The sequence below is a fragment of the Trichocoleus sp. FACHB-262 genome (assembly GCF_014696035.1).
In the GTDB taxonomy this organism is placed as follows: Bacteria; Cyanobacteriota; Cyanobacteriia; order FACHB-46; family FACHB-46; genus Trichocoleus.
In genome coordinates this window covers 1-51,834 of sequence record NZ_JACJPK010000101.1, presented here as the reverse complement: position 1 = coordinate 51,834, position 51,834 = coordinate 1, and the positions used below count along the sequence as shown (strand labels likewise).

The following is a 51,834-nucleotide window of genomic DNA, read 5'->3' as shown; positions in this document are numbered from 1 at the left end:
AATCTTTTGCCGTGGTGAAGTATCTATTTGAGCTGGTCACGCATCAGCAGTGGTTTACGTTTGAGAAGGCCTTCATGTATGGTTAGCCCCACATCCTATTTAGGATTGCTATATGACCGATGCAGATGATATCGTCAAATGGTTCACCGCTAGCAACCGCTGCAAGCCAATGCTGTTCAATTTTTGCTTTCAGTTCAAGCGATAGTGTTTCAATACTTTTGGTGAAGAACTTGCCAAAGGCATCAAAATTCCAGAAACCACAGTGATTAAAAGTTAGCCACTGGCTGTCAATCATCAACTCCTCTTCATGTAGTCGTTCTAATAAGGGTTGCCATTTCTGAGGTGAGCCATTGAGCCCAGTTGCTAATACAATTAATCGCTTCATATGCTGCTCTTCTAACTAGGTAAGATTAATTACATAGCAAGTTCTAATTTCTAATACAGAATAGCTGCTGGTACTGAAATACAGCAGAGTTAGCAACAATAGATCATTATTTCTCTGCTAGGTGCTTGCCACCTTGGGTATGAAGATGAATCACGACCACCCATTCCTTAACGAAAAACCCTCAGCTGTAGTCAAACACTGGCTTGATTTGTAACTGCTAGAATTTGGGCAATCGGCCATCTTATTGCGCGATCGCTCATCAGGGTTCTAATAGTCCGTCGGATAGGATGATGAGTATCCCGGCTGACTACATGAGTTTTATCAATTGTGTTTAGAAGTAGAGTAGTGTTTCCATCTAAGTTCTTAGTTCTCGTGATGCTGGGGATACTTCCGATCGCGATCGCCTGTACCGAGCAATCGTCACCCACTGCTCCAGTGTCCAGCGCTAGTCCTGCTGCATCATCCAGTCCGAGTGCTTCGCCTACACCCTCAGCCAGCTCTACAAACGCGATCGCACCAGGGCAATATTGTTACCGTGCCGATTTACCAACGCTCACATCGGTATTGCGTTTAGCGGTAGCGGCGGATCAGACGGTCACTGGGGACAGTCAGGCCACCATACAAAATAAGTCTGAGGGCTACTATTCCTCCTATGCTCAAAAGATTTCTGGCTCATTGGCAGGAAATCAACTAAAGGCCCAAATTCGTACCTGGATTGAGTATGACGTTCAAGACACCCAGGAAACCTGGAACATTACACCCAGCGAGGTTGTGACGCGGCAGGCTAAATTGGTTGCTGCTAATTGTGAAGAGGTGCGATCGCGTTTTACAAATAAAGATGGATTGGAAGTGCGTGATCTCCTAGATGCGGCCTCTGCCGTACATACGAAGCAAGTACAGTTTGAGGCAGACCGCAACAGCACTGTCGTTAACCATGCTGTCATTCGGGGAGAACGAGATCTGTATCTGCTCAAGGCTCAAGGGGGACAGCAAATGAAGATCGTCCTTACCTCGACAGAACAGAACGCCACCTTTGATGTGGTGTCTCCCAGCGGATATATTCTGACTACCGGGGCACAGTCAGAAACGGTGCCTTTACCCCATACTGGCGACTATCAAGTGATTGTCGGGAGTACCCGCGGCAATGCTACCTATGAATTGCAAATCACGATTCAGTAAATCTAGAACTCTCAATCTAGGCTGGCGATCGCCCCAAACAAAAAACCCCCAGCCGTAGCTAGGGGTCACATTCAGGGTGCATCTACCAGTTCTTTATTCGCAACTCCCAGAGAGGAATCAGGAAGGATTTGCAAGAGATATGTGATTTAGCACATCTGGCTTCGCAGCAGGGGCGATCGCATCCTTTGGCTCCTATTCGTTAAACTGGCTGGCTAAATTACGACCAGCGCTCCAAGAGGTTACTTAAATCCTTCATCTTGATTGGTTTGCTCAAGTAATCATCCATGCCTGCCGCTAAGCACTTTTCTTGGTCTCCAACCATTGCGTAAGCAGTGACCCCAATAATGACTGGATAATGTTCCTGTCCTTGGCGCTGGCGTAGCCGTCGAGTTGCTTCGTATCCATCCAGCACAGGCATCTGGCAGTCCATCAAAACAATGTCATAGGAAGTTGCCGCGAGTTGATCCAAAGCTTCTTGCCCATTGTTAACTGCATCCGCTTGATAGCCCAGCTTTTGCAGCATTTTGATTGTCAGCATTTGGTTGAGGGGAGTATCTTCTACCACTAAGATTCGAGCTGTGGGTATGGCGTAGGTGCTAACGTTTCCTACCGCTTGAGTGGCGAGTTTCTGGGGTTGGCTGGGGGCAAGCTCTAAAGAAGCGGTGAACCAAAAAGTGGACCCTTGTCCTAAGGTACTTTCAACTCCAATGTCTCCTCCCATCAAGCGCACAATTTTTCGGCAGATGGTAAGCCCTAATCCGGTGCCTTCATACTGCCGAGTGGCTGATGTCTCAACTTGAGTAAAGGGTTCAAAGATTCTGGATTGATCTTCTGGGGCTAAACCAATGCCTGTATCTTGCACGCTAAAGTGCAGGGTTACGGTTGAGTCTTCCTCCGACTGCTCCCGCTGCTCAATTCTAAGAACTACCTTTCCAGTGGTAGTAAACTTGATGGCATTGCGGATGAGGTTGGTCAGCACTTGTTGGAGGCGATCGACCGGACCGACTAGCCATTGGGGAATCTCTGGGGCGATGCTCGTAATTAAAGGCAAACCTTTAGCATCTGCTTGGGGCTGAAACAGATTGGTCAAATCTTTAATCACAGTCCGCAGGGCGAACTTGGTGGAGTGGAGTTTGAGCTCCCCAGCTTCTAACTTAGACAAATCAAGAATGTCATTAATAATCGCTAGTAGGCTTTCGCCACCGTGGCTAATAGACTGGATATACTCTTGTTGTTGTTCATCTAAGGAAGTGACTTCGAGCAACTGCGTAAAGCCCAAAATCGCATTCATGGGGGTGCGAATTTCGTGGCTCATGTTGGTAAGAAACTCACTTTTAGCTTGGTTTGCCTTCTCTGCCTGGGCTGCGGCTTCTCGCAGGGCTGTCTGAGAGGATTCTAGGGCCGCAATTAGGAGGCTGTGTCTTAGTTCTTGAGCCGCTTCAATTTCTAAGGGTTCCCAAGGTAAGGAGTGGTCTCGTACTAGCTCTTTCCACACTTCAAAGGAGCCTCTAGGAGAGAGCCGTACTACTCCCTCGGCGGTGACTGAAACTGCATCACTAGGATTGCCCGCCCACTTAACGGTGTAGCGCTGTTCTGGGCGGAACCAAATGATGTGATAAGACGTATGTCTCACCATGATGGAGATGGCTAAAACTCCGCTGGCGACTTCTTTGAAAAGTTCAGCCTCTGGGTATTCTTCAACGAGGCTGTCTGTGTAAAATATCTCCTGTTTTTTGTCTACGAGTAACCAATTCAACAGGTCTTGAATTTGGATGTTGCTGGGGGTTTGACCTACCAAAATAGCTTGATTACCTAGGGCGATCGCGACTCCTTGGGCCTGTACGAGATTTAAGAGCGTCTCTTGGTTGCGTTTGAGTACGGTGTCAATCCGGTTGGGATACTTCAGCAGATCTTGTCTAAATCCTTCTTCAATGCGTCTAATGCGTTCACGATAGTTTTGTAGTTCTCGCTCTTGCTGCAAAACTAACTCGACAGAAACCAGTTGCCCTAGCAACTCACATACCCGCCGCGTTTCATATCCCACCAACTTAGGGCTGTAGTGATGACAAGCCACCAATCCCCATAATTGATTTTGATCAATCAGAGGGATAGACATGGAGGCCGAAACTCCCATGTTTCGCAGATATTCCAGGTGGCAGGGAGAGACGCCACGCAATCCTGATTGGCTAAGATCAAGAGGAGCCTCAACACTTTCAGCCGCAACTAAATTGACAGGCTGATAATGCACATCTGGAATGACTCGCAGCCACTTGCGGGTAAATAAATTCCTAGCGACAGAGGGAATGTCAGCGGCAGGATAGCGTAAGCCCAAGTAACTCTCTAAGCCGGAATTCAGTTCCTCCGCTACGACAATACCGCTGTGGTCGGCATCAAAGCGGTAGATCATCACGCGATCGAACTGAATCACCTTGCGAACTTCTTTTGCCACATTCTGAAACAGCTCTGTGAGGGTGGAAGCTTGTTTGATGTTGACCAGAGCCTGAGTCAATTGGCTATAGAATTCGCCCGATTGAATTGGGTTGGTTGACGGCATCGGTTCTAGTTCCAACACGATCGCCTGATCATTTCGATGCATTGTGGCTAAAAAGGCCGCTGCTTGTGAGCTAGAGGCCTCGCAAACGGGTGGTGCTTTGAGGTTGATAGCAAAGGGATGAGAAGTGTCCGCCCCATTTTGCAACAGCGCTGTAACGGACTCGACTGTTTCGTCAGTAAAGATATGCGATAACGGCTGACCCAGTAAAGACTCTAAAGCTAGACCAAAGTATCCTTGGGTGTTCTCGCTAAGTTGGGTAATCGTGAGGTCTGGCTCTTGCAAGGCCAAGAGTAATCCATGCGGTTGGATTTGCCCAATGATGTGGATGGGTTCGCGATCGTCTGCCGCTAAACCAACCAATTCAGAGGTGACTCTCTTCAAGGGCTTCATAGTGAGCGTCTGGCCTGTGTCAGTTTACGTCTCTAGTATGCCCACTGCAAGCGATCGAACTCTGTTCTTAAAGAACTGAGCCGCAAATTTTCCTGAAACCAATTTGCTTCCCAACAAAAAACCCCTAGCCGAGGCCAGGGGCTGAAATCAGGGTGCATCTACCACTCCTTTATTCCTAGCTAATTAAACTATGTCCGGAAAATTTTCAACGATGGTCAATTAGGTGAGTGGGTTAGGGGTTGAGGTGCGATCGCAACGCAAGTTATCTTTGTTTGATAAATTTCATTTCACCATCTGGCTCAACACTGGTAGGCAGCCAACCCAAGTGGAGGTAAAACCCATAGGCTCTTAGGGTTGGGTCATTCCCTGTCAGTAACCAAATCTCTTCAGCTCCTTGGGACCATAGCCATGCTTCAGCTTGTTGCATCAAGGCGCAGCCTGCTCCTCGACCTTCATAAGCTGGGAGGACAAACATCCCAAAAATAGTTTTCTCTGTGGCATTGGCGATCGAGAAAGCAATGGGTTGATTGTCAATTTCCGCAATCCAGACAGCGCAATCAGTTTGCAACATCTCAGCCACGGTTTCTGGAGTAATACCTAGCGCCGCAATCTCCTCACGGGATTGATGATTTTCAATGACGCTGGTTCTGATTTCAAATAGAATTTCGATGTCTTCAAGTTGCCCGACGCGGATATGCATTTAAAGAACCTTAGAGATCAGAGCGGGAGGAAAAACGTTTGAGTAAATTGGAGATGTAGGACCATATCAAGCAGCTACCAAACCCAGTCATAATTAGCCCCATTGGATATGTGGCCCAACGGCTATCTTGCCGCAGGGACAAAGATTGAATTTCTGAATTTTGTAGAAACGCATTGATTTGAGCAGCTTTCTCTTCCGTATCGCTAAAGCCATGATTCATTGGAAAATGAAGTTTGCCATCGGGTAAGAGCAAAATTAGCTGTCTTAATTTTCCGTGGTGTTTAACCTCTGCGCCTTCTAGTTGCGTCAGCGGGAAAGGAACGACTTTTTTTCCTAATAAACTAGATAGCATTAGCTTGCAAATGCCGAGATTGGAGTTGGGGCGATCGCAGCTTAAGGTTGCCAGCTGAGGATGGGTTAAGAATATTCCACCTTGAGTCAGCAAAAGGATTGTGAACAGCGTTGTCACACACGCTTGCCCCAATTCGGTGGAAGCGCCTTGAAGCATAAATGAGCTATATCCCGATCGCTGTTTTCCAAATCTACCCTGAAAATTTCTCATGCTGACTTATCGCTTGGAGTCTGAAGTTTATTCACTCCAGTGAAGGGATACAAGCTGACGCAGCCAAGTTTCGGGTAGACACTTGCTATAGGAAGAAATTAGGCGGTTGGCTGAGGGATGGAGTGAAAGATGTAGCGATCGCGGCCTTGGCGTTTGGCTTCATAGAGAGCTTCATCTGCTGCTGTTACCAACTGTTCTGGAGAAGCTGTACTAGTTGGCACTACACTGGACACACCTATGCTAATGGTGAGAAATTCGCTCACCTCTGAATTAGGATGTGGGAATTGGGATTGGTAGATTTCGTGCTGAATGGATCGGGCGACTGCGATCGCACCCTTGAAATCTGTAGATGGCAAAACGATGGCAAATTCCTCACCACCATACCGAGCTACTAAGTTAGCTGGACGCTTCACAGTTTGTTGTAGCACCTGAGCCACTCGGCGCAAACAACAATCTCCGCCTTGATGACCATAGAAATCATTGTATTTTTTGAAAAAATCAACATCACAGAGAATTAGCGATAAAGCCTGCTGTTCGCGTTGTAAGCGATGCCACTCCTGCGCCAGGTATTGATCGAAATAGCGACGATTGGCAATTTGGGTTAATCCATCTACTTCAGAGAGGCGTTGCAGTTCTCGGTTGGCTCTTTCCAGCTCGGCAGTGCGTTCCTCGACCCGCCGTTCCAATACATAGTTGGCATTTTCTAGAGCGGTAAAAGATTGTTGCAATTGATCAGCCATGCGATTAAATGAATGACTGAGCAGTTCTAATTCATGGACTCCTTGTGTGTTCACGGTTTGGGCTAGATTGCCATCTGCGATCGCTTTAGCTGAAGCATTGATTTGTAGAATTGGCTGAATCACTTTGTGAGCTGTGACAATCCCAGTCAGAATGGCAATCATCAGGGCGATCGTGCAGAGCAGAATCGTATGACGAGTATTAATGTTGATCTGCTGCATAAAATCTGATTCTGGGATGACAACTACGACGAGCCAATCCAGACCCAGGTCGTCTTGCCAGGGCATGATCTGTACAAACTGATGCTGGTTTTGTAGAACAAGCCTCAGTTGTTGACGATGCTGAATTCCATCCAGGCTACCGAATTGCTGATTTAAAGCAGTAGCGGTTGATTGAATGAGGGAATCAGGGCTGTCTGAGGCTTTGAGGCGAGTGGGGGTGCCATTGACAACCTTGAAAGACTCTGTAGAGCTGGAACTGGCAATCATCCGTCCGTCTCTTTCCATAATAAAGATGGTAGTAGAGGCGCTGATTTTGAGTTGCCGGAGAAAGTCGCTAATTTGAGACAAACGTTGCTCAATCGCGATCGCTCCAATTAGATTTTTGTTTTTGTCATAAACTGGGCTACTAATGGCGATCGCTAAAGGATTCGTTGTAAAGCTCTGCCACGTGTAGACGGAGGTCCATTTCGGTTTACTCGTTCGCATGACCTCTGTATACCAAGCCTCCTTTTGGAACGGGTAATATTTCCCTGTTTCAACGAACCTACCGCGATTTCCCTGGGAGTCTGGCTCATAGATATAGAGACGATTATCTCCATATCGCTTACTACTCATCCGCTCGGTAATCAGCTCCAGAGGATAGGTTTGTGGTCGTCCTACATCTACATATTCTCCGGTTTTGGCCCCAAAGAGGATATAGCCGACCTGATAGAGCTTTGCTTGCTTCCAAAAGAAGCGTCCTAAACCATCTTGATCTTTGGGATCAACCAAGCCAGAACTAATGGCTGTAGCGTTCAGTTCATTGAGCTGACGAGCGTTAGTTAAGTAGCAGTCAAGATGGTGATTAATTTGTTGAGTTGCTTGGTTTTGGAGATTAACGACGAGTTCGTTGACCGCTTGTTGCCCATTACGAAACGACCAGTAGCCCACTAACCCTACTGTAATGACCAGTTGTAGGATAAAAGGGACAATTAGCAGTCCACGCAGGGGTAAATTTCTAGGCTGCCGCAGGGGGCACTGGGGCAGATTTACTGTGGGACGCACCGTAACCAGTCGCTCAAGCTTGCTCGACATAGGCTTATGGAGTTGTTGAAAAGGGGGCTACCGAACGACTGTAAAGCTTTCCTGAGACAACCCAAATTAATTTCTCAGCCGTGTATTAAGCATAAAGTTTATTTCTCTGAAGGCAAGAATGCCCTGAATCACAGCTTTCCTAACGCGATCGCTTTGCTAAAAAACGAGGAAAAAGCTGATAGGTTGGAAGCCAAATTCGCGATCGCTTTTAATGTTCTACGAAAGCTTGAAATTGCTGGTCAGTGAGTCGTCCAGCTTGGTGGAGTGTATGAGTGATTTCAGAAATGCTTAAAACTGAGTGGGCTTGATAGCCTTGCTCTTGCAGTCGTGTTTTGACGCCTTGTTCATGGTCGATAAACACCACAATATCCTCCACATTTAAGCCTGCTGATTTCAGCTTTTCGGCTCCCTCGATCGCGCTTTTGCCACTGATTAAAATGTCATCTACCACCACCACTGTTTCACCAGGCTGAAAGTTGCCTTCAATCACGCGACGGGTTCCGTGAGCTTTAACTTCCTTACGAGGGAAAATCATTGGGTAATTGAGGCGGAGTGACAGGCCAGTAGCAGTCGGTAAGGAGCCGTAAGGAATGCCAGCAATGCGATCGAAACTTAGATCTTGCAGAATATCCGCATAAGCGGTTAGGACTTGGTGGAAGATTTGAGGATTGGAGATGATTTTGCGGAGATCGATGTAGTAGGGAAAAGTAGCACCAGAGGCTTGCACAAACTCCCCAAATAGGATGCAGCCAATGTCGTAGAGTTGCAGAATTAGATCTAAATGCGGGTGCTGATCTAAGGGGCAAACATCGGGTATCCATAGGTCGCAGTTAGAAGCCTGCCCCACCAGTTCCACTCGGATTTGGTTGACTTCTTCGCTTAACGACTGAATGGCTCTACCCAAATGCTTGTTGCTGACTAAATCCTGGGGCACCGGAATCAGTAACCCATCTCCCTCGAAGCTCAAGCCTGCGGCTAGCAATGCGGCTAAATCACTATCTTCGGCCCAGATACTCCGGGCTAGAATCAAGCGTTCTGGCGCGATCGCTCGAATTTTCCTCAATACTTCGGGGGAAGTAGTGCCGACTTCTAAGCCTACTTGTTCCGGCGTACCCCAGCTTCTCGCCTCCTGCACAACTTGGACATACAGTGGTTCCTGGGCGTTGGGATAAGTTTGCAGGGCGATCGCGGCTGGGTTGGAAGTGCAGCAAAGTACAAAAGCTGCCTTTCCGGGATACATCAGAAATGGGGCGATTTGATCCTGGCCTGCATAAGGATTGAGCGTAATCGCATCCACCCGCCACTCCTCGAACACAGTCCGAGCAATTAAAGTGCTGGTGTTGAGGTCCGCATGTTTGGCATCTAGAATCACCGGGATATGCTCTGGGATAGCCGCAAGCGTGCGCTGGAGTAGTTCTAGACCTGGAGCGCCTAAAGCTGTGTAGAAGCCTAACGTGGGTTTATAGGCACAAACTAAATCAGCGGTTTCCGCGATCGCGAATTGTAGCCAGTCCCATAACTGTTCGATCAGTGCTTCCGGTGACGTATTGCCAGGATGGGCGGGCATCATTTCTGGGTTTGGGTCCAGCCCCAAAAACAGCAAGCTCTGGTTGCGAGCGATCGCTTCATTGAGTTTGTCGAAAAAGCTCATGCAGTATTCCCCACCCTAGGCTGTCTAGTTGCAGATACGGTCTCCTACTGAAGATTGGCTGGCTGCACCGGAATTGTCCAGTTTCAGCGCCGAAAAACAACAGCATTTAACAATTCGATCAGTCTTCTAGGGAAAGTTTTCATAGAGGCTTTTACTAAATCATCAGGCTTTTGACTCAGCGACAACTATGAAAACTGTGGAACAAACTGCGACAAAACTGGTTCTGCGTCACCGTCCTACTCAAGTTTGGAGGTTGGCCGCAGGCATAGCGATCGTCTTGCCAGTACTGCTGTTGTGGCTGAGTACAGGCAATTCCTGGCTAAACTACCTTTGGTGGTTTCCCTTATTTGTGGTCTTTTGGTTTGGTTGTGGAGCGCTTTTGTTTATTGTTGCGGGTCAAGCTATCACTTATGAGCTTGATAAAACAGCTCACAAATTAACGGTGCGACATCACAGATTACCCAAGACCCAAACCACTGAAGTTGATCTAAAAGACATTGTGGACGTGCAATTGCAATTGAGTAGTTGGCAGCATGATTCGAATGCAATCTATCAGGGTGTGCTGTTATTGCGAGGCGATCGCGTGTTGACTCTACACTGCGGTTTCAATGCCAGTCGTCAAGATAAAGAGGCGATCGTCACTGTAATTCGGCAGTTTTTAGGAATGCAACCTTGAGCAACTTCTCCTCGAAGCTGAAGATTATAATCCCGCAAACCATTCATAACCTTGATCTTCCCAATAACCTTTGACCCGTCCTAATTGGCTCATTAAGGTGATGCGAGTCACCCATTTACTCTGTTTGTAGCCCAGCTTGACCGGAGAGGCTAAACGTAACGGAGCTCCATTTTCTACAGGCAAAGGTTCTCCGTTCTTCTGGTAAGCCATCAAAGTTTGAGGATGCAAGGCCGAAGGTAAATCCCAACTGCCGTAGTAGCCATCCGCAGACTGGAAGTAGGCATATTTCACCTCTTGCTTTGGTTCTGCCAGCGCCACTAGCTCTCGCAGCCTGACGCCCCCCCATTGCACGATCGCGGCCCATCCCTCGACACAGACATGACGAATCACCATCGAAGTCAGGGGAAGTTGCTGAATCTCAGCCATACTCAGACTTAGAGGTTGGTTGACTTCTCCATCAATCACTAAGCGAAAAGTGGTTGGATCAATTACTGGGTTACCCCGAAAGGAATTGACAATCAAGGCTTCAGGTTCGATCGCTCCTAAAGGAAATTCTGGAACCAGTTTTTGGGGTTGAAATAAGAGAGTTTCTACTCGCTGATTTAGCGGCTCAGACACTTTGCCAACAATGTCTTCAAATAACGGCCCACCGCAACCGCCCAAAAGAAAACTTAGACTAGAAAGCCCAGAGACTTTTAGGAATTGCCGCCGATTGAGCCGATTGAACTGAGACTGGGGAACCCGAATCAAACCCATTGTCCTATCACCAAAGTACTCTCTATCAAAACACTGCCGACCAAAACACTATCTACCAAAACATAGATTCCAGCAGTCGTGAGCCACCCGCTTTCAAACCTAGCCAAGAGTGGGCGATCGCAAACAGCACCACAATGGGCACGGAGCTAAAATGCACAATCCGTAAGGCTTGCCAATCACCGAACATATCCACAATCCAGGGAAACTGGGCGGGTTTGTACATGCCAATTCCAGTTAAGACAGCTAGCAACAAAATTGGCACGATGACAGTGTAAGCAATACGATGCCAAGCGTAGATACGCCGTTTTTGGTTCTGGCTGTGTTGTAAAGCTTTGAGGTCGTTTTTGCCCACAAAGCGATGTCGCCACCGACGCGAAACCAAAACATACAGACCATACCACAGCAGATTCAAGGAGAATAACCACATCGCCGCAAAGTGCCAATGTCGTCCTCCTGCTAACCATCCTCCTAGCGCAAAGATAGGCGGAATTTGCCAACCTGCTCGGCCCCCAAATACAGGATTCGCATTATAAATTTGCAACCCACTGGTCAGCATGAGAAACAAGCTGACTAGATTAATCCAATGAAAACTCTTGGCCAAAAGTGCCTGACGAGGCAACCAAGGCGGAATCGTTTTAGGAGGAGATGTTGCAGTCATAGGGTGGGGCTAGGGTAGGGCGATTGCACGAAAAGACGCATACTTGTATCCTACGCTGCCGACTTCGCTTACTAAGGTTTTACAGCAAGAAATCGCGCCTCTTCTGATGTACCACTACTTAAGAACTTGGTAAGCAACTGGTTTTCTCCATCGCTCTGGAAATTTGTTAGAGTTGATGCCCGCTTGGGTCAAAGACTTACTAATGTTTTTCGATGGGTTAAAGATGAAAATCTCGCTATATGAGTTTTGATATTCAGTAATTTTTGGTTGAATGACTTGTACTAAATTACTGCTCGCATCAGATAGCAGGAGAAATTCAGCATTGCGTTTGAGACGGTGGCTTAGCATTAAAACTTTGATATATTCCTCGCTACTAATGATCAATGGTTTATTTGCCTGATTAATCACTGGAGCAACCAACTCATAAGCTGCGCCTAGCTGAGGGCCTGAACTCTGATTTGACACTACCTTCACAAACAAATTAGAGGTGGAGATGCAGCTAGAGAGTAATACCAAGCTTAACAGCCCTATCCCCAAAAATCGTCTTCTTTGATCCCTATGGTGTAATTGCTGAACAATGAAAAAGCTAATGCCGATAATAAAAAATATAACTGCGGGTAAATAATATCGAACCTTATAAGCTAAACCATGACCCAAAAGAGTGCCGAGCAGCATCAGTGGCAACATCGTTCCATACAAGACAGATAAAACTAGTAAGCTATTCTTTTGAGTAAATAGCCTCAAACAAATATAGTAAGTGAGAGTAGCGAGTATAAAAATCGCAATAGAGATTGCCAGCGGGTTTTGGACAAAATCGTTGCTGAGTAAACTAATATTAGAATTTTTCCAAAAAGTTTGAATTACAGCAGTGGTTCCGTTCATAAAAGAACCTAGCACATTAGGTGCAGCTCCTACGCTTTCATCGGAGATACCAGCAGTTTCTTCGAATTTCTCACGTTGGGACAAAATACTTAGAGCCCAAGGTGTGAAACATAAGATTGAAAAGGAAAGTGAGATCCAGTAGTACTGTAGCGATCGCCAAGAGCGATTGAGGGCTAAATAATAACCATGTGAAAAGATCAGAAGAATAAAGAATAAGTGTGTGTACAGACCAAGTAAATTAGTTGCTGTATACAGCGTAAGGAGAAGCTTGTTGTTATTGCGTGCGGCCCGAACGAATAGAGCACTAGACAAACAAATTAATGCACCCCACAGCGAATATTGACTGACGTGTTGGCCCATGGAAAATAAATAGGGCGATACAGTAAAGAGAGTTGCACTGAGCAAGCTTATTTGAGGGTTGTTAAAGATTTCCTGGGCTAACCAATAAATTGCTGGTATTGTTGCGATTGAAATTAGGGTTGAAAACAGCTTGGAATTGAATAAATAGCCAATCCCTAATAACCAGTTTTGCAAAAGTATATAGTAAAGGGGTGGATGTTCTAAATTGTTAGTTAAAGCTGATAGATTTGGTTTTGGTTTGCAGTCTCCACAAGGAACTTGATATTGACCCAATAGTTTATTGACATTGATGGGTTCCGCGTTGTACGTCAACTGAATGAATTGTTGATTAGTGAAACCTGATGTTCTCAATAGTTTTCTAACTTCATCGCGATCGAAATACAAGTTGTGATTGGAGGATATAATCTTTAACAGGATAAATGCTGCAATTAGTATGTAAAGTGCGACTCTAAAATAGAAATCAAAATCTAGTTTCTTAGATTGAGCCCTACTTAGTAAGCTTTTCATTATAATTAGCCCAATTAACTTTTTAACGATTTAGAGCTTGGTTGACAAACTTATACAAGTAAATTAGGGCCAAGATAACATGATCGAGATAGGTGAGCAGTAAAGTTTGAAGCTGATTACAGAGCTAAATCTAAAAAATTTTGTAAAGCTTGATCTGAATTAAAAGATAAAGAGCTGATGTTTAAACTAAAAAAGGTGGGCACTGCCCACCTTAGGAATTAATAGAGGTAAGTAAAGTTGTCAGCTAACCGTGACAGTTGATTTCACGAAAGTGGTGCGAATGCGATCGGCGATTTGAGCAGGGGTGAGGCCTAGCGTCACCATAGACTGCTCTGGGGTTGCGTGCTCAACCAACCCATCAGGAATACCAATTCGCATGACAGGCACCACCACATTGTGATCCATCAGCGCTTCCATTACTGCTGAGCCAAAGCCACCCATGAGACAACCTTCTTCCAGCGTCACCACCCGACCGATCTTTTGCGCCAAAGGAGCAATCAGTTCGATGTCTAGTGGTTTGGCAAAGCGAGCGTTGACGACAGTGGCTTCAATCCCGTGTTCGCTGAGAATCTCTGCGGCTTGCATGGCTGGGTAGACCATGGAGCCGAAACCAACGAGCAAGACATCATCACCTTGGCGTAAGACTTCTCCTTTGCCGATGGGCAGAGGTTCCCAGCCTTCCTCCATCAACGCTACACCATGACCGTTGCCACGGGGGTAACGCATAGCGATCGCACCATCGGTGTAGTTGATGCCTGTCACCATCATCTGCTGCAATTCAGCTTCGTCCTTAGGAGCCATCAGCACCATATTGGGGATACAGCGCAGATAGGCAATGTCATACATGCCTTGATGGGTAGGACCATCAGCACCGACAATTCCTGCTCTATCGATACAGAAAAAGACAGGCAAGTTTTGGATGCAGACATCATGAATAATTTGGTCGTAACCTCGTTGCAGGAAGGTGGAGTAGATCGCCACAACAGGCCGAATGTCTTCACAGGCAAGACCCGCAGCCATTGTCACTGCATGTTGCTCCGCAATTCCTACATCCATATATTGCTTGGGGAGCTTGGCTTGAAGCTTGTCTAAGCCAGTTCCCGTCGCCATTGCCGCAGTTATGCCCACAATTCGGGGATTGTTCTCTGCCAACTTCACCAATGTGTCGCCAAACACTTTGGAGTAGCTAGCAGGCTTGGGTTTCGTGGAGGGAGCCGCCTTGCCAGTCGCTAAGTTAAACGGCGATTGGGCGTGGTAGCCAACTTGGTCTTGCTCAGCGATCGCGTATCCCTTACCTTTCATGGTAGACACATGCACCAAAACTGGCCCCACTTGCTGATGAGCGTGCTCAAAGGTAGCAATCAGCTCTTCCAAGTTGTGTCCATCAATTGGCCCCATGTAAGTGAAGCCTAGTTCTTCAAATACCGCTCCCACCTTAGGAACGGCCAAGCGCTTCATGCCTTCCTTGATCCGACCCAGTTCCGGAGAAAGCGAACTGCCCACGAAGGGTAGCTGCTTGACTTGCTCTTGGAGGTTGTCCGAGAGGAACTGCATGGGGGGACTGAGACGCATCTTGTTGAGATAGCGAGACAGCGCTCCAACGTTGGGTGAGATCGACATCTCGTTATCATTGAGCACTACCAGCAGATTAGTTTTGGGTAGATGTCCCGCATGGTTGATGGCTTCCAATGCCATGCCCCCTGTGAGCGCACCATCCCCAATCACGGCGACTGATTTGAACTTCTCACCCTTCAAGTCACGGGCTAAAGCCATCCCTAATGCGGCTGAGATACTAGTAGAGGCGTGACCCGCACCGAAGTGGTCAAACTTACTTTCACAGCGCTTTAGGTAGCCCGCTACCCCGTCCTTTTGGCGCAGGGTATGAAAGCGGTGATAGCGTCCTGTAATCAATTTGTGGGGATAGGCCTGGTGACCCACATCCCAAATTACCTTATCGCGGTCGAGGTCTAGGGTGTGATAAAGCCCTAATGTCAGTTCCACGACTCCCAATCCGGGGCCGAGGTGACCGCCACTGGCGGCAACTGTTTGTAAATGTTTTTCTCGAATTTGACGCGCGATTTGTTGCAGTTGATGAACCGAAAGACCCCGCAATTGGTTGGGATGGGTCAGTTCACTCAGGTGCATACCGGAGTACCCCCTGGGTCGTTGAAATGGATTTTAGTTACCTTTTTCACTCTAGATGGTTTTACTGACCTTTTCTCAACCAACCGTAAACCCTAAACCCAAACCCTAGACCCAAATCCTAAACAATATGAGACAATCACCGCAGCTTCGCTTGTTGATTATTAGTTGATTTTGTTGCTCTCCTTCTAGTAGCTGTTATGCGTCACATCGATCTTCCGCGCTACTTACTCCGTTTGTCTGGGGCACCCCTGGCGATCGCTGGGTTATTGGTTCTTGCCATACCTCCAGACCCTGCTGCTGCTTTCTTGTTTCAAACTCAGCGTAATGAATACGAAACTTGTGCCGCTAACTTATTAGATGCGGGGATTGATCCCCCCATTGTGGCTGAGGCTTGTGGAGAGGTACTCCGTCCCAGAGATCTGGCCAACTGTGTGGAGCGGATTACCCGCCAAACGTCAGTCGCAGGTCTGGATGCTCTCTTGACTTGCCGCCAAGTGCGACGGCCTCTAGAACTTGCCAGTTGCGTGGTAGACATCAATCGCGAGACTGAAAACCCCGCCCTCCCAGAAGTATTGGATACTTGCCGCCGTAGTTTGCTACCTAAGCGCTTTGCAGACTGTGTCGTGGGATTGAGCCGCCGGGTTGACGACCTCACCCCAACCAATGCAATGGCAACCTGTCTGGATGCTGGTGACCCAGTCGTCGATTTTGCCCCCAACTTCATTCCACAAGATGCCAGCCTACCTCCTCGCTTTACCCCGCTAACAACCCCCGTAGAATCGCCTGCCCTACCTTAAGGGCTTTCAAGTCTGCGATCGCTTGGTCTAGACTGGAGCCAACTCCGACGAACGGTTTGGCTTCAGGATAGGCATCCACTATGAACCTTGGCAAGCGAATCGCTGACTGGCTAGAAACGCATTGGGTCACGCCCTCCTACAGTGGTTGGCTCCTAGCAGGGCTGGCCATTTTCTTCTTTGCAGCGGGCACCAATACCCTGTCTGGTTGGTTATACGTGATGAGCGGGGTGATCGTGGCGCTGCTAGGGGTCGCGGCCATTTTGCCAGAGCGATCGCTGCGAGGCATTCAGGTAACTCGTCGCCCCATTAATCCGGTCAGTGTGGGGAGTGACCTCACCATTGAGCTAGACCTGGAAAACCGCACCGCCCAAGCTAAAACACTGCTGCAAGTTCGGGATTTGCTGCCCTATCGCTTGGCGAAACCTGCGGCAACGGTCGTGGAAGCGATTCCACCTCGAAAAACTTACCGTTGGACTTACTTCCAGCCGACTGAGAAGCGGGGGGTGTATCGTTGGCACAATTTACAACTCCGCACTGCTGCACCTTTGGGATTGTTTTGGTGTCGGCGGGAGCGAACTGTCAAAGCAGCCGCGATCGTTTATCCTACGGTTTTACCCCTCACAGCTTGTCCGTTAATCGATGAAATTGGGCGAGAGAACAGCCCCAAGTTTCACAGTAGCCGCCGCTCCCAAAACGCTACAGAAGGGATTACTCGGGCTTTACGACCTTACCGTTGGGGTGATCCGATTCGCCTAATTCATTGGCGGACGAGCGCTCGTTATGGTGAATTTCGGGTGCGGGAGTTAGAAGTTTTTACAGGTGGAGAAGAGATTGTCATTTGCCTAGATAGTGCGGGGACTTGGCAAGCCGATGATTTTGAACAAGCGGTGATTGCGGCAGCGTCGCTGTATTTCTACATGGCCCACCGGGATACTCATGTGAAGTTGTGGACGGCGGGTACAGGGTTGCTCCAAGGCGATCGCTCGGTTTTAGAGGCATTAGCGGGTACCTACGCTGGCGAAGAAGTGCGGGCAGAGAGTTTACCTGAGTTGTCCATGGTTTGGCTGACCCAAAATCCCCAAAGCCTGAATACCTTGCCGCCCGGTAGCCGTTGGCTTTTGTGGCCACCCACAAACCAAAAGCCTCATTTAGTAGCCAGTAGCGACCTAGAGTTTCCTGGCTTAGTGATCCAATCAGATAAATCTTTACAAACTCAGTTGCAATCGCAGTTACAACGTTTGTATTCAGAAAGCAAGAGCCAAGAGCCAGGGCCAGAAGTTAGAAGCTAGGAGTTATGAGTTATCAGTCGAGTTATCTAAGTTTTGGTTTCCTTTAGCCCAGAGAAGTGCTGCGATACAATGCGGGAATACGCTTGTATGGAAGAGCTTGCCCTATGAACTCATCTGAAAACGGCACCCTCGCGAGTGAAAAGAACTTGGAAGCGATGCGGAACTTTGCCGAAACCTATGCCAAGCGCACCAACACCTACTTTTGTGTTGATCTGTCTGTGACGGCTGTGGTAATTGAGGGTTTAGCCAAGCATAAAGATCAATTGGGTTGTCCCCTTTGCCCCTGTCGGCACTACGAAGACAAAGAGGCAGAGGTGAATGCGACGTTCTGGAATTGCCCTTGCGTACCCATGCGGGAGCGCCAAGAATGTCATTGCATGCTATTTTTACAGCGCGATAATGACTTTGCGGGTCAACAGCAGGAAATTTCGATGGATGAGCTAGCTGTGGTTAGAAGCAGCCTCTCGGCTTAAGCTGAGGAAGCTGCGTCAGGAAGGCTTTATGAGTGAAACCATGCCACCAGAGTTTTGGCAGGCAGTGGAGCAGTTCAATCAAGGCGAGTTTTATGCCTGTCATGACACTCTAGAAGCGCTGTGGCTAGAGGAAGTTGATCCCCTACGGCGGTTCTACCAAGGCATCTTGCAGATTGCGGTGGCTTGCTATCATTTGTCAAACCTCAATTGGCGCGGCGCAGCGATCCTGCTAGGTGAGGGCATGAATCGTCTAAGAGATTACCAACCGACTTATGGCGGCATTGAGGTGACGCATTTACTGGAGCAAAGTGCCACCTTGTTGCAGCAACTTCAAGCCCTAGGCCCAGAAAACGTGGAAAGTTTGAGACAGCAGTTGCAAGCGAATCAGGGTGGGGAGGCGATCGCTCTCTCTGAAACCCAGCCCGCACCTTGTTGGCCCCAAATTGTTTTAGTTGCCCCATCTTGATACTCGCAGGTATAAATGACAGAGGTTAGCGGCTGCGAAACTTCCAGGGGACAAGCATCGTCAAAGTTTCTACCTCAGTTGCTCGTACTTTCTCCTGAACTAGGCACCAGGATTCGGTAAACTACCTACAGAGATTTTGCCTCTCTTCCAGCCTGAGGTCTGACCCGGTTACTGTTTTGCCCTCTGAACTTGTACGACCTATGCTGCCTTTCTCCCGACTGTCCCGTTCTACTAGCCGTCGCCTCGCTGCGGCTTTACTGGTTCCTGCCACCCTAGCCGCGATCGCTCTACCCGCTACGCTCAAAAGCGCTGACGCCCAAACTGCTCCAGGCCGCGCCTTAACCCTGCGCTCTGATGTGCAAGAGGCCAATGCCAAAACGGGTGTAGTTACGGCCCGTGGCAATGTGCAAATTACTTACCCTGCTCGCCAAATTCAGGCAACTTCGGCTCAGGCTCAATACTTTAGCCGCGAACGCCGGATTGTCCTGAGTGGCAATGTGTACGTTTTGCAGCAAGGCAATAGCCTACGGGGCGAAAATATTACGTATCTGATTGACGAAGGCCGCTTTGTGGCTTTGCCTCAGACTAGCAAACAAGTAGAGTCGATTTATATTGTGGCTGACCCAGCATCAACCCCAGCAACTCCACCCGCTTTAGCGAACCCACCTTTTTAATGCGAAACCTGGATCTTAGGGGTTTACTCAGTGGAAGTAGCCTCAGGCCACTCATCTTTGATACCATCAAGGCCGATTGGTCTGCGATGCAGCTAGGCTGGGAGTAAATCGTTGAAGATTGTTCTGGAGAATATTCACAAGTCCTACGGCAAACGCACAATCGTCAATCGGGTTAGCCTGTCGGTTTCCCAAGGAGAAATCGTCGGTTTGCTCGGCCCGAATGGTGCTGGAAAAACCACCACGTTTTACATCGCTACTGGATTGGAAAAACCTAATCAAGGTCGCGTTTGGCTAGATAACCGCGATATCACCACTTTGCCAATGCACTCCCGCGCTCGGTTGGGCATCGGTTACCTGGCGCAAGAACCCAGTATTTTTCGGCATTTGAGCGTTCGGGACAATATCTTGCTAGTGCTGGAGCAAACTAAGATTCCTCGGCGAGAGTGGCGATCGCGCCTGAACCATTTGCTACAAGAATTCCGCTTGGAAAAAGTTGCTTCCACCTTGGGAATTAGGGTTTCCGGTGGCGAACGACGGCGCACAGAAATCGCCAGAGCCTTGGCAGCAGGAAGAGAAGGCCCGAAATTTTTGTTGCTGGATGAACCCTTTGCAGGCGTAGACCCGATCGCAGTGGCGGAAATTCAAGAAATTGTCAGTCGGTTGCGCGATCGCCAGATGGGGATCTTGATTACAGACCACAATGTGCGGGAAACCCTAGCGATTACCGATCGCGCCTATATTATGCGGGACGGGCAAATTTTAGCTTCTGGTAACGCCGAAGAACTCTACAATAATCCCTTGGTGCGACAGTACTACCTAGGAGACAACTTCCAACGTTAGCGTTGCAGCTCGGTTCGACTGTTCGCCAGGGCTTTGGCTTCTATGACTAGCATCACAAAATCTTTCCGCTTTCTCTTCTGGCCTTTAACTTGGTTGACAGGTGGCTTGTCCTTAATGGATCGCTACATCACCAGTCAACTAATCATGCCGTTTCTATTTGGCGTGGGGGCATTTTCGGCGATCGCGGTTTCGATTGGCACTTTGTTTGATTTAGTCCGCAAGGTGACAGGCGATGATCTACCCCTGAATTTGGCGATTCAGGTCTTTTTTCTGCGCCTTCCAGAGTTCGTTGTTTACGCCTTGCCCATGTCCACCTTGCTGGCAGCATTGATTGCTTACGGTCGCCTTGCCACCGATAGCGAATTGATTGCGTTGCGGGGTTGTGGCATCAGTGTGCGACGGTTAGTAGTTCCAGCACTGATTTTGAGCTTAGTGGTGACAGGCTGCACGTTTGCCCTGAATGAAGCGATCGCTCCACAAACCACTTATCAAGCTTCTGTCTTACTGAATCAAACCCTGAGAAAAGATCGCCCCTCGTTTCAAGAACGCGATATCTTCTACAGAGAATTTAGCGACATCCAGCGACCAGATGGCAAAACAGAACAGGCTCTATCGCAGTTGTTTTACGCCAAACAATTCGATGGTCAGCGCATGATCAACCTGACGGTGCTGACGTTTAATCAAAAAAACTTACAACAAATTGTGTCAGCCAAATCTGCTCTCTGGAATCCTACTCAAAGCGCTTGGGATTTTTTTGAGGGCACTATCTATGCCGTTGCTCCTGATGGTTCTTACAGCGGCATTCAAGAATTTCAGCAGCAACCTTTCGCGATCGCCCGTACCCCTCTTGATCTTGCAATGTGGAATAAAGACAGTAACGAGATGAACATTGCGGAGGCGCAACGATATCTTTCTTTGCTCAATCAAAGTGCGGATGAGCAAACTCTACGAAAGCTGAGGGTACAGATTCAGCGCAAATATGCTTTTCCTTTTGTTTGCGTGGTCTTTGGTCTGATTGGTGCGGTGTTAGGCGCTAAACCAGGCCGCACCAACCGAGCTACAGGCTTCGGCCTCAGCGTTTTGATTATCTTTGTCTACTACACATTGGCGTTTCTCACGGCAGCGCTGGGGCAAGCAGGAGTTTTTTCCCCTGTCATGGCAGCTTGGCTACCGAACATCTTTGGCTTTGGGGTAGGAGGATTCCTGTTAGCTCGCTCTACCTGATCGCGTGACACTCGTCACTTGATCAGACCCCAACTATCACAAGGCTGAGCTTGGTCTATCACTGGAATTTGCTGAGAAAAATTGGATATTAACAGTAGCGAGTTCCTGAACGTCACGATGCCTCCTGTTAACCTCTTGCCCTCTGCTCTCTCCGAACTATTTGCTCAAGTCAGCAGCTCTGGCAAGATCACCTTAGCCGATCGCTATGGCATCCTGGCAGCCCTTCTGAGCAACGACATGAGCGCAGAGGAGCAATGCACGATTGACCGTTTACTTCATGCTTTGAAGCAACGTCGAGTGCAGGTTGTAAACGAGTTGTCGGCAGAGCTGTAACTGCAAACCAACCACAGGGTGAGGACGATGGAAGTTAGAAATCAATCATTCATGCGATTTTTGCAAGAGGATTTGGCGATTCCTGCTGCTGCCGTCATGCTAGCTTGGCAACACTCAGAATCTCCTAGCCTGTTGCCAATGGTGCTTTGGCAATACGGTTTAGTCACTTTAAGCCAATTAGATCAAATCTTTGACTGGCTAGAGCAGCACAGCCTGACCTTGCTGTAAACGGAACTTGAAGTGGGCACTGGTAAAACGCGATCGCCCGTTGGGGGTTAGTCAGTCTCGGCTTAGCGCTTGACCCTACAACCGCCTCAGTCAAGCTGCCTAAGCCGTTAGAGGCACAACTGAGTTTTGATTTCTGTATTGCGATAGAATCCGCCGCAGCGATCGCCGCATAGCATGATCGAAAGCAGTATTTCAAATCCAGCTTTAGCTCTGACTTCAGTGCCTTTGACCGAGATAATTTAGCTAGCTCCACGCATACTGTTGTGGAAGTGGCGTAGGGTTGTCTGAGGTCATAGCTTCATTTTCGAGCATTTCTGGTTTTAGTAGAAATATAAGTCCTCCCCTATTCAGGAGGGCTTCAATTTCTACTCCAAGCCTGAAGTGCCTAATCATTGGAGAGACCAATATGAAAGTTCCTTTAGAAGTTACCTATCGTGATGTTGAGAAAACAGCCGCGATCGATGCTCTCATTCATGAAAAGGTTGCCAAATTAGAAGAAGTTTGTGACCACATCAGTAGTTGTCATATTGCTGTAGAGAAAATTCACGATCGCCCTCGTAGCGGTTCTCCTTACCGAGTCCGTATTGATATGACTGTACCTCCTGGGCATGAATTAGTCGCTGACTCTAACCCTGGAGAAGAAACCCAATACGTTGAACTCGATACTGTGATTCGGGATGCTTTCAGCGCCGCACGTCGCCAACTAAGCAAACTCACCAAACGTCAGCACGAAAGTGATAAGTCTCAAAACCAAGAACCCTATGAGACGACTGCCTTAGTCAACAAAATCTTTCGGGAAGAAGGATACGGTTTTATCAAAACTCTGGATGGTCAAGATATCTACTTCCACCGCAATAGCGTCCTCCACGACGATTTCGATCGCCTGGAAATTGGCACAGGTGTGCGTTTCTTTGTGGAAGACGGAGAAGAGGGGCCACAGGCAACCACAGTCAAAATTGTGGATAAGCCAGGAGTAACGGTTGGCAAATCTGATCAATCTTTAATTGAACCGCCTCTGGGTTGGGAATAGCACTAAACTTCTGGGGGCAACTGCCTCCAGAGCTTCCCTGAAAAAATGGGCGATCGCGCCGATATACGCCAATAAATTAGGGCAGCAAAAAACAACAAAGCTGGCAGGGTTAGTGCTGCCAGCGATCGCAAAACTGCGTAGAACTTTAGAGTCTTGCCCTAAGCTTGAATCACGTCTGGCAAGCAGACATTAGTCCCACCCAAGCCGCAATAACCGTTAGGGTTTTTCGCCAAATATTGCTGATGGTAGCTTTCTGCGTAGTAAAACTCTGGAGCTTCAATAATCTCTGTCGTGATGGTTCCATAACCTGCTTTGCTTAAGCCTAGTTGGTAAGCATCCCGCGAAGTTTCCGCCAATTTATGTTGCTGCTCCGAATACACATAAATTCCAGAGCGATATTGAGTTCCAGAATCATTGCCTTGGCGCATGCCTTGGGTAGGATTGTGGTTCTCCCAAAATACCTTCAGCAGAGCCTCATAGCTGATTTGCTTAGGGTCAAACACCACTTGCACCACTTCATTGTGCCCAGTCATACCAGAGCAAACTTCCTGGTAAGTGGGGTTTGGGGTCACGCCAGCAGCATAGCCCACGGCTGTAGTGAACACACCTGGTAGCTGCCAAAACTTCCGCTCTGCACCCCAGAAGCATCCCATACCAAACATTGCCACTTCTAGCCCAGCGGGGTAAGGTGGCTGCAAGGGGTTGCCATTAACAAAGTGCTTTTCCGGAACTGACATGGGTTCTGCCCGTCCTGGTAAGGCTTCTGCTGGCGTGGGCAAGCTCAGCTTTTTGCCAAATCCAAATAACGCCATGAGTTTTAACCCTACTTTTTGAGATACGCTTTACCTTACTTCATGATAAATGACTAACCTGATAACTGCTCTGTCCCTGCCAGTCAGCTTCATCTAACGCCGAAATTCGATGCGACTTACAGTGCTAACAACTTTACTCTTGCTGAGCGCAGTAATTTTAGCGGCTTCCTTTTTGCCTTGGGCTTCGTTGCAATCTGCTTCACTCATAGATCCTAATATCCCTCCACCTGAGAACTTGAACTTACCTGCAAAGCTAGGAGTCGCCAATGGTGCCTTTATGCTGGGTCCTAGTGATACATTCACGGCTTGGCAAGGAGGATTCCGATTGGGAATTTATGCCATTCCTAACTGGATTGTCGTGCTGGGAGCGTTGCTCATTCCATTGGGAGCGTACAAGCCTGTCATTGGCATCACTGCCGCTCTGTTTGGGCTGATCCATTTAACGATATTTGCGGTCACGATGCACTCATTGGGTGCTCAATTCGGCATTGGTTACATCGCAACTCTTGTAGCCTACTTGGCAGCGCTGATTCTGTTGATTCAACACTTCTATCGCGATCGCAGGTCATTGCCAAGCAGCAATTAGCATTTGGAAGTTATGGCTTGAGAAGCGCAAACTCGTAACGCAGAGGAGCTTTAGTACTAGGTTGTACTTTTACTAATACCCCAATGCCTGGGACAATTCGGCGCTCCCCAGAAGGCAGAAATTGAATTACGCCGCTAGCTCCCTCCAGTAGAAAATCTGGGCTTCTGAGAGTATCTCTTAAACCTTTGCGAGTCTGTTGATGTTGTAATCCCATGTATACGGTTTTAGTTGCATCGTAGGACATAGCAGTACGCCAGTTTACCGAGCCGCCCCAAAGTTGCTGAGCTTCGCGGAGAAAAGAGTGTTTAGCCCGTGGTGTGGGATGCCAAGGCACAGGCAACACCAAGCCATTGACTGTGTTCTGTCCAGCCTGGAGGGTTTGGGAGGTATATAGCGTTGGGCTGCCGAATAAAGTTAAACGCCCTTGGTTGGCGCGTGCCATCTCCACAGCTTTATTGATGCGATCGACATGGGGAGCGAGGAGAATACTATCGGCTCCGCTACTGATGATGGTGGCGATCGCGGTTTCAGCATTAAAGTCAGGAGCGGAGAAGTCACACGGAACATTGATAAACTGTCCCCCATCGGCAAAAACCGCTGCCGTAAATTGATTGCGAAAAGATTCATTATCCACAGCCGCCGTATCAGAACAGATGGCAATTTTGACCTTATAGTCATTTTTGATGGTGTAGCGGGCCAATGCATCGGCAATGAAGCGAATGCTGGGCACCATGCGAAAAATATATTTGCCGCTAGAGGAGAGTTTGTCAGAAAAACTAGTGGGGGACAGCATCACCAGTTCTCCCTCGTCATAAATGGGAGCGGCTGCCACAGAAGCATCACTGGCGTTATGTCCCACCACGGCTATGGTCTGAGTATCCTTCACCAGTGCTGTGGCAATCTGACGGGCGATTGCGGGTTGGTTCTCATCATCCGCGATCGCTACCTGCAAGAGTTGTCCCCGCAGACCACCTTGGCGATTGATCTCATCCTGGGCTTGAGCCACTCCCCGAAGAATCTCCTGAGCGACATTCAGATTGCTACCAATCGGCACACTAACCCCAATTCTGACTGCTGCCTGGTTAGCGATGCGAGCATTATTTAAGTAGATTAAGGTTTCTGGATCGTTATGTTGTTGCTGAAGCGAGGCTTGAAACTGCTGCGCTGCCGAACTGAATTGTTTGGTGCGGAATGCTTTAACGCCTGCTTCTTTAGTGGGGGTGGCGATCGCCCGAACCAAAATCTTGTCGCCCAAGCTGATACGGTTGGCCCAAGGTGTTGGCAAGGGGGGAGTTGGCTGTAACATACCTGTGCAGAGAGCCGCGATCGCCCCTCCAAACAATGTTTTGGCAAGACGATAGGGTTTTCTAACCACAGGCCAGGCCAAAGGAGACTCCACTGGATTTTGGCAAAGCACAGGCAACCAAGAAGCACAAGGGAAGTCTCCTTCCATTCCTTGTAGCTGTTCTCTCGCTTGACGCACAGATAGATATAGCGACTGACCCTGGGCAAAAGCTTGCAGGAAATAGCGCAAGAATGCCTGAGCTACTGGATCGGGCACAGGTTCCCGCATCACAATCACCTGCGGAATGCCTAAATCTGCCAGATGTCGAGCCAGTTCCAAGCCATCGCAAGAATTGAAAATGGCCAGCTTCAGATTGTTGCGAACTGCTGCTTTTAAGGCGTAACGGAGCTGATCTAGGGAGAGGGTTTCGGTGTCATTAATTTGGATCTGACCGCGTTCCTCACTAGAACTATGTCCCGCAAAAAACAAAATGTCCCACGGCTGGCTCCACAACTGCTCACTGAGTTGCTGGCGACGGGGTTTCTCTAGCAAAGTCACCTTGGCTCCTGGCAACTGCTCTAGCACCGCCCGATCGGCTTGGACATCAATACCTTCACTGTTACCCAATACCGCAAGAATTCTAACTGGGCTGTGCAGCGGTGGGGAAGGAGGTGCGTAATCGGCACAGAGCGCCATTTCAGCGCCAGGACGACGTTCAAATAAGGCCCACAGATGCCAAGGTAACTTGCGTAAGAGGAGATCTTGAGTCTGTACAATTACCCGCGCCGCCTCATGCCGCTGTACCTCTTCTTGGACCTGCTCCCGCAAATCTCGCACACTGGCTTGGCTCCACCAGTGGATTAAGCTGGCTCGTAATTTCTGCGCGGCTTGGTCGCACTCGGTCACGGTGGAGACATTAGTGACTTGGGCAGGAGGCACTTCAATTCGCATGCCTCCCAGCCGATAGTAGAGGTGTTGCCACTGCTGATATAGCTGAGGAATATCTGGAGCAGCCGGAAATCTCCCTCTGACCTCGATCGCAGATGCTTGGCCATCGTCACCAATTTGCAGCGTCACAGGAAATCCCTGTGAAAAACTGCCCTCACCAAACTTGAAGACGACCAACTTGCTCACAATCTTTTTTCCGTCTTACGATCGCCCGCCAAACAACGCTAAACCACAAAATTTTCCACGATGCTAGCTGGCTCTAGAGCAATTCTCACACTAAATCGTTCTCCTAGGTCAGCGGTAAACTTCAACTGAATATAGTCATCTTTACGTCTAGCTTGGGTGGTCAAAAACGCCTGTCCTTCAGCATCTAAGCCTACCAATTGCAATTCGGGTGGTAAATAAGCTTGACCTGCCATCGGGTAAACCCGCAAGAGTACCGCCACTTTTTGTTCTGGTTTGGGCAGAATCGCCACCATCAAGGCGATCGCATGGCCCGCCAGGTGAATGCCTAAGTCTGTGATGCGTCTGACTCCGGCGGCAGGATGGTCAGGATCAAGCGTCCACAATAGCTCAGCTGCAGTCCAACGGATTTCTTCGTCTTGCGTGGTTTGCAGCAGTTGGGTCAAGGCAGGAATAACACCCAAATTAGCGGTACTTAGTGTAGAACGTTCTGGTTCTTGCTCAGCCTGATGGGCATACAACTGTTCAACCAAGTGTTTCACTGCTTCCGGCGTATCGATGGTCATACCTTTTACCTGTCTAGCCCGAAAAGCCATCGCATAATTGGTGTCTCGGTTCTCTAGCCAAGCCGCGATCGCCTGCCACTGCGGTTCAAAGACCTGATTAAACCACTGGCCTAGTTGCACAACAGCAGGAGCAGGCTGATGCAAGCGCAACAGTAGGGCATCTAAAGATTGCAGTTGTGCGAGTGGCAGCAGAGTAGTAGTGACACTAGGGACAAATCCCAATAGGGTGCCAGCACGGCAAGCTTCATCTAACTGCACCACTACATAACCAATCCGGTCTTGCCATACTTCCGGCGGCATGGAGCAACTGCGATCGCCCATTTGGATAGAACGGCATTCCAAACGTCCCACTCCCGCAATTTCCAGGTCAGATACATCTGCACAGAGACGAGCGATCGGATTCCAGCTATAGCTTGCCCCCAGATTGGTAGGCACGTCGAGCATTTGTAAATAATCTCGCAGCACCAACACAGCCAGCGTATTGCGATAAACTTGAGCCGCTTTCTCTGGAGTGGGCTGGGCTTGAGCAAATTGTTGCGCCACTTGGCGAGCAGAGGCAGGAATTGGCAGCGTAATCGTGAGGTCTTGGGTGGAGTCAATCATGGGTAAGGAGGTTGAATGCGGCAATCGAAACGATACTGAAACGATCTATGAATCTAAATATCCTTGCGTTTGTCCAAACTTGAGCAAGCGAGGAAAACACTCTCGTTGATAAAAGTTACTCAAGGTGGCGATCGCCACACCAAACTCCTGAGATAGCGCTTCCCAAGCAGTTTCTGGTGGTAAGCGGCGTAGAATCAGCACTTCGCAGTTGATATCGGGGCGATCGCGCACATGAATTCGCCGGAGTTGTCTGCCTTCTCGCTCTACCCATTCCCGAATCTCTTCTAGGATCGGTGGCGGATTGGCAGGAGCAGGGAGAGTGTCGATCGGATTAATTACTTCCCCCGTCTCGGCAAGCTGACCAAACGCCCGTTCTGCCTGTTGTTGAAACACTTCCCGCTGGCGATCGCTCAACCGTCGCTTGAGATAGGCATTGAGCCAAGTAATCACACTGGCTAGCTCTGGGTCGTAAGCGTTACCAGTTAGTGCTTCACAGAGATTGCGACAGCAGTAGAGCCACGTTTGCTGGAGGGCATCTTCATAATCAGGGACACCAATGCCTCGGAGTAGTTTGCCAGAGCGCTGAATCTGCCAAATCAGCTGGTTTAAGGCTCGTTGACGCTCCAGGCTCCCTCGCGGCTGACCACAAGCAGCCATCACCAATTGGCGCAGTTGTTGATCGATTTCATCCATGCGGTTAGTGGGGTCGAGAATGGGATGAATCATGCAAGCTGATGTGAGTAGAGATGTTAGATCACTCGTTTGGGTATGAAACTATAATCCGCGTGGATGATTGACGGGGACCACTCTAAAGATCCGCTTCGTATGGCAATTATTCAAATGATGTGTCAGGGCATCTGTCCTTGTTCCGGATGCTGGGTCCAAGACGTGTCCCCGATGTAGCACTACCACATGAGAACTACAAACCCATCCCTGCTCATTGGGATCTGCCAAAATGTTGCCGCTATCTCTTGCCAGGTAGTAACTGATGGTGAACAGATCATCCAGCTTGACTAACTCTGGCAAGTAGAAAGCCACCCGTCTGACATCCGTGGGACAGTAGGCTAGTTTCATGTTCCAAGAGCGTAATGCTTTAGACCAAGAAACCGGATCTTGAGTATTGATGCTCCCTTGAAAGTTCTCCGGCGTAGAGCTAGTCAGAATTGCTAAGGATGTCGCAACGCAATGTGGGCCCTGTTGACGAAGCGGTTTAAGCTCTTGGTCTCTGAAGAAGCTTTCATCTTCACAACCCCACAACCTACTTGAGTAATCAAAGGGCAAAATTTCAATCTCCTACCACTTCACTAAGCACAACGTTTACGGACGAATGGGCACAAAATCATAGCCAGAGCCACTAGGTTGAACTTTCACCAACACCGCTTGACCCAAGCGATCGCCCGATGGCAGAAACTTCACCGGATCTCCGGCTCCAGAAGCCGAAAACGCTGGACTCCGCAAAACGTTCTGCAAGCCACTCCGAGTTTTATCCTCCTCTAAACCCTTGATAATGGCACGACTGGCATCATAGGCCATTGCTGTTCGCCAATTGACCGCTCCTCCCCATCGATACTTTGCATTAATTGCAAATGGATGGTCGGCAAAAGCAGTCGGATGCCAAGGCACAGGTAGGACTAATCCATTCATATCGGCTTGACCAGACTGCGGAGTTTTGATTGTGTATAAAGTTGGGCTACCCAATAATGCGAGCCTGCCCTGGTTGGCTCTGGCTAACTCGATTGCGCGATCGAGCCGATCAATGTGGGGAGAAACTAACAGCCCCTCAGCCCCACTACTAACCGCTTGAGCGATCGCCGTGGTCGGGTTAAAGTTCGGAGTAGAGAAGTCACAAACCGTCGGCACGAGTTTGCCGCCCTGAGCCACCAAAGCTGCCACAAACTCATCTTTAAAGGAGACATTGTCTGGGGCTTGGGAGTCATAGCACACAGCAATATTAGTTTTGCGAGTGGTGCCAACTACATATTGCGCCAGAGGTTCCGCCATTAACCGAGTTGTAGGAACAGCGCGAAAGACATAACTGCCAAACCCAGAGAGATTATTGGCAAAGCTAGTCGGAGTCACCATCACCAGTTGTCCCTGTTGGTAGATCGGCGCAGCGACCAAAGAAGCATTACTAGCGTTATGTCCTACCACGGCGAGAATGCGTGAGTCTTTTACCAACTCTGTCGCCACCTGCTTCACAATTTCCGGATTGTTCTCATCGTTGACAATTTCAACCTGTAGCGGCACGCCATTAATACCACCATTTCGATTCACTTCATCCTGGGCTTGGGCAACCCCGCGCAACATCTCCTGAGCTACATTCAGGTTGCTCCCAATCGGAACACCCACGGCAATTCGGAGCGCTGTGTCATCAACACGGGCATTGTTCAAGTAGATCAGCGTTTCTGGGTCATTTTGGCGCTTTCGGAGAGAAGCCTCAAATTGGGCGATCGCGCCTTCAAAATCTCCTTTGGCAAAAGCTGCAACTCCGGCGCGTTTCTCTGGTGTCGCATCTGCCTCAATCAAGAGCTTATTACCCAGACTCATGCGGTCTTTGAGAACACCTGCATTGAGCGACTGGGATGATGGAGAAAAGATGTTCCCCTTTAGCCAGGAGATACCTGTGACTACTCCTAAACCTATTAACAAGAGCACAATGGGTGGGACACTGGCTTTGGGACGCACAGAAGTAGAATTTCTTTTTTGAGTTGAGGTCATTGTAGGAGTTCCTTTAGGCATCTGAGGGAGTGACTGAGCGAGAGGACGAGGATGAAGCTGTCAGGCGTTGCAGTCGTTGAGCAATCTCATCGTCAAGCGTCATTTGGGCTAAATCTGCGGTCAGTTTCTCCGCTGGATTTTCTGAGAGTTCTGCCTGTGCCGTCATCTGGAGATGTCGCCGTTCTATAGAAGTTTGAGCCGTCGCAAACTGCGATCGCGCTGAGCCAATTTCAAGTTCAGTATTAGCCTGATCGATCACAGCCAATGCCTCATTTAGCTCCGCCAAATCTTTGAGATTTTGCATCTCCAGCTTGTAAGTTTCTAGCTTCTGGCGTTCTCGGTTGAGTCTGTCCTTAGCAGCCCGCACCACTGTCTCCGCTTTGGCAAATTTTTCTGCTAGGGAAGGCAGCGAGCGATCGAGCAAAATGGCCTTCGTCATCGCCATCCGGGCGGCTTCTGCATTGCCTTGTTGTTGTGCCAAAATTGCTTGTTGTTCAGCTTGCCGAAATTCTTTCTGCCTACTTTCGTACATACTCTTAGCTTGCTGGTAAGCAGCCATTAGACTCGCCACCGATTGGGTGAGTTGCGCTACCGACTTTTGCATCGTTTCCAAAGATTCCTGGGCCACTTCCACCGCAATCTTGCCACCTGACTCCACAGGCAAGCCCCAGAGCCAAGACCAAGTGGCTGTCAGTACGCGCCCCGCCCGCTCGCCTACGAACCAATAGATAAATTGTTTGAAATGTTTTTGAGCCATAGAGCCTAGATCCCGCCGTTGTAACGACATCGATATTTCGAGAAGCGATCGCCTATGTGCTTCTCAGGCTCTAGCTAAGAACTTATTTTGAATTTTGCAAAACTTTACAATTAGCCTTAAATTGAGGCCACAATAAGGAAGGAGAAACCTCGCTGATCCTCACGGTAGAGTCATAGTTGCATGGATAACCGATCAATTGAGCGGCTACTTGAAGACCTCAAGCACGCAGACCCAGAGGTGCGTAATCGTGCTACCCAGGAATTGTGGCGACGCTGGTTTGAACAGAAGGGCGTTGCGGGCCTGGAGCAAATTCGGCAGGCACAGATGTTGTTAGAAACCGGAGAAAAACTCAAAGCAGAAGCGGTGCTTACCCAGCTGATTCAGGACTTACCCGACTTTGCCGAAGCGTGGAACCGACGAGCAGTGCTGTACTACGTTCAGGGTAAGTATCGTAAGTCACTAGCCGATTGCCAACAAGTAGTGCAGCTCGACCCGATTCATTTTGGCGCACTTCATGGCATAGGGCTCTGTCATGTGGCGTTGGGTGAATACCGAGAAGCCATTCCTGCCTTTCGTCGCGCCTTAGAAATTCAACCCTATTCAGTCGAGAACCAACGTTTGATTTTAGAATGTAGCGCTAAGTTGAGCTAAGCGATCGCATTGGAACCTAACCCCCAACCCCTTTGAGGGAAGGGGAGCAAGCTTCAAACCCCTCTCCGGAGCGGAGAGGGGTTTGAAGAGAGGTCTAACAAAGGGCCAGCGTGCTTTAAAGAACCATATGCACTATCTACACAAAACGAGTTAGCTGAACTCGGTAGCGATCTTTTTTGGTGACGGCGACTTCGCCAACTTCTAGTCGACCTTTGCCGCGGATTGCTACCAAGTCTCCAGTTTTAAGTTGATGGCTGGCAGAGCTGATCTCCTTCCAGTTCACCCTGACATCTCCGCCGTCGATCAAGTCCACCATTTTGCTGCGAGACATACCGAAGCCTGCCGAGGCGATCGCATCCAGACGCAGTGAAGCTTCTACCGTCGTCAGTTCCTTTTTCTTGGGTTCTCGGATTTTCAGTTCGCTGAGTTCAATCCGCCGAGTTTTTACGGGCACCGATCGCACTTGATTAAGGTGAAGTTCTAGAAACTCCACTAGGTCAGGCACCACGATCGCCTGCGCTCCTCGCTCTCCTAACACAATAATGTCACCCACTTTTTCCCGAACAATGCCTGTGCCTAGCAACGCTCCGAGGAAGTCGCGGTGAGTTGCAGGGTCAAACAAGAAGTTGCCTGCAATGTCGAGAGCGGCTATTTCTACTTGAGTGGCTTCTAGGGGGAGTTCGGCCCGTGCGATCGCCACTCGTTGCCGTTCTGCTTGTGGGTAGCCGCCCCAAGGCAACAACTGGACTTCAGTCAACCGCCCAAATGCTTGCTGCATGTCAGCGAGTTCTGGAGGGGCAAGAAAATCGCTACAGACGACTTCCCAGGTTTTGATCGCCTGGTCGGCTTGGTCAATCACTCGTGCGATCGCGTCTCGATTTTCAATGCCTTTCAATAGGTCTTCGCGTGGCAGCATGCGTTGGCTGTAATTCTAGAGAGCACTTCTGATTTTAAAGGGAGAACTTACTGGATGACCATCTGACGATAGCGAGCCAAGACAAAATTGTAGATACCATAGGCCACCAGTCCTAGGGCTACCAGCCCCAACAACCAAGGACCATAAGGCTGACTCGCCAAAGCTGCCAAAGCTCCTCCCAGACCTCGCACCTCACTGGCATTCGAAGACCGAGCTGCCTGAATCAGGAAAAAACCAATCACGGCAAACACAACGCCTCTGGCAGCTAAGCCGAACCTACCCATGCGAGTGGCCCAGGTTTTTTCATTCTCACTCATTTCGTTCAGTTTCAATTTACGGCGAAACTTGGCGGTGTAGGCTTTATAGAAGTGGTAAAAACCAAAGCCAATAATCGCCGCTCCAATTGTGCCTACCAGCCATTGACCAAAGGGTTGAGCTAAGAGACGAGCCGTCCAATCTTGGGAAGCGCTACTACCACCTCCACTACCACCGGAACCTAGAACTAGCCGAGCCGCTGTCAGGGCCAATCCTGCATAGACAATAGCCGTCCCGACGTAACCGAGTCGCTGGGCAATTCCCTTAGCATCGGTCCCATGATTTTCGGTATCCATCGTTGCTTGGACCAAGCTCCAAAGCACATAACCCAGCAAACCGATCGCCACTAATCCCAATAAAAACTGGCCAAAAGGCTGGTCTAGGATGGTTTGCAGCGCTCCTCGTGAATCTGTGGTTTTGCCACCTGAGCCAAAAGCAGCTTGAGCGGCTAGAATACCGACTAAACCATAAACAATCCCTTTAGCGGTATAGCCGAATCGGGCTAGAGGCTCCACCCACGGTTGAGACGCAACCTGTCTGGCAGCTCGCCCTGCTTGATTACTGGCTCGCTCTACTGAATCGCGCCCTCTCATTGATCTGCGCCTCGCTTGCCGCTGTCTAATTGGTTCTAAACTAGCAGCGATCGCGGCGATCCTCTGTCTTCCGGAAGGTGAGATTTCTCAACAAAGTGTACTTAGTCAACTCAATATACTGTTGCCGATTTGACAGCGATCAGTTGCAGCGCGATCGTAGAGAATGGATGGAAGGCTAGCAAGGCACCCCCTCTATGGAATCATTCAGCTACCTCGGCATCGTATTGTTGACGTTGATCTCCCCGCTTCCGACTGAAGTCATCATGCCGTTAACAGGGTTTATGGCAGCCCAAGGCAAACTGAATCTAGTGTATGCAGTATTAGCGGGAGTCTTAGGTTCTGTAATTGGGGCATTACCTTGGTACTTTGCAGGCAAGTACTTGGGGGAGCCAGGATTGCGGAAGCTGTCCCATCGCTCGGGTGGCTGGATCAAAGTATCGATGGAAGATATTGAGAAGTCTAAATATTGGTTTAAGCATTACGGGGGCCGAGCTGTAGTACTGAGTCGAGCAGTACCAGGCGTACGGACATTTATCTCTGTGCCAGTGGGTATCAGCGGTATGCCTGTGCTCTTATTTCTGTTTTATGTGGTTTTAGGTGCAACGATTTGGGATGCTTTGCTAGCAGGTTCAGGATATGTTTTAGGCGATCGCTACTATTTAGTCAAACAATATCTGGGGCCTGCTTCTAATGTTGTGGTCGCGATTTTGTTGATTGCAGTGGTAGTTCTGCTGTTTAGGCGTAAAATCCGGCGTGCTAATAAATCTAAATCAAGCTTAAGACCAAAAAAATTAGAATCGAAACTATGACAGCTCAGCAACTCAGCCCCAACGGTAGCAACTCTGTTCTTTGCCAGCTCATTGCTCAACAGATAACCAACAGTCCCAATCAGCGAATTACCTTTGCTGACTATATGGAGTTGGCACTCTACCATCCCCAACAAGGTTACTATTCCACCAAAGCGGTCACTATTGGTGCTCAAGGTGATTTTTTTACCTCTCCTCATTTAGGGGCTGATTTTGGCGAATTGCTAGCGGAGCAATTTGTGGATATGTGGCGATCGCTGGGGCAACCCTCTCCTTTTACGTTGGTAGAGATGGGAGCAGGTCAGGGACTCTTAGCCACAGATATTTTGCAGTACCTCCAGCAACAATATCCTGATTTCTTGCAAGCGATTGAATATGTAGTGGTGGAAAAGTCTCCTACACTACGGCTACAACAGCAGCAGCGGTTGCGATCGCAATCTCACCTTACTGCCTCTCTCTCGGTGCGTTGGTGCACCTGGGAAGAGATCCCTCCTGATTCTATTGTGGGTTGCTGTTTTTCCAATGAATTAGTCGATGCATTCCCGGTACATCAAGTGGTACTCACTGAGGGAGAACTACAAGAAGTTTATGTCACCCTCACTTCTAGCCCATCTGCTCCCGACACAATGCAGTTTGCTGAAGTGCTAGGAGAACTCTCAACCCCTCAACTGAGAGAATATTTTGATTGGTTAAATATCCCGCTGCTATCAGGTAATTATCCGGAAGGATATAGAACTGAAGTCAATCTAGCCGCTTTGAGCTGGTTACAAACAGTTGCCGATCGCTTACAGCAAGGCTATCTTCTGACCATTGATTATGGCTATCCAGCGACTCGCTACTATAATCCAGCGCGATCGGAAGGCACTTTGCAGTGCTACTACCAACATAGTTATCACAACAACCCGTATTTCTATGTAGGTTACCAAGATATTACGGCGCATGTGGACTTTACAGCTTTAGAACGCCAAGGCGATCGCTGTGGGTTGCAACAGGTCGGTCTGATTCAGCAAGGCTTATTCTTAATGACGCTGGGCTTAGGTGATCGCATTGCCGCGCTCTCCCACACTGATCTCAGTCAACCTGGGGAGTCTTTGCAAGCTCTGCTCGCTCGGCGGGAAGCATTGCATGCTTTGGCTAGCCCAATGGGGTTAGGTAACTTTAACGTCCTGATTCAAAGTAAGGGGCTAGGGACCTCTGAGCAACAAAAAATCTTAAGGGGTTTGAGTTTGTAAACGAGTATAAAAGTCCCGCAAATGACACCCTGGTATTAGGAACGAGCTTTAGCTGTTGGGTTCTGCTTCCCACTCTACAGAAGTCACTGTTACGGTGCCCGGTTGAGAAAGCGTGCCCTCAAAATTGCCTGTTTGTCCAGGCTGGAGAGTTTCCGGGGTCACATAAGTGAAGCTAGCTGCCGCATCAGTAGTGGGAGCAGCGACTGCATAGTTCACAATCGCGAATCTAACTGGTTTCCCCGTATCATTACGGACTTGGCCCACCACGCGATCGCCGCTGCGCTCAAAACCAAGTACTACTACTTGAGGATTGCTGGGGATAGTAGGAGCCGATCGCTGACACAAATGGCTCAGATCTACTAAACCTTGATTGGTTGTCTGCATGTAGCACAGGGGCGTTCCTGCATCTGCAATCATGCTATTTTGACTAGCTGCATTATTTTGATTAGTTGCTAAGAAGGTTAGCTGTGAACTGGGTCCGGGCAAGGCTGCTGGCGTTTCCAACGGCATCAGTGTCAGTCCAGCCGCGATCGCTAGGTATGAGAATTTCTGCATACAAGTCTTAAGCCAACATTCTCCTTTCTACTTTTCAGGTTTATCAGGCGTCAACCGGGCGATTTTCTAACCGAAGTCAAAAAACATACCAAAAATTCTCTGAATAAATTAAAGATTGTGTAAAAGATTTTGAAGATTCGGTAAATTTTCTAGGCCACCTTCTTCCAACGCTGGGTTAGATTGCACAGGGTCAACGGTTCATTGGTGCATCCTGCCTCGTTTCTACATGGTTCAAGTTTCATCAGTTGGTTGTGCACAACCAAACCAGGTGTAGAAGCGGTGAAACATAACTTCTGACAAAGTTTTTGCTGGAGAATTCCTATGAATCAGCGTTTTCTGTCTGCGTTGCTTGGGCAACGACAACTCAACTTGTCTTCAAAGCAGCCTCATCAGTTACGCAGCGATCTCAACGCTTCGGCACCATCACAGCAAACCCGTCAACTTTCAACCAAGCTTACTGCTTTGGGTCTCACAACACTCCTCGGTGCAAGTAGCAGTATCGGTTTGGCAGGCGTGACTGCCCAAACTGCACAAGCAGCTCCTGTGGCATCAGTGGGTAGAGCTGTGGCTTTCACCTGTACCGACAGCCAAGCGACAATTAAGGCGAAGGGTGGCCCTTCTGTCACCTTCGGTACCACTAGTATTTACATCGGCTATCAACAAGTTTCATCGATCAACAAAAATCCTCGTCTAGTTCGCTTTGACAACGGACAGCGCACTTGGTGTAAAACAGATTACGAAGTCACCAATGACGATGGCACCGGATATGGCTTGATTTGGGATGGCGGGAGTGTGTTGTATGGCGTCTTCAGCTCTACTGGCACTCAAGGTTATTCCAGTCAAGACTTCCGTCGTTTTGCAACAAGTGGTTGGTTAACGAGTTATGGCAAAGGTGGAAGCCGTAAAGTTGCTGTGCTTGCTCGGATTAACCCCTCCACCGGGACCGTTGCCAATGCCACTTTTCTCTCCGGTATGCTCACTAGCGGCGACAGCAACTCCTTAACGGTCACGGGCTTGGCTTGGACGGGTAGCAGTTTGGTGGTCAAAGCCAATTCTTGGTTTGCTCCTCGCCGTAGCGATCGCTCCCGGATGAACTGCCCAGGCTCATCTCCTTTTGTCCAAACCATCACCTTTGCTGCTAATTTAAGCTCGGCCCTCCAATCTACTGCTGTTGGCTGTCAGTAGATTTTATCTACACAAGTGACTTGCTAAGAGCATACGTTGAGACCTAACCTTCAACCCCTTCCCTGTAGGGAAGGGGAGCCAAAGCCTAGCCAGAATCGCTATTCCTGATGCCTATACTGGAAGTAATCACGATTATGGTTTCGCAAGGGAAGGAAGCGGATGGTGCCAAATCCCACGATTATGCAAGCGGTAGAACGACTAGATTACCGCGTTACGGTTGGGGATATCGCGGCTCAGGCAGGGCTAGATATTAATCTGGCTCAGCAGGGGCTTTTAGCCTTGGCATCAGATGCGGGCGGGCACTTGCAAGTCGCCGAGTCTGGTGAAGTCGTTTATCTCTTTCCCAAAAACTTTCGCAATATCCTGCGGAACAAATTCCTCCGCTTGCGCCTGAAGGAATGGTGGGCCAGGGTTTGGCGAGTTCTGTTTTATCTGATTCGCATCTCCTTTGGCATTGTTTTGCTAGCGTCGATTGTTTTAATTGTGGTGGCGATCGCCCTCATCGTCATGGCAATGAATTCTAGCCGAGACAATGACAATGACTCCGGAGGTGGGGGTGGCGTCTTTCTCCCCAATTTTTGGTTTACTCCCGATTTCTTCTGGATCTTTTACCCCAATTATTACGACGATCGCCCCTATGAACGCCGCCGTCGCCGTTCTCGCAATGCCGAAGGAAATCAGTTCAACTTTTTAGAAGCGATCTTTTCCTTCTTATTTGGGGATGGTAATCCCAATGCAGACCTAGAAGAGCGACGCTGGCAGACTATCGGCACTGTGATTCGCAATCATCGAGGTGCAGTGGTCGCTGAGCAAATTTCTCCTTATTTAGATAATGTCGGCCAAGGCTATGGTCACGAGTACGAAGACTTTATGATTCCCGTACTCTCTCGTTTCAATGGGCGGCCCGAAGTGAGCCCGGAAGGCGGGATTGTCTATCATTTTCCCGAATTGCAAACCACCGCTGCTCAAAATCGTCCGCGATCGGTGCCTGCTTATTTAGAAGAAATTCCCTGGCGCTTTAGTGCCGCTGGGTCAGGGCAAATTATCCTGGCGATCGGTCTGGGTGGACTGAACTTGATTGGAGCCTTGGTTCTGGGGAGCTTGCTCGCTGATGGGGCAGCAGCCGCAGAATTAGGTGGCTTGGTTGCCTTTGTCCAGTCGATCTACTGGTTATTACTGGGATATGGTACGGCTTTCTTGGGAGTGCCGTTGGTCCGCTATTTCTGGATTCAGTGGCGCAATAGCAAGCTGGCGATTCGTAATCAAAACCGTCGGCAACGTGCCCTGCGGCTAAACCAAGCTGAACCAGAACTACAGCAGAAGCTGGCTTACGCCGAGCAATTTGCTGCTGAAATGGTGGTAAGTGAAAAGGATTTAGCTTACACCACTGAGACTGACTTGATAGAACAAGAGGTTGAGCGATTGGATCAAATTGACGCAGAATGGCAGCGTCGCCTGAATGAATCTTCCTAGTTGTCTCATCAGCAATCTCCTCAATATTGCCGCTTTCCCCTCTTGATGGGAAAGCGGCTCAGTTTATTTACGTAAACTTTATGAAATTCAGTTTTATAGAGGCTTTGCCTCTCAGCTGATTCACGCAAACTTGATAAAGCTTGATTTTGTCTTAATAGCTTAGTTAGGATGAGCTTTAAGATCCAATCTAAGTCAGATTTGCGACTAGCTGATCTCCTCAGATTCAGGCATCCTCTGCTTGACTTTCACCTCAGTTCGCTATGTTTCTTTTCATGGCCGTAGCTGTAGATCATTGGTTACAACAGAGCCGCTATAGCAATCGAGGCAGCATTTATTTGTTTGCCCCCATGGCTAACTTCAATGTGATGGCTGAAGTTGGTGACACTCCGCCTTAGACGGGCTCAGTGATTAAAGTTTTATTCATGAGTTGGTGAATAACTCATCTGATTTTTAGGGAGAGCAAAGTTCTGATTAGCTCTCTAGCTTCAGCCTTATTTTTATAGTTAGCGATCGCTGAAAATCACCCTAGGCTGAGAGTCAGAACTTAGCTTTTGCTCAATCACCTAAAGTCGCATCAATTTTGACCCTCAACCTTGCCCTAGAGGCTGGCAATTCACCTCACGAATTGTCATGAATCATTGTTTGCATATTTATCTGAAATGAGACTTAGCTATGAACGCCGAAGAGCATCTACCTGTTTTAACTCGATGGTTACGCCATAAAGAATCTCTTGTGATAGCTCCTTTAGAGGGAATACCCTTTGCCTTAGGAATTAAACTCCGCGAATGGCTCTACCGTAATGTTTTGGGCCGCTTAGGGAATGCGGTGCAAATTCAAAAAGACGTTGAATTCAAGGGTACTGCTGGCATTGAAATCGGTGACCGAGTTAACGTCGATCGCGGAGCTGCTTTCAACAATTCGGGCAAAAACAACAAGATTTGTATTGAAGAACAAGTAAAAATCAGACGAAATGTTGAATTGAATAGTTCAGGTCAAAATAATACAATTTTAGTTCGTTGCCGAGCCCGCTTAGGCCGGGGAACTCGCTTAAGTAGTGCTGGTCAAAATAGCCAACTGATCATCGCTGAGCATGCCTGTCTCGATCGCGGTGTTGATATTAAATCTCATGACCACGGCTATGTAGAGATTGGTCAAGAAACCTATATTGGCCCCTACACCTGTATCGCTGGGCCTGGTCACGTCATCATTGGCAAAGACTGCCTTATCGCTTCGCATTCTGGTATTTATGCCAGCAATCATGACTTTGGCAATCCATCACAAAAAATTCGTGATCAAGGCGTGACTGCCAAAGGAATTGTTATAGAAGATGATTGTTGGTTAGGCAGCGGCGTCCGAGTGCTGGATGGAGTGACCATTCATCGCGGTAGCGTAGTTGGGGCAGGTGCAGTAGTCACCAAAGATATTCCTCCTTACTCAGTGGCTGTTGGAGTACCCGCCAAGGCGACCGCCCAGCGTCATCAAATCGACAACTCTCGGTTAAACGAGCTAGTCAGCTATGCAACTTTAGCTTTGGCTCAAGACTTGCAAGATAGACCTTAAAAAAGCTAGAAGTTGGCTTGGTGCTGGCTTCTAGCTCCTAAATCTTAATTTCTGGCTAACTCCCTATGTTCCCGCTAAAGGACGTTCTAGCTCAGGAAAACAGCTCTATTGCACTTGAATTCTGGCGAGGGCGGTGCCTTTGTAGTAATGCAAGACAATTTGTTGATAGTTATAACCACGCTGAGCTAGGTTATGGGCTCCCCATTGGCTCATGCCTAAGCCGTGACCAAAGCCACGACCTGAGATTTGGAATCCTGGTAGCGAACTGCTGCTCTTGGTGCCAGCGGAACCAGAAACGGCAGTAGCAGTAAACAGTGTGCTTCTAAGACCCAAAGCATCCCGGAGGGCACTACCGCTGATGGTGCGGCTTCCAGCATCACCGACCACTTTCATGGTGACAATGCGACCTTGAGGCGTTGTCCGGGCGGGTTGCATGGAGATTACATTTCCCACTCCAGAGATGCGGTTGCTCAGTTCGGAGTTGGAAAAAGTCTTAGTCCATTGGTAAACGGGTGCGCCTTGGTCATAGTCTTGCACGCCACGCAGGTAAGGCAGCGGTTGCTTCCAGACATCTTCCACGTTTTCTGTGTGGCCGCCAGAGGAGGAATGGAACACCGCTTCAATAATGCGACCGCTATGAGTCAAAACCTGACCAGCGGTGGCGTTGACTGCGGCTTGGGTAGTGGAGGTTTCTTTAGCGACTCCTTCATAAACCTGCCATGCTTGTGTATCGCCGACATCGTAAACACTGTTAGCAGAACTTTGCCGTTGATAGAGGGCATAGGAACGAGCCGCGATCGCTTGAGCTTTCAGAGCTTCTTGAGGCCAACTCGGAATCATCTCAGCCGCAACGACGCTGTAGAGATATTGCTCCAAATCCACATAGTTAACAGCAGTGAGACCCTTAGCAGTGGGAACCAAGAACGCCCGTCCGCGATACCAGCGATCGCCAATCCAGACATAGCCACCTTCTGTGGGCTCCACCCAAATCTGACCTGCCTGCCACTGTCCTTGGAGAGATACACCACCCGCACTCAAGGCAGCACTCAAAGATTGACCTGGCGCGAGTTCTCCTAAGGTTTGTCCGCTGCCATCTTTAATCAAAGCTTTTGTAGAGCTACCCACTCCGACCTGCTGCTTGCCTTCTTCAACCGCAACTCGTAAGTCTAGAGCCGCCTGTGCAGGCGCAATCATGGCTAGCCAAATCAGGGCAGATACCCACCATTGACGCCCTCCCAATTGAACCAAATGCCGTAGTCCTTGAATCAGGAAGGCAGGGGTATGTCCAGATGTCATTCCGTAAATCTCCTCACTCCAAACAGTGCGGCTAGATGAGTTGTAACTAGAATAATGATCAGCTTGAGTAATTCGATGCAAACCCTAGTTAATATAAGCTAATTTCTTCAAACTTGGGATAGAGGAAGTGAATAAAAAGCAAGTTAAATTCATCACCACTGTTTGTGAGACTCCATCTTGAGAGTGAATGTTTCTCGAATTTTCCAAGAAAGCTGCTAACTATTACAAGACTCTGAGATAGTCTTTCCCTGCATACGAATAGGGGCATTGGAAGTGGCTGCTAGAAGAAAAACTGTTGGGGTTGTTGTCTGTTGAGTCACAAAACAATCCGAGCCTGGGATCTTCTCTGTATAATGAACCACCCACTCTTGACTCTGGGGTGTCCCAACTTTTCTATCTGGTCAATTTGTATACTAAAACCACCTGTAGGCCGCGAACCCAAAGTCACTGCGATCGCCTGCTGGCGGGAAAAATCAACGGCAGGCGCAACAGTTTTTTCGGATTTACGGCGGAGGAAGCATTAGAATTCCAAAAATTAGCCCATACTTGCTGATTTCGAAATATTAAAGGCGATCGCGAAACCTAAAATCAATAACCTTACCCATCAACCATCCTTCAAGAAATTTGGCTCTCTTAAAAAGAATGGTATCGGCATAGTGTTGATGCCTCCTACTGATTTTGTGTGAAATTCGCATCCCTTCGCAGTCAACCTGAAGGGAAGCGTTGAGAATAGAAGCAAGCCCCCAGAAAACATGCTATGTCGGAATTTTTTAACGTGTTGCTGGCTTCCAGCGGATTTATGCCTCACGGCCATTGCTACCTCTGGAGATCAGGCTTAGTCGGATTGCATTTAGTTTCAGATGCCCTGATCGCCCTCTCTTATTACTCGATTCCAATCATGTTGGTGTATTTCGTGCATAAGCGCCGAGATATCCCTTTTGACTGGATTTTTTGGATGTTTGGGTTGTTTATTGTTGCTTGTGGCACGACCCACATCATTGACATTTGGACTTTATGGCATCCAGTTTATTGGTTGGCTGGCCTCGTCAAGGCGATCACGGCTTTGGCTTCCGTAGGCACAGCCGCTTCCTTATTTCCCTTACTACCTCAAGCCTTGGCTTTATCCAGCCCCAGTCAACTCGCCGCCGTGAACCTGGCTTTGTCGAATGAAGTGACAGAGCGCAAGCAGGCAGAAGCTTGTGTGCGAACCTTGAATGCTGAGCTAGAGCAACGAGTGGACGAACGGACCGCGACCCTACTGCAATTGAACGAACAGCTCAAAAATGAAATTGCGGAACGCAGCCGAGTTGAAACAGAGTTGCGGCGATCGCTCAAAGAGTTATCGGATATTAAATTTGCCCTAGATAAAGCCGCAATCGTCGCGACAACAGACCACCACGGCACCATCAACTATGTCAATGACAAGTTCTGTGAGCTGTCGAAATACTCTAAAGCCGAGTTGCTAGGCCAAAACCACCGCATTATTAATTCGGGACATCATTCTTTGCTGTTTTTTCAAGTTCTTTGGGCCACGATTAGCAGTGGCAAAGTGTGGCACGGGGAAATTCAGAATCGCGCTAAGGATGGTAGCGACTACTGGGTCGATACGACCATCGTGCCGTTTCTAGACCAGGCGGGTAAACCTTTTCAATATCTGGCAATCCGCTTCGACGTCACCGAGCGCAAACAGGCAGAAATCGCCTTGTGGGAAAGTAAAGAGCGCTTTCGTTTGCTTGTAGAAGGTGTGCAAGACTACGCCATTGTGATGCTGAGTGCTGATGGTCAAGTCGCCAGTTGGAACAGTGGTGCAGAGCGAATTCTGGGTTACCAAGCCCCGGACATCATTGGTCAATCACTATCTCGCTTTTATCCGGATGCCAGCAACTCGCACGCTAAGGCCCAGCAAGAAATACAGCTTGCTACTACAACAGGCCGTTTTGAAGAAGAAGGGTGGCGCATGCGCCAAGATGGGTCACAGTTTTGGGCTCACGTCATCCTCACCGCCCTGCATGACCGCACTGGGCAACTACGGGGATTCTCTAAAGTGACTCACGACATTACCGATCGCAAGCGGGCAGAGCAAGAAATTAAAGCGCTCAATCAGGAACTTGAGCAACGGGTGATGGAGCGCACTACCCAACTGGCAGCCATTAACCAAGAGCTGGAAGCCTTTGCTTACTCGGTGTCGCACGACTTACGGGCTCCCTTGCGGAGTATTGATGGCTTTAGCCAAACGTTGCTAGAGCGCCATGCGGAGCAGCTAGATGCTAAAGGTCAACATTATTTGCAACGAGTCCGGGCAGGCACTCAGCGGATGGGGCAACTGATCGATGATTTGCTGAATCTGTCGCGAGTCACGCGCAGCGAAATGAGTTGGCAACCCGTAGACTTAAGCGCGATCGCCAAATCTATTGCTACCGAGATCCAGCAGGGCCAACCAGAGCGGCAAGTCGAATTTGCGATCGCCCCCGAGCTGATGGCTTATGGTGACACTCAACTGCTAACGATTGTGCTCGACAACTTACTCAGAAACGCCTGGAAGTTTACTTCCAAACATTCTCAAGCCTGGATTGAGTTTGGAGCCTTACCATTAGAAGGAATCACACCTGTTTACTTCGTGCGGGACGATGGCACTGGTTTTGATATGGAGTATGCTCACAAGTTGTTTGGAGCTTTCCAGCGATTGCATGCCATGACCGAATTTCCTGGCACTGGCATTGGCTTAGCCACTGTGCAGCGGATTATTCACCGACATGGAGGCAAGGTGTGGGCTGAGGGAGCCGTAGAGCAGGGAGCTTGCTTTTACTTTACGCTGGCTCCAGAAAGCGATCGCACCTCCCTTTGAGATCTACAGAGCCATCTAAAACGACTGCCATGCTCAAAAAAAGAATATTACTTGTAGAAGACAATCCAGACGATGAAGAGTTAACTTTATTGGCATTTGAAGATTGCCAGATTGCCAACGAAGTCATTGTCAAGCGGGATGGAGCCGAAGCGCTAGATTACTTATTGGGTCAGGGAATCTACAGCGATCGCCATCTGTATCCCATGCCATCCTTAGTTTTGCTGGACTTGAAGCTGCCTAAAATCGATGGTTTGGAAGTGTTGCGCCGTCTTCGCAGTGAGGCTCGTACCAAAGTTTTACCCATCATCATCTTGACAACCTCCAAGGAGGAGCAAGACTTGATTAATAGCTATAGCCTGGGCTGCAACAGTTACATCCGAAAACCCGTGGACTTTAATCAGTTTATGGAGGCGATTCGCCAACTGGGTGTTTATTGGTTACTGATCAATGAAACGCCGCAAATCCGAGAACTTTAATCTGACGGGAGCACATCATGGGTCAGATCTTGCGAGCTTTGATTGTGGAGGATTCTGAAGATGACACAGAGTTGTTGGTGTTGGAATTGGAGCAACAGGGTTACGACCCCATTTACGAGCGGGTAGATACTGCGAAGGCGATGCAGGCCGCTCTGGATCGAGCCACTTGGGATGTGATTATTTGCGACTACTCCATGCCCCAGTTCAGTGCTCCGGCGGCTTTAGCTTTGTTGCAAAGCAGAGACTTGGATATCCCCTTCATTATTGTCTCTGGCACCATTGGTGAAGATATTGCGGTGGCTGCCATGAAAGCGGGGGCACATGATTATTTGATTAAAGGAAATTTGGTGCGGCTAGTGCCTGCGATCGCGCGAGAACTGCGGGAAGCGCAAGAGCGCCAAGCACGGCGGACCGCCCAGAAAGCTTTGCGAGAAAATGAAGAACGCTTTCGGTCACTGATTGAAAATGCCCTCGATCTGATCGTGGTTTTAGCGATTGATGGCACGATTCAATACACTAGTCCTTCCAGTAAAACCTTGTTTGGCTATGAACCAGAGGCGATCGCCGCCACCAATATTTTCAAATACCTGCATCCGGAAGATATCTCTCATGTGCGGCAGACCTTTCAAACTGTGATTGCTCAGCCTGGAGTGACTGCAACGGCGGAATTTCGCTGCCACCATCAAGACGGCTCTTGGCGGCTGTTAGAAGCTAGTGGTAAACATTTTGTTGAGCCCAGCGGCACGACTCGGATTATTGTGAATGCGCGAGACAGCACCGAACGCAGACAAGCTGAGGAGATGCGAAAAGCGCTGGAAACGGAGAAGGAACTTAGTGAATTACGCTCTCGGTTCTATTCCATGATGTCTCATGAATTTCGTAGCCCCCTCACCGCCATTCAAATGACCGCCCAACTGATGCGAGATCATTCTCAGGCTTTTGAGGTAAATAAGCAGAAAGAATGTTTTCAACGAATTCTGAACGCGACGAAACGCCTAGGGCATTTAGTGGATGATGTTTTAGTCATCGGCAAAGCTGAATCTGGTAAGTTTCAATTCGCACCCGTCCCTCTAGATTTGAGCGCCTTTTGTCAAGAATTAATCACGGAGTTTCAACTAACCAGTGGCAAGGAGCATCAAATTGTTTTTAGTTACGAGGGAGATGGCTCAGATGCGGAGATAGATGAGGAGATATTGCGCCATGTCCTGAGCAACTTGCTCGCTAATGCCATCAAATACTCGCCTGCAAACACCAAGATTCAGTTTGAGTTGCACCAAAAGCGTGATGTCGCCATCATCCAAGTTCAAGATCAAGGAATAGGTATCCCTCCTGAAGATTTACCCCACTTGTTTGAACCTTTTCATCGTGCCAGTAATGTGGATCGGATTCCAGGGACAGGTCTAGGTTTAGCGATCGCCAAAAAATTTACGGAGTTGCAAGGTGGCACCATTACAGCTACCAGTGAGCTGGGTGTAGGTACCAACTTTATCGTCACCCTCCCACGCCAAGCCCCAATTGTGAGGAATTGAAGAATTTTGCGATCAATAGAGTTTATCCCTAGTTCTGTTTCACAACTTAGACTATGTTGGCAGTATCACTCATTCTGATAGCGGAACTCTCATTTCTTCGTTGTCAGCTTTGCGGTGAAACGTAGACTGTTAATCCAGAAACTAATCTAAGCAATGAGCAATTCCCTCATCCCCGTGATTCTGGCTGGTGGCAAAGGTGAACGCTTCTGGCCCCTAAGCCGCAAGCTACGACCCAAGCAATTTCTGAGTTTAGATGGTAGTGGTAAAAGCCTGTTGCAAGCCACAGCCGATCGCTTGTTGCCTTTAGCTGGAGGTTGGGAAAATCTCTGGGTGGTTACTGCTTCCCACTTAGCGGATGGGGTGAAGGAACAACTTCCCGATCTCCCCCTAGAAAACTTGTTGGTAGAGTCGGAAGGTCGCGATACTGCCCCTGCGGTTGCCTGGAGCACCTTGGAAATCGCTCGGCGCTATGGAGAAGATGCCGTGGTTGGCTTCTTTCCGGCTGATCACTGGATTGATGATCAAGCTATGTTTGAACAAACACTGAGCGCGGCTACGGAACTCGCAACGCAACAAGAAGCGATCGTGACTTTAGGGATTAAACCCAATGCTCCTTCCACCGGGTACGGCTACATTGAGCAGGGAGAACCTGTGGGCAGCTATACAGGCTTTCCCGCTTACCGAGTCGATCGCTTTACAGAAAAGCCCGATCGCGAAACCGCAGAAACGTTTCTCGCTAGTGGTCGCTTCAGTTGGAACAGCGGCATGTTTGTCTTCCGCGCAGGAGTGACCCTAAATGAACTCCGAGTGCATGCCCCAGAGCTGATGCACCAGCTAGAACAACAAGGCCCCAGCGCTTATCCTCAGTTGCCCAAAAAGAGCATTGACTATGCGCTGATGGAGAAGACCCAAAAGGCTTATGTTTTACCCGTGGGGTTTGGTTGGGATGATTTAGGCGATTGGACGGCGATCGAGCGCTTACTCAAAGGAGATAATGCGAACGTCGAGTTGGCGACCCATGTAGGTCTTGACACTCAGGGAGCCATTCTTTACGCCAGCAATACTGAAGATGTGATCGTCACGATTGGTCTGGAAGATGTGGTGGTGGTGCGAGATGGCAACGTCACCTTAATTGTCAAAAAAGACCGCACCCAGGAAATTAAGCAAGCTCTAGGTCAGCTACGCGATCGCCCCGATCTAGAACACCTACTCTAGAACATCTACTTTAGACCTTGCCTGCTGGAATCTCTCCCTTGGGGGACTTGGCGAACTGAGGCGTTAGGCGTTAGAAGAGAGTCAGTGAACGCAGCAGTGCCATTGTAGTGCCATTAATAGGGTTTCTAGCTCTGGCTATGAGCGATCGCGGCTCACTGACTCATGCCCCCTGACCTCACCCCCTAGGAAGTCCCGTGTTTTTAGCGCAAACCAGCTCCCGTCAGCGAGAAATTATTGAAGTAGTCCTCCGCAACGGCTGGGACTTCATGCGGCGCTTGCTGACCGGAGGCAAGGCGGATGAGCCAAAATTGCCACCTCCTGCCGTCCTGCGGAATATTTTGGTGGATTTAGGCCCTGTTTATGTCAAGCTTGGTCAGCTCCTCAGCACTCGCCCCGACTTGCTCCCCGCTGAGTACATTGAGGAACTCTCTACCCTGCAAGACGAAGTGCCTCCCGTTGCTTGGCCCGCAATTGAAATGGTGATTCGGCAAGCCATCCGCAGGCCGCTAGATGAAGTGTTTGCCACCATTGATGCAGTCCCCGTCGCTGCGGGTTCGATCGCCCAAACCCATCATGCGACGTTGATCGATGGCCGGGAAGTGGCTCTCAAAGTCCAGCGTCCTGGTTTGGAAGCGGTAATTAGACAAGATATTGCCTTGATTCGGGGCATGGCAGACTTGGCCGCTCGTACCGAGTTGGGTAAAGAGTACGACATTGTGGCGATCGCCGAAGAATTCACCAATGCACTACAAGCAGAATTGGATTTCTGCCAGGAAGCCAGCTACACCGACCAACTGCGCCGCAACCTCTCCAAGAGCCGCTGGTTTGATCCTGCTCGCCTCGTGATTCCAGAGATTAACTGGGACTTAACCACAGAGAAGCTACTGGTGATGCAGTGGCTAGATGGTGTACCCTTGCTGTCTGCCGAGATTCGCCCCAGCGCGGATACAATCATTCCTGAAGAGGAACGACGACAAATTACGGTTTTGTTGTTTCGCGTATTCTTCCAGCAACTCTATATTGATGGCTTCTTTCACGCCGATCCTCACCCCGGGAATCTGTTTTATCTCAAAGATGGCCGAGTCGCGATTTTAGACTGCGGCATGATGGGACGCTTAGATCCACGCACCCAGCAGATTTTGACCGAGATGATCTTGGCGATTTCGGATATGGATTCCCAGCGGTGTGTGCAACTCACCATCCAACTAGGGACTTCCGGACAGAGCGGAGTGAATATGGCCCGCTTGGAAACCGACTACGATCGCATGTTGCGGAAGTATGCCAATGTCAATCTCTCAGAAATCAACTTCAGTCAAGTGTTCTACGAGATTCTGCAAACCGCCCGTAACAATAAAGTCCGTTTCCCTAGCAACCTAGGGCTGTATGCCAAAGCGCTCGCCAATCTGGAGGGAGTCGCTAGGCAATTTGATCCAGAAATCAATTTGCTAGAACAAATTAAACCGTTGATTACCGATCTGTTTCGACGACAGTTAATTGGTGATCAACCGCTGCAAGCTTTACTCCGCACCGCTCTAGATATTAAGAGCCTCTCCCTGCAATCTCCGCGCCAAATTGAACTGCTGCTCGATCGCGTCACTTCCGAAACCCTAAAGTGGAATTTGACTATCCGTGATCTCGACCCTCTGCGTCGCAGCATGGATGACTCCGCCAACCGTCTCTCTTTTAGTATCCTTGTGGGTTGCCTGACGATTGGGGCAGCGATCATCTCCTCCAATGCCCCCACAGGTAGCCTCTCTCAACTCAGCATTGGTTTATTCGTCGTTGCCAGTTTTCTGGGGCTTTGGCTCGTCGTTAGTATCCTAAGGTCAGGCAGATTGCGGTAGGCGATCGCACCACAAGGCCAGGCTCGCTTACACTCAAAAAAATATCTGCGAAAAGTGATGACAAGCATGAAAGCAGTCCGAATTCACGCTTATGGTGGTCCAGAGGTTTTGGCCTATGAGGATGTCTCGGTGCCTGCGATCGCTGAGGATGACGTACTGATTCGGGTTCATGCTGCTGCTATCAATCCGGTAGATTGGAAGGTTCGCGAAGGGTATCTGCAAGGCTTTATCGATTATGACTTGCCCTTAACTTTGGGTTGGGATGTCTCTGGGGTTGTAGAAGCAGTTGGCGAGAACGTGACCACCTTCAAACCAGGGGATGAAGTCTACTCGCGCCCTGATATCAAACGAGATGGTGCTTATGCAGAGTACATTGCTGTCAAAGCCTCGGAGGTTGCGTTCAAACCCAAAACTGTTGATCACATTCATGCAGCGGCTGTGCCTCTCGCTGGAATTACAGCCTGGCACTGTCTGTTTGAAGCGGCTGGGTTAACGGCTGGACAGCGAGTTTTAATTCATGCAGCGGCAGGTGGAGTGGGCAGCTATGCAGTTCAGTTTGCTCGCTGGAAAAGGGCACATGTGATTGGCACTGCTTCGGCTCGGAATCAAGACTTTTTGTTCCAGTTGGGAGCGGATGAAATCATTGATTACCAAACTACTCAGTTTGAGGATGTTGTCGAACCTGTGGATGTCGTGTTCGACACGGTTGGAGGCGAGGTGCAAGAGCGTTCTTGGCAAGTAGTCAAGCCAGGCGGCATGCTAGTTTCGGTCATTTCTCCTCCACCTGAGGAAAAAGCTGCGACTCACCAGTGTCGGAGTGCTTATGTTTTCATCCAACCCAGAGCTGATTGGCTGAGCGAAATAGCACAATTGATTGATTCGGGGCAGGTAAAGCCCATTATTGAGACAGTGCTACCTCTGAGCCAAGCGGCTGAAGCGCATAAGCTAAGCCAAAGTGGGCATACACGCGGCAAAATCGTGTTGCAGGTATCCACAGCTTGATCGTTAGCGCTTCTAGCACTCCGGGAATAATACAGCTACAAATTCAGCCTATAGCTATTTCGCTACTGTTTATTCTCAAGAACTTTCTATCAATTAGCTGAACAAAACAGCATTACGGCTGAATCAAAATCATTGGGTTTTGAATAGAAAAGATTCAGCCTTGAATGATCCACAGTCATCGACCATACTTTGAGCTTTGCGCGGAAATCTAAAACATTAATTTGTCATTTCTGCTACATCATCGCTGCAATGAGACCCTGGCATTCTCTCAAAGCTTTGTCAGACTAGAAACACTACCTGGAGAGACAAGGCATGACGAGAGAGGAGTTGCTAGCACTAATCGATCAAACAGCCGAAGAAAGTTGGAAGGAGCTAGACCTGTCGGGCAAGAAATTAACAGAACTGCCTGGTGAAATTGGCAAGCTAACGCAGCTTGAGACGCTGATTTTGGGCAAGTGGGAAAGAGAGAAGAAGGGATCGCAAGGTCGTGAAGGTTTTGAGTACGTAGAAGGTAAGTGGGTGCCACTCGTCTCAGGTAATCAGTTGAAATCATTACCGCCCGAATTGGCAAACTTGAACAACCTATGTATGCTGGATTTAAGTGGAAATCACTTTGAGGAATTTCCAGACGTGGTGGCTCAACTGCCTGCTTTAGAGCAACTCACGCTGACATGGGGAGAACTGAAGGAGTTACCCAAGACGATCGGACAACTGACGAATCTGACTACGCTTCACCTCTTTGAAAACCAGCTCACACAAGTTCCAGAAGCGATCGGACAACTGACGAATCTGACTACGCTTCATCTTTCTAACAACCAGCTCACACAAGTTCCAGAAGCGATCGGACAACTGACGAATCTGAGTGCGCTTCATCTTTCGGCGTTGCTGAAAGAGTAATGCTGGCTTTGGCACAATGAAGGTATGAAATGTCCTCAATGTCACTCCACTCACACGGCTAAAAACGGTCACCGTCGCGGAAGACAGTGCTATCAGTGCAAGCAGTGTGGTCGCCAATTTCTCGAGTCTTACCGTCCTTGGGCTTACTCCGATGACATCAAGCAACTGTGCATCAAAATGTATCTCAATGGCAT

At 48.9% G+C, this 51,834-nt stretch carries 49 protein-coding genes; 27 read left to right on the top strand and 22 right to left on the bottom strand.

The features are described 5' to 3' along the window. Positions 1-82: 82 nt before the first annotated feature. The gene (locus tag H6F68_RS24415) at positions 83-385 is read right to left on the bottom strand and encodes a hypothetical protein (RefSeq protein WP_190563057.1); all 303 of its coding nucleotides are present in this window, start codon (positions 383-385) and stop codon (positions 83-85) included. 345 nt (positions 386-730) lie between these two features. Here H6F68_RS24415 and H6F68_RS24410 point away from each other — a divergent pair, with 345 nt between their 5' ends. Further along, positions 731-1,564 (top strand): hypothetical protein, encoded by an 834-nt coding sequence (locus tag H6F68_RS24410; RefSeq protein ID WP_190563055.1) that lies wholly within the window; start codon positions 731-733, stop codon positions 1,562-1,564. A 217-nt stretch (positions 1,565-1,781) separates the two neighbouring features. Here H6F68_RS24410 and H6F68_RS24405 read toward each other — a convergent pair whose 3' ends face one another. The 5 genes from H6F68_RS24405 to H6F68_RS24385 all read right to left on the bottom strand — a co-directional run bounded on the left by H6F68_RS24405 (position 1,782) and on the right by H6F68_RS24385 (position 9,454). Further along, positions 1,782-4,508 carry an ATP-binding protein gene (locus H6F68_RS24405; RefSeq protein ID WP_190563053.1) on the bottom strand — a complete coding sequence of 909 codons (2,727 nt, stop codon included), beginning with the start codon at positions 4,506-4,508 and terminating at the stop codon, positions 1,782-1,784. A 262-nt stretch (positions 4,509-4,770) separates the two neighbouring features. Then, entirely contained in the window at positions 4,771-5,208 is a 438-nt protein-coding gene (locus H6F68_RS24400) for a GNAT family N-acetyltransferase (RefSeq protein WP_190563051.1), read from the bottom strand. A gap of 10 nt (positions 5,209-5,218) precedes the next feature. Further along, on the bottom strand, positions 5,219-5,770 hold the full coding sequence (locus H6F68_RS24395) for a hypothetical protein (protein ID WP_190563049.1): 552 nt from the start codon (positions 5,768-5,770) through the stop codon (positions 5,219-5,221). 98 nt (positions 5,771-5,868) lie between these two features. Next, positions 5,869-7,803: a diguanylate cyclase domain-containing protein gene (locus tag H6F68_RS24390; protein ID WP_190563047.1), complete on the bottom strand. Its 1,935-nt coding sequence runs from the start codon at positions 7,801-7,803 to the stop codon at positions 5,869-5,871. A 208-nt stretch (positions 7,804-8,011) separates the two neighbouring features. Beyond that, on the bottom strand, positions 8,012-9,454 hold the full coding sequence (locus H6F68_RS24385; protein WP_190435596.1) for a bifunctional orotidine-5'-phosphate decarboxylase/orotate phosphoribosyltransferase: 1,443 nt from the start codon (positions 9,452-9,454) through the stop codon (positions 8,012-8,014). Positions 9,455-9,641: 187 nt separating this feature from the next. On the opposite strand from H6F68_RS24385, the gene H6F68_RS24380 reads away from it, so the two are divergent. Continuing rightward, positions 9,642-10,130, top strand: a complete 489-nt coding sequence (locus H6F68_RS24380) for a hypothetical protein (RefSeq protein WP_190563036.1) — start codon at positions 9,642-9,644, stop codon at positions 10,128-10,130. 24 nt (positions 10,131-10,154) lie between these two features. Here the strand turns inward: H6F68_RS24380 and H6F68_RS24375 are convergent, their stop codons facing one another. The 4 genes from H6F68_RS24375 to dxs form a co-directional block, all read right to left on the bottom strand. Further along, positions 10,155-10,886, bottom strand: coding sequence for a molybdopterin-dependent oxidoreductase (locus H6F68_RS24375; RefSeq protein ID WP_190563034.1), 732 nt, complete (start codon positions 10,884-10,886; stop codon positions 10,155-10,157). 52 nt (positions 10,887-10,938) lie between these two features. Then, complete coding sequence (locus H6F68_RS24370) at positions 10,939-11,544, bottom strand: cytochrome b/b6 domain-containing protein (RefSeq protein ID WP_190563032.1); 606 nt, start codon at positions 11,542-11,544, stop codon at positions 10,939-10,941. Between the two features lie 114 nt (positions 11,545-11,658). Beyond that, on the bottom strand, positions 11,659-13,293 hold the full coding sequence (locus H6F68_RS24365) for a glycosyltransferase family 39 protein (protein ID WP_190563030.1): 1,635 nt from the start codon (positions 13,291-13,293) through the stop codon (positions 11,659-11,661). A 240-nt stretch (positions 13,294-13,533) separates the two neighbouring features. Then, positions 13,534-15,438 carry a 1-deoxy-D-xylulose-5-phosphate synthase gene (gene dxs, locus H6F68_RS24360; RefSeq protein ID WP_190553286.1) on the bottom strand — a complete coding sequence of 635 codons (1,905 nt, stop codon included), beginning with the start codon at positions 15,436-15,438 and terminating at the stop codon, positions 13,534-13,536. Between the two features lie 197 nt (positions 15,439-15,635). Between dxs and H6F68_RS24355 the strand changes: the two genes are divergently transcribed. From H6F68_RS24355 to H6F68_RS24310, 10 genes are all read left to right on the top strand, one after another. Continuing rightward, positions 15,636-16,235 (top strand): hypothetical protein, encoded by a 600-nt coding sequence (locus tag H6F68_RS24355; protein WP_190435579.1) that lies wholly within the window; start codon positions 15,636-15,638, stop codon positions 16,233-16,235. 80 nt (positions 16,236-16,315) lie between these two features. After that, positions 16,316-17,524 carry a DUF58 domain-containing protein gene (locus tag H6F68_RS24350; protein WP_190563028.1) on the top strand — a complete coding sequence of 403 codons (1,209 nt, stop codon included), beginning with the start codon at positions 16,316-16,318 and terminating at the stop codon, positions 17,522-17,524. Positions 17,525-17,628: 104 nt separating this feature from the next. Then, entirely contained in the window at positions 17,629-17,997 is a 369-nt protein-coding gene (locus tag H6F68_RS24345; RefSeq protein WP_190553283.1) for a ferredoxin thioredoxin reductase catalytic beta subunit, read from the top strand. A gap of 28 nt (positions 17,998-18,025) precedes the next feature. Then, positions 18,026-18,463, top strand: coding sequence for a DUF309 domain-containing protein (locus tag H6F68_RS24340; RefSeq protein ID WP_190563026.1), 438 nt, complete (start codon positions 18,026-18,028; stop codon positions 18,461-18,463). A gap of 200 nt (positions 18,464-18,663) precedes the next feature. After that, positions 18,664-19,137, top strand: a complete 474-nt coding sequence (locus H6F68_RS24335; protein ID WP_190563024.1) for an LptA/OstA family protein — start codon at positions 18,664-18,666, stop codon at positions 19,135-19,137. Between the two features lie 111 nt (positions 19,138-19,248). Then, a complete protein-coding gene (gene lptB / locus H6F68_RS24330; protein ID WP_190435564.1) occupies positions 19,249-19,977 on the top strand; it encodes an LPS export ABC transporter ATP-binding protein in 729 nt (242 codons plus the stop codon). A gap of 42 nt (positions 19,978-20,019) precedes the next feature. Continuing rightward, the gene (locus H6F68_RS24325; RefSeq protein ID WP_242065642.1) at positions 20,020-21,201 is read left to right on the top strand and encodes an LptF/LptG family permease; all 1,182 of its coding nucleotides are present in this window, start codon (positions 20,020-20,022) and stop codon (positions 21,199-21,201) included. A 117-nt stretch (positions 21,202-21,318) separates the two neighbouring features. Next, on the top strand, positions 21,319-21,534 hold the full coding sequence (locus H6F68_RS24320; protein ID WP_190563022.1) for a hypothetical protein: 216 nt from the start codon (positions 21,319-21,321) through the stop codon (positions 21,532-21,534). 51 nt (positions 21,535-21,585) lie between these two features. Further along, positions 21,586-21,762, top strand: coding sequence for a DUF2949 domain-containing protein (locus H6F68_RS24315; RefSeq protein ID WP_313930230.1), 177 nt, complete (start codon positions 21,586-21,588; stop codon positions 21,760-21,762). Positions 21,763-22,168: 406 nt separating this feature from the next. After that, positions 22,169-22,792 carry an HPF/RaiA family ribosome-associated protein gene (locus H6F68_RS24310; RefSeq protein WP_190435547.1) on the top strand — a complete coding sequence of 208 codons (624 nt, stop codon included), beginning with the start codon at positions 22,169-22,171 and terminating at the stop codon, positions 22,790-22,792. A 158-nt stretch (positions 22,793-22,950) separates the two neighbouring features. Here H6F68_RS24310 and msrA read toward each other — a convergent pair whose 3' ends face one another. Further along, entirely contained in the window at positions 22,951-23,604 is a 654-nt protein-coding gene (msrA, locus tag H6F68_RS24305; protein WP_190563018.1) for a peptide-methionine (S)-S-oxide reductase MsrA, read from the bottom strand. Positions 23,605-23,713: 109 nt separating this feature from the next. Between msrA and H6F68_RS24300 the strand changes: the two genes are divergently transcribed. Continuing rightward, positions 23,714-24,190 (top strand): hypothetical protein, encoded by a 477-nt coding sequence (locus H6F68_RS24300; RefSeq protein ID WP_190563016.1) that lies wholly within the window; start codon positions 23,714-23,716, stop codon positions 24,188-24,190. 10 nt (positions 24,191-24,200) lie between these two features. On the opposite strand, the gene H6F68_RS24295 is transcribed toward H6F68_RS24300, so the two are convergent. The 6 genes from H6F68_RS24295 to H6F68_RS24270 form a co-directional block, all read right to left on the bottom strand. After that, complete coding sequence (locus H6F68_RS24295) at positions 24,201-26,609, bottom strand: ABC transporter substrate-binding protein (protein WP_190563014.1); 2,409 nt, start codon at positions 26,607-26,609, stop codon at positions 24,201-24,203. Between the two features lie 38 nt (positions 26,610-26,647). Continuing rightward, on the bottom strand, positions 26,648-27,775 hold the full coding sequence (locus tag H6F68_RS24290) for a DUF1822 family protein (protein ID WP_190563012.1): 1,128 nt from the start codon (positions 27,773-27,775) through the stop codon (positions 26,648-26,650). Between the two features lie 45 nt (positions 27,776-27,820). Then, the gene (locus H6F68_RS24285) at positions 27,821-28,501 is read right to left on the bottom strand and encodes a sigma-70 family RNA polymerase sigma factor (RefSeq protein WP_199300310.1); all 681 of its coding nucleotides are present in this window, start codon (positions 28,499-28,501) and stop codon (positions 27,821-27,823) included. A 48-nt stretch (positions 28,502-28,549) separates the two neighbouring features. Further along, positions 28,550-28,849 carry a hypothetical protein gene (locus H6F68_RS24280; protein WP_190563010.1) on the bottom strand — a complete coding sequence of 100 codons (300 nt, stop codon included), beginning with the start codon at positions 28,847-28,849 and terminating at the stop codon, positions 28,550-28,552. Positions 28,850-29,092: 243 nt separating this feature from the next. Next, positions 29,093-30,493, bottom strand: coding sequence for an ABC transporter substrate-binding protein (locus H6F68_RS24275; protein ID WP_190563008.1), 1,401 nt, complete (start codon positions 30,491-30,493; stop codon positions 29,093-29,095). A 13-nt stretch (positions 30,494-30,506) separates the two neighbouring features. Continuing rightward, a complete protein-coding gene (locus H6F68_RS24270; protein ID WP_242065641.1) occupies positions 30,507-31,280 on the bottom strand; it encodes a PspA/IM30 family protein in 774 nt (257 codons plus the stop codon). 150 nt (positions 31,281-31,430) lie between these two features. On the opposite strand from H6F68_RS24270, the gene H6F68_RS24265 reads away from it, so the two are divergent. Beyond that, positions 31,431-31,901, top strand: a complete 471-nt coding sequence (locus tag H6F68_RS24265; protein ID WP_190553270.1) for a tetratricopeptide repeat protein — start codon at positions 31,431-31,433, stop codon at positions 31,899-31,901. Positions 31,902-32,037: 136 nt separating this feature from the next. Here the strand turns inward: H6F68_RS24265 and H6F68_RS24260 are convergent, their stop codons facing one another. Both H6F68_RS24260 and H6F68_RS24255 read right to left on the bottom strand, forming a co-directional pair. Continuing rightward, positions 32,038-32,817, bottom strand: a complete 780-nt coding sequence (locus H6F68_RS24260; RefSeq protein ID WP_190435524.1) for a photosystem II S4 domain protein — start codon at positions 32,815-32,817, stop codon at positions 32,038-32,040. A 47-nt stretch (positions 32,818-32,864) separates the two neighbouring features. Further along, positions 32,865-33,725, bottom strand: a complete 861-nt coding sequence (locus H6F68_RS24255; RefSeq protein ID WP_190435521.1) for a DUF1206 domain-containing protein — start codon at positions 33,723-33,725, stop codon at positions 32,865-32,867. A 194-nt stretch (positions 33,726-33,919) separates the two neighbouring features. Here H6F68_RS24255 and H6F68_RS24250 point away from each other — a divergent pair, with 194 nt between their 5' ends. Both H6F68_RS24250 and H6F68_RS24245 read left to right on the top strand, forming a co-directional pair. Beyond that, positions 33,920-34,534, top strand: coding sequence for a DedA family protein (locus H6F68_RS24250; protein ID WP_190563006.1), 615 nt, complete (start codon positions 33,920-33,922; stop codon positions 34,532-34,534). After that, a complete protein-coding gene (locus H6F68_RS24245) occupies positions 34,531-35,763 on the top strand; it encodes a class I SAM-dependent methyltransferase (protein WP_190563004.1) in 1,233 nt (410 codons plus the stop codon). The genes H6F68_RS24250 and H6F68_RS24245 overlap by 4 nt, the downstream gene beginning before the upstream one ends. 48 nt (positions 35,764-35,811) lie before the next feature. On the opposite strand, the gene H6F68_RS24240 is transcribed toward H6F68_RS24245, so the two are convergent. Beyond that, entirely contained in the window at positions 35,812-36,318 is a 507-nt protein-coding gene (locus H6F68_RS24240; protein WP_190553265.1) for a hypothetical protein, read from the bottom strand. Between the two features lie 321 nt (positions 36,319-36,639). Between H6F68_RS24240 and H6F68_RS24235 the strand changes: the two genes are divergently transcribed. The 4 genes from H6F68_RS24235 to H6F68_RS29480 all read left to right on the top strand — a co-directional run bounded on the left by H6F68_RS24235 (position 36,640) and on the right by H6F68_RS29480 (position 40,536). Further along, on the top strand, positions 36,640-37,503 hold the full coding sequence (locus H6F68_RS24235) for a hypothetical protein (RefSeq protein WP_199295942.1): 864 nt from the start codon (positions 36,640-36,642) through the stop codon (positions 37,501-37,503). A 159-nt stretch (positions 37,504-37,662) separates the two neighbouring features. After that, positions 37,663-38,976: a hypothetical protein gene (locus H6F68_RS24230; RefSeq protein WP_190563002.1), complete on the top strand. Its 1,314-nt coding sequence runs from the start codon at positions 37,663-37,665 to the stop codon at positions 38,974-38,976. 260 nt (positions 38,977-39,236) lie between these two features. Next, a complete protein-coding gene (locus tag H6F68_RS29485; RefSeq protein ID WP_277876157.1) occupies positions 39,237-39,371 on the top strand; it encodes a hypothetical protein in 135 nt (44 codons plus the stop codon). A gap of 277 nt (positions 39,372-39,648) precedes the next feature. Continuing rightward, positions 39,649-40,536 carry an acyltransferase gene (locus tag H6F68_RS29480; RefSeq protein ID WP_190563000.1) on the top strand — a complete coding sequence of 296 codons (888 nt, stop codon included), beginning with the start codon at positions 39,649-39,651 and terminating at the stop codon, positions 40,534-40,536. A 105-nt stretch (positions 40,537-40,641) separates the two neighbouring features. Here the strand turns inward: H6F68_RS29480 and H6F68_RS24220 are convergent, their stop codons facing one another. Both H6F68_RS24220 and H6F68_RS29875 read right to left on the bottom strand, forming a co-directional pair. Then, on the bottom strand, positions 40,642-41,832 hold the full coding sequence (locus H6F68_RS24220) for a SpoIID/LytB domain-containing protein (RefSeq protein WP_190562997.1): 1,191 nt from the start codon (positions 41,830-41,832) through the stop codon (positions 40,642-40,644). 316 nt (positions 41,833-42,148) lie between these two features. Beyond that, a complete protein-coding gene (locus tag H6F68_RS29875; protein WP_399315108.1) occupies positions 42,149-42,286 on the bottom strand; it encodes a protease complex subunit PrcB family protein in 138 nt (45 codons plus the stop codon). A 303-nt stretch (positions 42,287-42,589) separates the two neighbouring features. Between H6F68_RS29875 and H6F68_RS24215 the strand changes: the two genes are divergently transcribed. The 7 genes from H6F68_RS24215 to H6F68_RS24185 all read left to right on the top strand — a co-directional run bounded on the left by H6F68_RS24215 (position 42,590) and on the right by H6F68_RS24185 (position 51,640). Next, positions 42,590-44,677, top strand: coding sequence for a PAS domain-containing sensor histidine kinase (locus H6F68_RS24215; protein WP_190562995.1), 2,088 nt, complete (start codon positions 42,590-42,592; stop codon positions 44,675-44,677). 29 nt (positions 44,678-44,706) lie between these two features. Continuing rightward, positions 44,707-45,153: a response regulator gene (locus H6F68_RS24210; RefSeq protein WP_190553258.1), complete on the top strand. Its 447-nt coding sequence runs from the start codon at positions 44,707-44,709 to the stop codon at positions 45,151-45,153. A gap of 17 nt (positions 45,154-45,170) precedes the next feature. Then, positions 45,171-46,682 carry an ATP-binding protein gene (locus H6F68_RS24205; RefSeq protein ID WP_190562993.1) on the top strand — a complete coding sequence of 504 codons (1,512 nt, stop codon included), beginning with the start codon at positions 45,171-45,173 and terminating at the stop codon, positions 46,680-46,682. A gap of 153 nt (positions 46,683-46,835) precedes the next feature. Next, complete coding sequence (locus H6F68_RS24200; RefSeq protein ID WP_190562991.1) at positions 46,836-47,897, top strand: mannose-1-phosphate guanylyltransferase; 1,062 nt, start codon at positions 46,836-46,838, stop codon at positions 47,895-47,897. 194 nt (positions 47,898-48,091) lie between these two features. Next, complete coding sequence (locus H6F68_RS24195) at positions 48,092-49,741, top strand: AarF/ABC1/UbiB kinase family protein (protein ID WP_190435482.1); 1,650 nt, start codon at positions 48,092-48,094, stop codon at positions 49,739-49,741. A 57-nt stretch (positions 49,742-49,798) separates the two neighbouring features. Then, entirely contained in the window at positions 49,799-50,743 is a 945-nt protein-coding gene (locus H6F68_RS24190; protein ID WP_199300308.1) for an NADP-dependent oxidoreductase, read from the top strand. 312 nt (positions 50,744-51,055) lie between these two features. After that, positions 51,056-51,640: a leucine-rich repeat domain-containing protein gene (locus H6F68_RS24185; RefSeq protein ID WP_190562989.1), complete on the top strand. Its 585-nt coding sequence runs from the start codon at positions 51,056-51,058 to the stop codon at positions 51,638-51,640. Positions 51,641-51,834: the final 194 nt, after the last annotated feature.

Coding starts and splice junctions, on each gene's coding strand:
- H6F68_RS24415 (WP_190563057.1), bottom strand. CDS start 385: ATGAAGCGATTAATTGTATTAGCAACTGGGCTCAATGGCTCACCTCAG.
- H6F68_RS24405 (WP_190563053.1), bottom strand. CDS start 4,508: ATGAAGCCCTTGAAGAGAGTCACCTCTGAATTGGTTGGTTTAGCGGCA.
- H6F68_RS24400 (WP_190563051.1), bottom strand. CDS start 5,208: ATGCATATCCGCGTCGGGCAACTTGAAGACATCGAAATTCTATTTGAA.
- H6F68_RS24395 (WP_190563049.1), bottom strand. CDS start 5,770: ATGAGAAATTTTCAGGGTAGATTTGGAAAACAGCGATCGGGATATAGC.
- H6F68_RS24390 (WP_190563047.1), bottom strand. CDS start 7,803: ATGTCGAGCAAGCTTGAGCGACTGGTTACGGTGCGTCCCACAGTAAAT.
- H6F68_RS24385 (WP_190435596.1), bottom strand. CDS start 9,454: ATGAGCTTTTTCGACAAACTCAATGAAGCGATCGCTCGCAACCAGAGC.
- H6F68_RS24380 (WP_190563036.1), top strand. CDS start 9,642: ATGAAAACTGTGGAACAAACTGCGACAAAACTGGTTCTGCGTCACCGT.
- H6F68_RS24375 (WP_190563034.1), bottom strand. CDS start 10,886: ATGGGTTTGATTCGGGTTCCCCAGTCTCAGTTCAATCGGCTCAATCGG.
- H6F68_RS24370 (WP_190563032.1), bottom strand. CDS start 11,544: ATGACTGCAACATCTCCTCCTAAAACGATTCCGCCTTGGTTGCCTCGT.
- H6F68_RS24365 (WP_190563030.1), bottom strand. CDS start 13,293: ATGAAAAGCTTACTAAGTAGGGCTCAATCTAAGAAACTAGATTTTGAT.
- dxs (WP_190553286.1), bottom strand. CDS start 15,438: ATGCACCTGAGTGAACTGACCCATCCCAACCAATTGCGGGGTCTTTCG.
- H6F68_RS24355 (WP_190435579.1), top strand. CDS start 15,636: ATGCGTCACATCGATCTTCCGCGCTACTTACTCCGTTTGTCTGGGGCA.
- H6F68_RS24350 (WP_190563028.1), top strand. CDS start 16,316: ATGAACCTTGGCAAGCGAATCGCTGACTGGCTAGAAACGCATTGGGTC.
- H6F68_RS24345 (WP_190553283.1), top strand. CDS start 17,629: ATGAACTCATCTGAAAACGGCACCCTCGCGAGTGAAAAGAACTTGGAA.
- H6F68_RS24340 (WP_190563026.1), top strand. CDS start 18,026: ATGAGTGAAACCATGCCACCAGAGTTTTGGCAGGCAGTGGAGCAGTTC.
- H6F68_RS24335 (WP_190563024.1), top strand. CDS start 18,664: ATGCTGCCTTTCTCCCGACTGTCCCGTTCTACTAGCCGTCGCCTCGCT.
- H6F68_RS24325 (WP_242065642.1), top strand. CDS start 20,020: ATGACTAGCATCACAAAATCTTTCCGCTTTCTCTTCTGGCCTTTAACT.
- H6F68_RS24320 (WP_190563022.1), top strand. CDS start 21,319: ATGCCTCCTGTTAACCTCTTGCCCTCTGCTCTCTCCGAACTATTTGCT.
- H6F68_RS24315 (WP_313930230.1), top strand. CDS start 21,586: ATGCGATTTTTGCAAGAGGATTTGGCGATTCCTGCTGCTGCCGTCATG.
- H6F68_RS24310 (WP_190435547.1), top strand. CDS start 22,169: ATGAAAGTTCCTTTAGAAGTTACCTATCGTGATGTTGAGAAAACAGCC.
- msrA (WP_190563018.1), bottom strand. CDS start 23,604: ATGGCGTTATTTGGATTTGGCAAAAAGCTGAGCTTGCCCACGCCAGCA.
- H6F68_RS24300 (WP_190563016.1), top strand. CDS start 23,714: ATGCGACTTACAGTGCTAACAACTTTACTCTTGCTGAGCGCAGTAATT.
- H6F68_RS24290 (WP_190563012.1), bottom strand. CDS start 27,775: ATGATTGACTCCACCCAAGACCTCACGATTACGCTGCCAATTCCTGCC.
- H6F68_RS24285 (WP_199300310.1), bottom strand. CDS start 28,501: ATGATTCATCCCATTCTCGACCCCACTAACCGCATGGATGAAATCGAT.
- H6F68_RS24280 (WP_190563010.1), bottom strand. CDS start 28,849: ATGAAACTAGCCTACTGTCCCACGGATGTCAGACGGGTGGCTTTCTAC.
- H6F68_RS24275 (WP_190563008.1), bottom strand. CDS start 30,493: ATGACCTCAACTCAAAAAAGAAATTCTACTTCTGTGCGTCCCAAAGCC.
- H6F68_RS24270 (WP_242065641.1), bottom strand. CDS start 31,280: ATGTCGTTACAACGGCGGGATCTAGGCTCTATGGCTCAAAAACATTTC.
- H6F68_RS24265 (WP_190553270.1), top strand. CDS start 31,431: ATGGATAACCGATCAATTGAGCGGCTACTTGAAGACCTCAAGCACGCA.
- H6F68_RS24260 (WP_190435524.1), bottom strand. CDS start 32,817: ATGCTGCCACGCGAAGACCTATTGAAAGGCATTGAAAATCGAGACGCG.
- H6F68_RS24255 (WP_190435521.1), bottom strand. CDS start 33,725: ATGAGAGGGCGCGATTCAGTAGAGCGAGCCAGTAATCAAGCAGGGCGA.
- H6F68_RS24250 (WP_190563006.1), top strand. CDS start 33,920: ATGGAATCATTCAGCTACCTCGGCATCGTATTGTTGACGTTGATCTCC.
- H6F68_RS24245 (WP_190563004.1), top strand. CDS start 34,531: ATGACAGCTCAGCAACTCAGCCCCAACGGTAGCAACTCTGTTCTTTGC.
- H6F68_RS24240 (WP_190553265.1), bottom strand. CDS start 36,318: ATGCAGAAATTCTCATACCTAGCGATCGCGGCTGGACTGACACTGATG.
- H6F68_RS24235 (WP_199295942.1), top strand. CDS start 36,640: ATGAATCAGCGTTTTCTGTCTGCGTTGCTTGGGCAACGACAACTCAAC.
- H6F68_RS24230 (WP_190563002.1), top strand. CDS start 37,663: ATGGTGCCAAATCCCACGATTATGCAAGCGGTAGAACGACTAGATTAC.
- H6F68_RS29485 (WP_277876157.1), top strand. CDS start 39,237: ATGTTTCTTTTCATGGCCGTAGCTGTAGATCATTGGTTACAACAGAGC.
- H6F68_RS29480 (WP_190563000.1), top strand. CDS start 39,649: ATGAACGCCGAAGAGCATCTACCTGTTTTAACTCGATGGTTACGCCAT.
- H6F68_RS24220 (WP_190562997.1), bottom strand. CDS start 41,832: ATGACATCTGGACATACCCCTGCCTTCCTGATTCAAGGACTACGGCAT.
- H6F68_RS24215 (WP_190562995.1), top strand. CDS start 42,590: ATGTCGGAATTTTTTAACGTGTTGCTGGCTTCCAGCGGATTTATGCCT.
- H6F68_RS24210 (WP_190553258.1), top strand. CDS start 44,707: ATGCTCAAAAAAAGAATATTACTTGTAGAAGACAATCCAGACGATGAA.
- H6F68_RS24205 (WP_190562993.1), top strand. CDS start 45,171: ATGGGTCAGATCTTGCGAGCTTTGATTGTGGAGGATTCTGAAGATGAC.
- H6F68_RS24200 (WP_190562991.1), top strand. CDS start 46,836: ATGAGCAATTCCCTCATCCCCGTGATTCTGGCTGGTGGCAAAGGTGAA.
- H6F68_RS24190 (WP_199300308.1), top strand. CDS start 49,799: ATGACAAGCATGAAAGCAGTCCGAATTCACGCTTATGGTGGTCCAGAG.
- H6F68_RS24185 (WP_190562989.1), top strand. CDS start 51,056: ATGACGAGAGAGGAGTTGCTAGCACTAATCGATCAAACAGCCGAAGAA.